This window comes from Pleurocapsa sp. PCC 7319 (assembly GCF_000332195.1).
GTDB lineage: Bacteria > Cyanobacteriota > Cyanobacteriia > Cyanobacteriales > Xenococcaceae > Waterburya.
Genome location: NZ_KB235922.1, coordinates 1,406,588 through 1,464,258, shown reverse-complemented (window position 1 = coordinate 1,464,258; position 57,671 = coordinate 1,406,588). Strand labels below are relative to the sequence as shown.

Below are 57,671 nucleotides of genomic sequence, written 5' to 3'. Positions count from 1 at the left end.
AGAAACGGAAGAAGAAGTAACACGAGAGGAAGTAACTAATACAGCCGAAGAAGAGGTAGCTGAAGAAGCAGTCGCCAAAGAAGAAACAGTAACTGAAGAAGAAACAGTAACTGAAGAAGAAACAGTAACTGAAGAAGAAACAGTAACTGAAGAAGAGGTAGTAGCTGAAGAAGAAGCAGTGACTAAAAAAGAGGCAACTGAAGAGGAGACTGCTGAAGAAGAAACTGCTGAAGAAGAAACTGCTGAAGAAGAAACTGCTGAAGAAGAAACTGCTGAAGAAAATACACAGCCAGATTTTGGACAAGTAGATCGTATTACTTATGAAACCGTATTTCAAGAATCTCCAGCTGATACGGCAATACTAATGCAAGAGGAATATCAACTAACTCAATTAATGAATTCTTCTGGACTACAATTGTATGGAGACGTGCCTTCCGTCAAAGAAATTTCTCAAAGGCTAGCTGAATTATCGGAACAAACCGGCAAAAAGCCAGCATTTATTAATATTTCTCTACAAGAGAATCAACTGGAATCATTCGTTGTTCTACCTGATGAAACTACTGCCACTGCTGAGACTCCTACCGTTGCCTCGGCCAATCTTAATGGTATAGATTCCCCTAAACCTCAGGCTCTAACACTGCGTAAAACAATCAAAGAAACATCTCGTAAAGATTTGGTTGCTACGTCAACTAAGTTTCGCCAAGAAGTGAGTAATCCGGGCAAGTTAGATCAAGCTAGCTATATGAATTCGGCTCAGGAACTTTATCAGCTATTGATCAAACCAATTGAAGCAGAATTACAAGCCCAAGATATTGATATTTTGGTTTTTTCAATGGATTCGGGATTACGTTTATTACCCGTAGCCGCACTCCACGATGGGGAACAATTCTTAATCGAGAAATATGCAGTAGCTTTAGTACCGAGTTTTGGTTTAACCGACACTCGTTATGTAAGTCTCGATCAAAGTCCTATTTTAGCCATGGGGGCTTCGGAGTTTCAAGAACAACCAGCTTTACCTGCTATGCCCGTTGAATTGGAAACAATTGTGCGTAATCCTCGTCAAGGAGAGGCATTTATTAATGAGCAGTTTACTATTTCTAACTTTATTGCACAGAATAGTCGTAGTACTCCTTTCCCAATCATCCACTTGGGTACTCATGCACAGTTTAAAGCCGGTGATTTAAGTGATTCTTATATTCAGTTTTATGATGACAAATTGAAAATACCTCAATTGCAGGAGTTATCCAGTCAGCTAGGATGGAGTAGTGATGATACTCCAGTAGAATTATTAGTATTGAGTGCTTGTGAAACTGCTCTGGGTGATGAAAAAGCAGAACTGGGTTTTGCAGGATTAGCGGTACAAGCAGGTGTAAAGTCTGCACTAGCAAGCTTGTGGTATGTTAGCGACCTAGGAACATTGGCCTTAATGGGTGAATTTTATGACCAACTGGGCAGTACTTTGGTTAAAGCTGAAGCATTACGCCAGACTCAATTAGCAATGTTGCAAGGCAACGTAAAAGTTAATGATGGTCAAGTTAATTTATCCAATGGAGAAAATTTAGCCCTGCCTGATAATTTCCCCGGCGGAACTTTGGGGCTTTCTCACCCTTACTTCTGGTCTTCATTTACTTTGATTGGTAATTGGAATTAATGTAATTAATTTAATTACACTCAACATTATTTAGTATTAGGCGATCGCAATTTTGAGATTTTCATCCTAGATAGCGATTGCTTTTTTATTGATAATAATCATAGTGTGATCGAAAAAAAACACAATAAAAATAATACAATGGCTATTATGATATTTACTCCTTAATTTGAGTATTTAAATTGCCGTTGTAAGTATATATGCCAATCAATCGTAAATTAATAATAATTTTTTAGTTATTATTATTCGATTTTTTGATGTCAGTAAAAGATTTGATTTTGGGAATAATAATGGTTAGTCTTTTCCTTCACCTTTACCGTTGATCAACTAATATTAATATGTGGAAATCATCAAATTACAAAACTTTTCTATTAATTAGTCTAGGATTAGTATCAACAGTTATTTTAGGTTCCTTATCTTTAATAATTAAACAAAAAAGAATAGCCAAAATTCAGTCTCCCCTCCCACATCAAGAACATCTTTTTTCTGCTCAGCCAGTAGTAGACCTGAATCAATCTTCAGATAGTAACCGCAATAGTTTTCTCTTGGCAGCAGATTTAATTGATCGTCAACAAGGACAAGAAGCTTTAGCTAAATTGCAAGGTTTAGAAGGAGAATATCCTTTATTAGCTGCATATGTTTTGTTAGCCAAAGGAAAAGCATATCAATTAGAACAAAATAATAGTGAGGCCGAAACAGCTTGGCAAAAAATAGTAACTCAATATTCTGATTCCCCTGCTGCTGCTGAAGCTTTATATTTATTGGGTCAATCTAATCCTGATTACTGGCAAAAAGCGATCGCTAAGTTTCCTGCTCATCCACTGACTCATCAGATAATTCGCCAGGAACTAAGTCAAAATGCCGATCAACCTCAACTGATGAAAATTTTGACCAAATACACTCCAGATGACGAAGGCGTAGCTCAGATGAGAGACCGTCTGGTTAATGAATACGCCAGCCAGTTAACTCCAGGTGATTGGGAGGCGATCGCCGATGGCTATTGGTTAAAGTGGGACTATGGCAAAGCAGGAAAAGCCTATGCCAAATCCCCTCTCACAGCTCGTAATCTCTATCGGGCTGGTCGAGGTCATCATCTTGGTAACAGCAAAACTAAAGCCAAACAATATTATCTTCAATTACTACAACAATTTCCTGATGCCGAAGACACTGGATTAGGTTTACGTCGTTTGGCATCCATAGTCAACAAAAAAGAGGGAGTGAAATATCTTGACTTAGCAATCCAAAAATTTCCTCAACAAGCACCTCAGGCTTTATTAGAAAAGGCAAAAATATTAGATGCTCTCAAAAGCCCTGTTTCGGCTACTCAAGCTCGTCAAACAGTTCTCACTAACTACAAAAATTCTGATGCTGCTGCTGAATATCGCTGGAGTGTTGCTAGTAAAAAAGCCAAATCAGGAGATCTGATTGCAGCTTGGCAATGGGCACAACCGATTGTAGTTGATAATCACGAAAGTAAAATTGCCCCAAAAGCAGGTTTTTGGATTGCTAAATGGGCAGAAAAACTAAATCGACCCGAAGATGCAAGTACTGCCTATAAGTCAGTACTGGCTCGTTTCCCTAGATCATATTATGCTTGGCGATCGGCGGTAGCTTTAGGTTGGGATGTAGGAGATTTTACTACCGTTCGTTACCAGATACCACAAGTCGTTAAAAGCACTCGAATTAATCCTCCTGGAGGTTCAGAAACGTTTCAAGAGCTTTATCAACTGGGATTCGAGCAAGAAGCCTGGGCACAATTTCAGACAGAAATAAGCGATCGCCCTCTGGGCGGTGGCAGAGCCAATCGCACTGAGTTGAGCATTGCTGACGAATTTACTTATGGTTTATTAAAGCTCTATCAAGGAAAAAATCTCCGAGGAATCAATCAAATTTGGTATCTTGAAGATCGAAATCAACCAGAGGATAAACTGCAATGGCAACAGTTAAGACAAACCCCTGAATATTGGCAAGCTCTTTATCCTTTTCCATTTGAACAAACTATTCTTAAGTGGTCTAAACAGCGTCAGCTTAACCCCTTGTTAGTTACTTCTCTGATTCGGCAAGAATCCCGTTTTGAACCAGAAATTGAATCTTCTGCGGGGGCATTAGGTTTAATGCAGGTTATTCCCCCTACGGCAAAAACCTCAGCCAAAAATATCGGTCTATCCAGCTATTCTCTGACCAATCCAGAAGATAACGTTAATATTGGCACTTATTATCTCGACTTTACCCATAAAAAATATGGCAACAACTCCATGCTGGCGGTTGCTAGTTATAATGCAGGTCCTAATGCTGTAGCCAAATGGGTATCTCGTTATGGCTTACAAGATGCTGATGAATTTGTAGAAAAAATCCCTTATCGTGAAACTAAAGGATATGTAGAATCAGTATTTGAAAATTATTGGAACTATATGCTGGTTTATAATCCAGAAGTAGGAAAATTATTTAAGCAGATGAGTACTCAGTAAACGGGTGAACGAAAAAAGGCGTGGGAATTAAACAATCTTAATCACTTTGAGTAAAGAGTAATGAGTAACGGCACAAAGCTATTCGTTACTTGTTACTTGTTACTTGTTACTTGTTACTTGTTACTTAAACAACGCGAAAATAAAGTTTTGCCACCGTAAATTTCGCTTACCCTCAGTAGACGGCAGCCAGCTTAAACCAGTAAATATCGCTGTGCCAAGAGAGCAGCAGCAACGCGATCTCGCAGTGACAATTTGCTTAAAATTTGGGTAATGTAGTTTTTAATCGTACCGATACTGAGATGCAAGGTTTGGGCGATTTCTTGATTGTTTTTTCCTTGTCCTACTAGCCTTAAGATTTCTAATTCTCGTGGACTGAGTTGGTTGAGGACATCGGTTGATTTGGGATCGGCTGGTTTAAGATTGGCAAAAATTCTAGGAGCGATCGCCGAACTCAATTGAGAATATCCTTGAGCGACAGCACGGATCGCGATCGCCATCTGTTCAGAAGACTTGCGCTTAAGAATATAGCCCATTGCTCCAGCCTGTAAAGATTGCCAGACATATTCGTCATCTTCAAAGGTAGTCAAAATGAGAATTCGCATCCATGGATAACGTTGATGAATCTCGCGAGTAGCACTTACGCCATCACAGATAGGCATACGCACATCCATTAAAATTACATCAGGCTGTAGCTGTTCGCTTAAAGCGATCGCTTCTCGACCATTCCTAGCTTGTCCCACTACTTCTAAATCCTCTTCTGTGGCTAATAAAGTAGCTAAACCCTGACGGAAAATATCTTGGTCATCTACCAGTAATAAACTAATCATCGTGGAATTATCACTAAAATTTTCGTTCCTCGATTTGGTAAGCTGCTAATGCTTAATTTGCCACCCAAACCTTGCACTCGTTCTGTCATTCCCTTTAAACCCGAACCAAAAGTAGATGCAGTCAAATCAAAACCAGTGCCATTATCTTCTAATTGTAAAATAATCTCTTTGGCGGTGAATTTGCTTTGAAAGTCAATGCAAGAAGCGCGGGCGTGTTTCTGAATGTTAATCAATCCTTCTTTAACCACGCAGTAAATTTGATGACTAATGGCAATTGGTAACTGAGGTAAGTTAATCTCCCAATGAATTTGTACAGATTGATCGCTCCTAATTTTCTCCATGAGATTCTTTAAGGCACGATCAAGATCAAAATTAGAATCTCGCATGGTTTTTACTGCATGACTGACATCCTCGATACACTGGCTAGAAAGCATTTTAGCCGTATCTATAGCTTGAAAAGCTTTTTGAAGATTGCGATCGCGTAATTTTTGAGCTACAGCTAATTGAATATCTAAATTAGTCAAAGTATGCCCTAAAGAATCATGTATATCGCGAGCAATACGAGTGCGTTCTAAATCTGCTGCCAAAGTTTCTACCTGTTCGGCTAATGCTTCTGCTCTTTTACGGCTTTTGTATTCGGCACAAACTACCGAGCTAAATGAAATTACAAAAACACTGACTGCAAGATAAATACCCAAAGAGTGTATAAAAATTGTACTTAAATTATGAGAATTAAAACCAAAAGGCGGTTGAAAATCTACAGCTTGATTTAATTCTTGTAATTCTTGAATTTCAGAGACACAATCACTAATAATCCAAACAATTCCCGCGATCGCAGTAATCAGATAAGTTCTTATTTCACCAATTAAAAAAAAGCTTTTGGCAATATAGAGATAGAGTACTAAATCTAAACTGACACCTACGAAATTAGCACAGACCATTAATAGGATTGCTGATAATACATAGATTTGCCTCACTATTAAAGGTCGATCTAGAGGCAATATCCAGCTTAAAACTAGAAAAATTCCGTAAAAAGCCAAGCATAACCCCAAATTATTCTTGCCACTACTGATTCCCATCACCATATGAACTGCAAGAAACAGCCATTCTACGTAACGTAATTTCCCGAAGATTGAGGATAGTGAATTCGCCACTGCATTAGTAAACATTGATGGGTTTGGATCATACAATCTACCAATACCTTAAGACAGATAAAGGGTTTGGAGAGCATGACTCTGGTCATGTTTTTTTGTGACTGAAGGGAATTGGAAAACAAAAATCATAAAGATACTCTCTGAGGTATAGAGATTAATCGTGTTCGAGATTATTAGCAATGAATCCCATAATCAAAAATATTTCTCAACTGACATTTGTTATAGCTGCAATTTTGATAGTCAATGAAATCCTAACTACTCAAGCTGCTACCAAAAAATCCAATTTAGATAGTCTATGTAACAAGTTTCCCCTTAATTCCCGCTGTGAAGATTACGATTATTCTCTGACCGAACTAGAACAGACAAAATTAGAAGAAGATTATGATTATTCTCTAGCCGAACCAGAACAGAAGATATTAGAAATTGAGAGAGAAAGTCTCTGTACCAAATTCCCCCAAAATTCTAACTGTTTAGAAGAGCCACTCCAGGTTCTCAAGGTTCAACTCAATCGCTCGGGTGAAAATGACGAATGGATTCGGATGGAAAAACAGGACAATACTATCAAAATTTTACATACAACACGTGTTAAAAATGATTTGACTTCAGGAATTTTGGATGGTGCTTTAGGTTTTGTTCCTGTTCCTTTACCATTTATCGAATTAAACAACTATAATTGGAAAGATCATCAAGTAACTTCAGTTACCTTCCAACCTGATGGCTGTCAATCAGATATTTGCACAGTTACAGGAATTGATACGTTAATTTTGCCAGAAGGAACAGATCTTTATGCTGGACTGTTAACAGTCAATTATCAAGAAGGAGAATTAGGACGAGCAGTTACTTTACGAGTACCTACCGATGTAGAAAAAGAAACTGTAACTACTGTTACTATTTCTACTCCCGATCCCGATGCTTGGGTGCAACAACAGAGAACAAAATCTAGTTTCAGTAATTAGCAGGGTGATTATTTTATTTTTAAATAAAACAATCACCTATTTAATTTAACTACTTCATTAACAAAGGAATAATTAATAAGGAATAATTAATTATGAAACGATGGTCGGCTAGTCTACTGCTGCTAACTATAGGAGGATATTTATGCTTTCCGCCACAAGTTCACAGTAGTATTGCCAATAGTATTATGAAAGTGCAAATTGAAGGCTTGAAAGAAACAAAAGGACAGATTTGCTTTAGCCTTTTTGCCAGTAACAAAGGATTTCCCGATAGTAGCGACAATACCTTACAAGCAAAATGTATTTCTGTTCAAGAGCGATCGCCAACATTAATAATTGAAGATTTACATCTTGGTACTTATGCCCTAGCTGTATTCCACGATCTTAATGGAGATGGCGAACTAAATCGTAATTTTTTGGGCATTCCCAAGGAAGGATTTGGTTTTTCTCAAAACCCAGAAATTAAAACAAGTTCTCCCAGTTTTGGAGATTCCGCAGTATTAGTTACGGGTGCAGAAACTAATTTACAAGTACAACTACGCTATTTCTAGGTCTACAAGTATCTTGACTTTCTAGATTATTAGCTATAGATAGTTGAAGTTTAGATTTTAGAAACATTTTCTTGTTCAAAGCTTCATAAATTCTTGTTTAAAGCTACATTACGCTCGTTATAAGTATCTATAAAATGTAATTTTAAAGTAGTTTGATTCTATATGAACTCTAATCGTCGTAAATTCCTATTTCTTTTAGGGTCTGGAAGTATCGTCGCTCTTTTCGGAAAATTCGGTGATATCGCTTTGGCAGAAGATGACCTTCAAGGTCCTTTCGAATTACCACCTTTACCTTACGATTATGATGCTCTTGAACCCTACATTGATGCTGAAACAATGAAATTTCATCATGATAAGCATCATGCCGGTTATACCAAGAATTTTAATAAAGCAGTTAGCCAATATCCAGAATTAGCCAGTAAATCTCCTGAAGATATATTACGAACAATTGAGAGTGTACCCCAAGATGTTGCCACTACGGTTCGTAATAATGGTGGTGGTTATGTCAACCATAAAATGTTCTGGGAAATTATGAGTCCTGATGGTGGTGGAGAACCTACGGGAGCGATCGCCGAAGCAATTGCAGCTTCTTTTGGTAGTTTTGCAGCATTTAAAGAACAATTCAGCGAGGCTGGTAGTAAACAGTTTGGTAGCGGTTGGGCTTGGCTGGTTTTAGATCCAGACCAGCAGCTAAAGGTAATCATGACTCCTAATCAAGACAGTCCTCTGATGGAGGGCATGTACCCTGTCATGGGACTTGATGTTTGGGAACACGCCTACTATTTGAACTATCGTAACGAACGGGGTAAATATATCGAGAATTGGTGGAATGTTGTTAACTGGGATGAGGTAAATAGACGTTATCAACAGGCGATCGCTTAGATAAGATTTCAATTAAAGAGTTTAATTAGAGAATTTTGCGTCCGACAAGAATTTCTCTAACTTCTAACATCGCCGAATAAGTAGGAATAATATGCAAAGTTTCTGTTTCTGGAGTGAATTCTAAAGCAGCATTAATCGCCTGTTGCAGATCCTCTTTAACTACCAGTTTGAAATTAGTTCTCTCAGTTGCAATTTCTTCAGAACTATAGGTTAATCGTAATGCCATATCGTAAGTGCGATCGCCACTGACAACTAAAGTTCCTCCTAGCTTAACTAATTCTTCTGTATCCACATCCCAAATCCAAGAAACATCAGTACCATCAGGAATACGATCATTTAATACTAATAGAGTTACATTTGATTTTCCTGTCTTCTTAATATTATTTACTGCTCTAATAGTTTCATTCATACCTACAGGGTTTTTGGACAATAAAATCCGCACTTGTTTATTGTCAATTTCTAATTCTTCGGCACGACCAAATGCGGCTTTAAAGTTTTTGATGGTACTAAAAATATCATTAGTTTCAATGCCAATTTCTTGAGCCAACAAGCTTGCCGATAACGTATTGTATTTGTTGTAAACACCGATGAGAATTTGAGGATATTCTTGGCTATCTAATGATGTTTTACTTTTAGTAAAACCACAGCTCGGACATTGATAATCCCCTAAATGAGATAAATAAACTCCCTGATAATCTAAAAGGTGTCCACAACGAGGACAATAAATTGAATCGACGGCATGGGGTATTTCCTCAAGATACAATTCTGGTTCATTTAGTCCAAAATAGAGAACTTTTTGAGGAAGCTGTTGTCCGAGGCTAGAAAGAGTGGGATCGTCAGCATTCAAAATAATCGTTGTGTCTTTTGGTAATGGTGCGATCGCCTTAGCCCAACGTTGAGCAATCGTATCGACTTCTCCGTATCTATCTAATTGATCGCGAAATAAATTGAGAGCTAGAATATACTTCGGCTGACAGTCTTTTAATAGCAACGGTAAGATATTCTCATCTACTTCCAGGATGGCAAAGTCGGCAGAGAGTTTACCTGTGATGTCTGTACTATTTAAGAGGGCTGTAATCAAGCCATTGATAAGATTAGCACCACTGGAGTTATGCACCACTTGAAAACCAGAATCAGCTAAAATTTGTTTTAACAACAAAGAAGTTGTGGTTTTACCATTTGTCCCCACTACCAAAATCACACCATTACTTACTTGTTCAAATAAGAGTGGTAGCAATTTAGGGTGAAGACGACGAGATATTTCTCCTGGTAATACTGAAGCTGCGCCCAAACGCAGTGACCTAACTATCCCCGTAACAGTTTTTGCCACTCCTACAGCCAAACCTAAACGAATTTTATCTAATAGTTGCATCGTATATTGTTGAGCAGAACATATAGCCGTACAAAGTTACGTTAGGACAAGTTTATTTGATTGCTCGTAAGTAATGAGTAACGAGTAACGAGTAATGAGTGTCCTAATAAAACTTCGTATTGCTATATATCTTGATAACCTATTTTGTCTGGTTTTGCAGAGTAAATTAGCTAAGCTTAAATATCTATAACACGCTTGATTTGAATTAATAATGCTTAATTCTGAACTATCTTGTTGTTAATTTATCTTTCAAAACTATATTTATCTCTGGGGGAACTTTCCCCCAGACCCCCAGTTGGGGAAGTGACGGCTTCCCCAAACCCCTTCGTAACTAAAGTTTAGTCAAAATATCTACTTTGCTAGCTAATTCGTACTTGAAATGACGAGTTTAATTCACGTAAGAGGTATAACAAGTACAGATATAAGGAGTTTAGAAATTAGTTATTGGCGTTATGTGCTGAGATTGACTTAATTCGTATTCTACACTTGGCGTAGATATAGCAATACGGACTTACATTAGGACACTCATTACTCGTTACTCGTTACTCGTTACTTGTTACTTACGAGCAATCAAATAAACTTGTCCTAATACAACTTTGTACGGCTATACTTTGCCACAGCCTTGATTAGCAGGTACGGCTTCCATCATTTTTCGGGGATAGGAGAGATCTAAGTTACTCATTAACTCAATAAAACTTTGGCGATCGCGTGCTTTAAAGCGAGGATTCAAATGTTTTTCTTCACCGATAGTAGATACAGTTCGACCATGATAATCATGAGCAGGATAGACCAGAATATGATCGGCTAAAGTAAATAATCTGTTCGTTACCGAATCATAGAGCTGACCAGCATCTCCATTTTGGAAATCGGTACGCCCACAGCCACGAATTAGAAGGGCATCACCAGTCAAGACTCTGTCTTGATTAACTAGATAAGCCATATGGCTATCCGTATGTCCTTTAGTTTCAATAGCTTGGATTTCAATATTACCCAGTTTAATTATTTCTCGATCTTGAATAAAACTATCAGCGCAGTTAACAGCAGCATTTGTAGGGACAATTCCCTCACAGCCTGTTAATTGGCGTAATTTATCCGTACCAGTAATATGATCGGCATGAATATGGGTTTCTAAACAGAATTTGAGAGTGAGATTTAGTTCTTCTAGCAACTTAAGCTCATGTTCTACTTGTTCTAAAACTGAGTCAACCAAAATAGCTGTTTTAGTGTCAGGATCGGCAATCAAATAACTATATGTACTAGATTCACGATCAAATAGCTGCCTAAATATCATATAAGCCTCAATGAATAATCATAGTTTTGTTTGAAGATATTAAATTGCCTTGTAATTAATCTATGTATTATGAACTACCATTTTCAAATAATGTATTACCAAAAAAAATCAGTAACGTCAATCAACTAGCCAAAAAAACAGTTTAGAGAGAACTACATAAACGTTTAACAATATTTGCCTTAGTGAACAGGATAAGCTTAGATAGCTTTAATTTGTTATTTGAGGCAACACATATATGCGGGCTTTATTGTTATATCCTATATTTCCCCAAAGTTTCTGGTCATTTGAGAAAACTCTAGCGTTGTTGAACTGTAAAGCTCTGATGCCACCCTTGGGTTTAATTACTGTAGCGGCCATCTTGCCTCAAGAGTGGGAATTCAGACTAGTTGATCATAATATTAGAGAAATTACTGATTCGGATTGGGATTGGGCTGAGTTAGTAATTATTTCCGGTATGATTGTCCAGAAAGATGATCTCTTAGCGCAAGTAGCAACGGCTAAACGCAAGGGGAAATTAGTAGCTGTTGGTGGTCCTTATGCCACTACTTCTCCTCAAGAGGTACAAGCAGCTAATGCTGATTTCTTAGTTTTAGACGAGGGAGAAATAACCTTACCAATGTTTGTAGCTGCTCTTGAGCGTGGCGATCGCCAAGGCCTTTTTCGAGCAACAGAAAAACCAGCCGTCACAGAAACGCCTATTCCCCGTTACGATCTTTTGGAGCTTGATGCCTATGATAATATGTCGGTGCAGTTTTCTCGTGGCTGTCCATTCCAATGTGAATTTTGTGACATCATTGTCCTTTATGGACGTAAACCTCGGACTAAAACTCCGCAACAACTATTAGCAGAATTAGACTGTATCTACGATTTAGGTTGGCGTGGTGCAGTATTTATGGTGGATGATAATTTTATTGGCAATAAGCGCAACGTTAAATTATTGCTTAAAGAATTAAAGGTTTGGATGGCAGAAAAAAAATATCCTTTTGGTATAACCACAGAAGCGTCGGTAGATTTAGCCCAAGATGATGAGTTACTTAAACTGATGGTGGAATGTAACTTCAAAAAAGTCTTTTTAGGAATCGAGACTCCAGACCAAGATAGCTTAACTCTGACTAGTAAATTCCAGAACACTCGCGATCCTCTGACTGAGTCCATTGATAAAATTACCAAGGCTGGTATGCAGGTTATGGCTGGGTTTATCATCGGCTTTGATGGAGAGAAACCCCAAGCTGGCGATCGCATAGTGCAGTTTGTGGAACAAACCGAAATTCCCCTGGCAATGTTTAGTATGCTCCAAGCATTACCCAGTACGGCTCTTTGGCATCGGTTAGAAAAAGAAGGTAGATTGCTCAACTCAGGAGCAAATATTAATCAGACGACCTTGATGAACTTTGTTCCTACCAGAGCAATTGAAGACATTGCGACTGAATATGTCAATGCCTTTTGGAAACTGTACGATCCAGCAAATTATCTAGATCGAATTTTTCGCTATTACATGAAGTTAGGTGATGCCAAGAATGCTAAATCCCTCAGACCAAGTTGGAAGACAATTAGGGCATTATGCTTAATCTTGACCAAACAAGGTATTCTTGCTGAGACTCGTGGGCTATTTTGGCGTAATCTGATTCGAGTAATACTAAAAAAACCACGTCAAATTGAAATTTATCTAACTCTTTGTGCTTATTTAGAACACTTTACTGAATATCGTCAGATCGTCAGAGAGCAAATTACTACTCAGCTTGCCAATTATATGGCTTCTCGACCTAAAGAGAAGAGTATGATCAGTTAAGGCGATCGCCTGAATCAATATCAAACCAATGAATTTTATCGGGCTTTATTGCCAAGGGAATTGTTTTATTTTCCCACTGCTTATCGCCTGGTAACAATGCTCTAATGGTTATCTCAGAGTTTTGAAGTTTAACACTGACCAAGTTGTCTTTACCCAACTGCTCAACCAAATATACTTGACCCATAATACTTGGCTCTTCTTCTGAATGAGCAAGATGGACATCTTCAGGTCGAATACCAAAGACAACCTGAGTAAGTTGTTTTCCCAAATTAGAGATATCAAGCTTATGTCTGCCTAAAATTGCCTGATTATCTTCGCATTGTAGAGTTAATAAATTCATTTGGGGGCTTCCAACAAAGCTGGCAACAAACTCATTAGCCGGATGAGAATAGATGCGGCTGGGAGGATCTAATTGCTGGATTAACCCCTGATTTAAGACCGCCACCTTGGTTGAAAGAGTCATAGCCTCAGTTTGATCGTGAGTCACATAGACTACGGGTTTATTTTGGTCTTTAAATAGCTGTTTTAACTGAGCTCTTACTTGTTCCCGCAACAGAGCATCCAAATTACTTAAGGGCTCATCTAATAAAAATACTTCTGGATCACGCACTAACGCCCTAGCCAGAGCTACTCTCTGTCTTTGCCCCCCAGACATCTGACCTGGCTTGCGATTAAGTAAACTAGTCAACTCTAGTTTGTGAGCTGCATCATTAACTCGGCGTTTAATCTCGTCCTGAGGCATTTTGCGTAGTTTAAGAGCCGTGGCAATATTTTCTCCGGCAGTCATGTGAGGATAGAGAGCATAGCTTTGAAATACCATTGCCATATTGCGATCGCCTGGAGCAGCATTATTGAGATTTTCATCACCAATAAACACCTGCCCTTTAGTAGGAGGCTCTAAACCTGCAATTAGGCGTAGTAAGGTAGATTTTCCACATCCCGAAGGACCCAATAAAGTTAGAAATTCACCATCATTAACTTCTAAAGAGATATCTTTGACAGGAATTACATCTGGACGATATTTCTTTTGCAGATTTTGTAATTTTAGTTGTGCCATGTTCTAATAGATCACTCAATAACTCTTTTTTTTAGCTTTTACAATAGGAATATAAACAATAAGAGTTTAGTTTATATTCAGCTCAGATCCTAATGGCAATCACAATACAGCAGTTAGCTCAATTTAAACAGTCAAAAAAAACTATTATTTCTCTGACTGCCTGGGATTATAGTCTGGCGCAAGTACTAGATGCAGCAGGAGTAGACATAATCTTGGTGGGAGATTCCTTAGCAATGGTAGGTTTAGGTTACTCAAGTACCTTGCCCGTTACCTTGGATGAAATGATTCATCATGCCAAAGCTGTCTGTAAGGGCGTCAAACACGCCCTAGTTGTCTGTGACTTACCCTTTATGAGCTATCAGGCTAGCGTAACTCAAGCAATGAATGCAGCGGGAAGGGTTCTCAAAGAAACCAATGCTGCTGCCGTTAAGTTAGAAGGAGGACATCCCCGTGTACTGGAAACTGTTGCCGAATTAACCGCTATTGGTATTCCAGTAATGGCTCATGTAGGTTTAACTCCTCAATCATTTCGGATTTTGGGCTACAAGCAACAGGGCAAAACTGTCAATGAAGCTAATTTAATTCTCGACCAGGCGATCGCCCTGGCTCAAGCAGGAGCATTTGCCATTGTTTTAGAACATATTCCTAGTGAGCTAGCTGCCACGATTACGACTAAAATTCCCATCCCTACCATAGGTATTGGTGCTGGAAATCAATGTGATGGTCAGGTATTGGTAACAGCAGATTTCTTGGGGTTATCTAGGAGAAAACCTCCTTTTGCTAAATCTTACGTCAACTTAAGAGAAGTTATCACTCAAGCTGTAGATGACTTTAGAGAAGAAGTACAAGAACAGAAATTTCCAGCATCTTAATGTTCTTAATTTAAGGAGCTTTGCTCCTATAGCATTACGTATTTAGGTTAGGACACTTTTTGAAACTGATACTTGCTACTTGCCCTTCGGGAGGTGCCCTAAAGGACTTCCTTCGGTCGCGCATTCCCTTGCCCAGATAACGCTCCTGGGTAAACGCCGTAGGTCGACGCGGTGAAGCAGTGCGGTCTTGGGGGTTTCCCCCATGAGCAACTGCTGAATCCTTTAGGGGGTCGCACCTCTACTTGCTACTTACAAGCCTGCAAATTTGCTTGTCCTAACATAACTTTGTACAGCTATAGCTATCAGCTATCAGCACTAAAAAATAAAAAACTTCCAGTACTGATTAGTTGACTGGAAGCTTTAGTATGTTCAGTTGTTTAAGAGAGTTTGTTTCTCTGGTCTAATTTCCTTGAGACTTATTTTCCTTTGAATGAATTGACCCAAGACCTTAACTCTTCTTTGGCAACTTCTCGACCACCTAATCCAAAAGCCAGAGCGATCGCCACGGCAATTCCACCGAGAATCAAGCCAAAAGCTAGGTTAACGATGTTCGGTGCAATACCCATACGATTAAGCGCCATCGCTCCCACTAAGGTAATAATCGCAATGCGGGCAGATTGAGCTAATAAACGGGACTGAGAGGTACCAGAAGATAAAATTAGGTTGAAAGCTAAATTTGCTAGGTATAGACCAATAGCAAACACTATGATCCCGATTAAAACTTGACCCGCGATCGCTAAGATAATTCTAAAGACATCTTCTAAGGCAGGAATACCCAAGATATCTACAGCCGTCAGAGTAGCAACTAACATAATGCCCACTAAAGCGAGCAATCCAACTAACTCCGAGGGGGTTTTAGAACCAACTGTAGGTTGAGTTTGGATCATTGTAGGCTGTTCTGTACCCATACCCAATTCAATTGGCTCACCTAAAGGTGGCGTGCTTGGAGGTGTAACTCCAGTATCAGTTGCAGTTGAGATTCCTAGCCATTGCAACAAGTTGTTAAAGCCAATATTAGTCAGAATATTAGTGATAAATTCAGATACAAATTGCCCCGCAACATAGAAGAATGCTAAAACAACCCCCGCAGCAAAAATTTTAGGCATCAAGTCTAGGACCTGATTCAGCATATCTGTCGCCGGTTCAGAAATTGCACTGATTTGCAGCTGTTCTAAAGCAGAAATTATACCTGGAATTAGAATTAGTACAAATACTACTGTGCCAATAATTGAAGATAAAGACTGTTTCCCTGCTCCACCAGAAAATCCAATTTTGCGACCAATATTGTCTACTCCAGTAGCAGCTAGTAGGTTGCTTACAATGCGTCTCACAATATTGGCAATAAACCAGAATACAGCTCCTATAATTATTGCACCTAAAATATTGGGTAACATTGCCAGAACTTCATCCAGCATATTTTGGATTGGCTGAAGAGTTCCGTTGAGTTGTAGTGCGCTGAGAACTGCTGGTAAAAATAGCAGAAAAATAAACCAATATAGCGCATTACCTAGAGTATCAGTTAAGGAAAAATCAGCAGAACTTGCGGTATCCAGACCCAAACGCTGCTCAATATTTAAAGCCCCTAAACCTCTGGTAACTATAGTCTTGACTATTGTAGCTACTACCCAAGCAATACCTAATAAAGCTGCTGCTTTAAGAATTAGTGGCAAAGACCCTGTTATCTGTGATAGTAGTGTTCTGATAGGATCTGAGACAGCATCAAGTTGAAGAGCCTCTAAAAACGCTACTACTGCAAACAAAATGATCAGCCAATAAAACAAAGTAGCAATCCAATTTTCAATTGGAATGGAGTCTCCTCCTCTTTGTCCAGAGACGGCAGCTGCTATACGGTTATCAATATCAGTACTGCTAAGTAACTTTTTAATGATTCCTTTGACTATCGATGCCACAATTACACCCAAAATCAGGATGACAATTGCCTTGAGTACACCTAATGCTGAAGAACCCAAATTACCATTAATCAGATTAGATATCTGATTACCACCTCCAGCTTGTGCTAAGAGTAAAGGATCAAGTGACGAAATATTACTAAGTATCTGTGTCATGTTCTTTAGTCTTAATTCATCTAGTTATTTCCGCCATAAATACTAGCGGCAAATCATATAGATGTCTTGTTATTTTCACAAGCAAATATATTTTTCTGCGATAATTATGCCAAATTAAATCCAGATTGCTTAAAAAGTTAATCTTCTTAGCTCTTTTTACGCCTATTTGCCTAGTTAAAACTTAACAATTTCTTGTTTGTTAAAACACAATCATTGATTACCTTCTAGAAATGGCTGAATGTTTCACTTTTAATTTAACGTTAAAAAAATATTAATTTCGTGTTGTTAGGGATTATTAACTTTGTAGTTCATTTTTTCATTTACTTTTAATTTGCGATAAATTTTATGCCATCGTCTCAAGTTTTTGAACAATCCATTAGTATCAAAGCTAGTTCTGTGATCGTCGAAGAATGTTTGACTAATTTAAAATTAATGCATCTTTGGCTAAATCCGATGTTGAAATGTGAGCCAATTGGGAAGTGGAATACCAATTTAGGAGGTCTCAGCCGTTTTACAATTAAGATTCCTGTACTGCAACCAAGTCTTAGAAGTGTTGTCGTTGAAAGAGAGCCTGGTCTTATTGTCTGGGAATTTGATGGTTTCTTCCAAGGACGCGATCGCTGGGAATGTCAACCTATGGCTGAGGGGACTTTTTTGCTCAATCGTTTTGAATTTAAGATTCCCAATCCAGTTGTGAGCTGGGGGTTCAATACTTTTGCTGCTGGTTTAACTAAAAGAGATATGCAAGCTCAATTACGACGACTAAAAAAGGTAGCAGAGCAAACTTACCGTGATACCGATCAGTAATCAGTAACCAGTAACCAGTAACGGGTGAACGAAAAAAGGTGTGAGAGTTAAATAATAGAGACGCTTTAAGTAACGAGTAAAAATTGACTCCTCACCGCCCTAAAGAGTCGGTGATTCTGGTTTTTAGTTTTTAGTTTTGTCTTACGAAGTTTGCTCAAGCGGGGGAACCCCGCCACCGCAACTTCGCGCTAGTTTTTAGTTCAAATTGACTACTAATTACTAATTACTAATTACTAAAAGAAGTCTTCCTAGAAGAAAGAGGCTTTAAACCCAGAACGATGGTAACGAGTAACGGCAATTAAAATTTTTGCTACCGTAAATTTCGCTCACCCATCAGTAACCAGTAATCAGTAATCAGTAATCAGTAATCAGTAATCAAAAGTTGTCGATTGATTGTAGATAGAGGAACCTTGTAAAAGTATTGTTGTTGAAAATGTTCTTCTTTGATTGCCAAAAGAAAATAATTAATCTGAGACTGCAAACCTACACTAATATTATTTTCTTGCCAAGAAAACTGATATAAATCATCTTGAAATTTATATTTGAATCCCGCTTTTTCCAAAGCTTGTAATCCCAGCATAAATGTATGATCGCTTAGATTTAATTTTTCTTGTATTCGTGATTTAGTAACTTTTTGTTGAGTGCGACTTAAGTATTTAGCAATACCAATTAATTGTCGCCAAATTGCTATTACTTCATCTATGAGCTCAGGGGTGTAAGCCAGAACTAGAGAGCGATCGCAGTTTGTCGCCTGAAGATATTTTTGGCGGATGTCGCCCCAATCAGCAGGGCATTGTTGCAAGATATTGACTTGTGATAAAGGAATTTCTAAATTGTCTAGGTTTTGTGGCGTAGAACGTCGATCTATTAATAAATTTGTCTGTTCTATATTGGAGTTTAACCAAGAACTTTCAGACATTAACCGTACTGCTATTAATCTCAGTTCGTACCTTTTATGAAAAGTATTAAAATCCAATTCGGCGATCGCCTCACATTTTCCGGTTATGGGAATTTCATCTTTATAGTGTCCCCACCAAAGACCAGGAAATCCTTCATTACTTGAATCATCCCAAATATTAAAAGTAGTCCTGATATATTGAACTTTTTTTCCTTGTCTATCTTGAATATTTTTGTTCCAAACGTTCTTAAACCAGCAGTTTTGAATCAGTAATTTGGGAATTGGATTGCCCATTCCATAGGGTTCAAGTAGCCTCAATTCTTCAAATAAATCATGACCCAACTCTGCTACCGTCACTACCAAATCAGCATCAATCTGGGGTACCATTTCAGCAAAAGCAACCTTTTGTCTGAGTTGCTGATTAATCCCTTCTCTAAACAAATTTAGATTAGCCAAAGGTAAACTCAGCCCCGCAGCAAAAGGATGTCCACCAAAGCGGTGAAGTAAATCTGCTTGTGACTTAACCAATCGATAGAGATCAATGCCATTAACAGATCTTGCCGATCCCCTAGCCATTACTTTTTCGGAATTATCACCCCCACCAGTACTTAATAACACCGTAGGACGACCATACTCTTGGGCAATTTGTCCCGCAGCCAAACCTAAAACACCTCCTTGCCACTGAGGATCTTCCAGGACAATAACCGAGGTAGTAGATAAATCTAGCTGCTGTAATTTTTTCTGGACTTGTTTGATGGTGTCTTTCTGTAAAGACTTACGACGGGTATTAGCTAATTCAGCCTCTTCTGCCAACTGGCTGCAATGTTGTACATCTCGACTAGTAAGTAACTCGACACAGAAACTAGCATCACCATGGATGCGGCTGACAGCATTGATTCTTGGTCCTAAACCAAAGGAAATATCAGTAGGGCGATCGCCATTGCGACGACATAAATCCAGTAATTTGGCTACTCCGGGACGGGTCATAGTAGTAGGCTTAACCTGTTTTTGCAATTGCTTAATACCAACCTGCGCCAAATAACGACAGTCGCCTTTTAATTCCACCAAATCAGCAATTAAACCGATAGCAACTAAGTCCAATAAATTCTCGATTGGCTGTTGCGGAACATCGGGTAAAGTTTCGTAAAGTGCTTCAACTAATTTATAAGCTACTGCTACCCCGGAGAGATTATAGAGAGGATGTTCTGGTTCCAAATAACGAGGATTAATAATTGCGGTTACTTCAGGACGAGATTCAGGTAGAGTGTGATGATCAGTAACAATAATATCGATACCCAACTCCTGAGCATATTTAATTTCCTCCAAGTTGGTGCTGCCCGTGTCACAAGTAACAATTAACTTAGTTCCCTTTTCAGCTAACCTAGCTATGCCAGGATTATTTAGTCCATGGGATTCCGTTAAGCGATTGGGAATATAATAATCTAGCTGTAAATGCTGCGAAAAAAACTGCCCCAATCCATCCCACAATACACTCGTAGAAGTAATCCCATCCGCATCAAAATCGCCCCAAATTGTAACTTTTTCAGTGCGATCGCGAGCCTGTTGTAAACGCGACACTGCCCATTCCATTTCCAAACCAAAGGCGATCGCACTAGCAGGCTGATATAAGTTTGGGTTTAGAAATCCTGGTAATTCTTTTAAATCTTGAATTCCCCTTTGCCAGAGTAATTGAGCGCAATATTTTGCATCGCAGCCAATAATACTGGCAACTCCTTCAATAAATTCCAAGGGTACGTCTGATGCAGATACAATTTGCCACTTAGCTTGGGGAGTATTCATTTATTGATTACCAGCCATATAATTCTTAATTGAGTAATGAGTCAGAAGTAATGAGTAATAAATAATTACCTACTAACTTAAGCTTGCCGTAAGTGAGAAATTTTTAACCGAGAAGCATTACCTAAATTCCTATTTCCCTAACTCCCCACATCTTGTCTAATCAATCAAAACTTCTCTGGTTTAATACAAGTCTTTAAACACTGCATAAACTCTAGCCTCAGACATATTTTAGTTCAGATAACTATTTATTGATGGAGTTGAGTCAATGAGCTGGTTAATTGCATTAATAGTAACTGGTATTGCCAGGTACTTGACAATCAAACTTACTGAAGAGATCGAATCTATGTCTGCAGGTTTAGTAGCTTGTCTTGGTATATTCGTAAGCGTATTTTTGGCTCCTCTGTTACTCAAGTTAGCTATACTAGCTATTTTACTTATATTTCCCAAAATAAACTTAGTTTAGCTAGTTTTTACTTTTTACTTCTTACCTAAACCCCGTCCACATTGAAAACTGGAGTTTTGCTGGTTAAATAAAGTTTGAGTTAGAAGAATCAAGAACAACTTTTTACTTGCTACTTGTTACTTGTTACTTTCTCGAACAGTTACATTAAAAACTACAGGTTTCAACAGCGTGGTTGGATATGCTGAACTAAATTCAGCATCCCCCACGCTCAAACTAGATGCGGTTTAAATACCCTTAAACCCAACTTGGTCGTCCATTTGCCCCATGCAAATCTTACTCTTATCCAGTAATTTATTTTGACGCGCTATTCCGACTTGGTTAAAAATAATCCCGATAATGATAACTGTGCCTCCGATGTAGTGTGCTACTGTAGGAACCTCTCCCAAGATAAGAAATGCAGCTATGATACCAGCAATAGGACTGATAGAATTTGCTAAAGCTACATCCGCAGCATTAGTAGTTTTTAAACCTTTCAACCAAGCTACTTGACCACCAACAACAATCACTGCTCCATAAAGTATCATCCATTGCCAGACTATAGGTGTAGTTACATCCATAAAATGTCCAATGCCATATAACTTTATTGCTAAGACAAAAAAGATTACAGTTCCGAACGCAGTACGAAAGATAGTAAATATGCCTAAGGGAATTTGATCTAATCTATTTTTACTAATAACAGTTGATATAGCCAAAGCGATCGCGCCAATGGCAGTCATTAATTCTCCTTTACCAATGCTAAAACCTCCGCCCATATTAATGGCACTGCTATCTGTTGGTTGCAGCACAATGGTTAGAATGACTCCCACAAAGGCTAAAATTGCCCCAATTACAATCCAGCTATTTACTCTCTCCCGCAAAATCAAGACTGATAGAGCTAAAGTGAGGGGAGGTTCAATCCTGCTAATCAGCACCACATTGTTTACTGCCGTCTGTTCCAAAGCGAAAAAAATAAAGGCTGGTGCTAATGCCCCCGCTAAAATAGCGACTACAATTAAACTAATCCAATCCGCAGCAGAAAGCCTATTTAAGGCTCTGGGACTCCATTCTTTGCCATAAATAGCAATTAGAGCCAATAAGGCGCAGATATTCCCAACAAACAGAACATTACAAAAGGAAATGGGATTTCTGCCATCGATTAAATTATCTGCCCCTAATTCTGTTAATCTGCGAGTTACTGAATTGGAAGCAGCAAAAATTAAAACAGCTATTAGTAAATAGCCACGTCCAGGTATCTTATTAAGTAGCATTATTATGCCTTAGTGATTTGGTTGTTAATTATCGCAGTACGTTAATTGGTTAGAGGACATCTGAAAAGTTATTTTTTTACATTTGAGTTCTTGGTTTTGCCCCCCAAACCCAATTCTGGGGGGGGAGAGCAGAATTACAAGTCCCCCAAATTTGGGGGATTTAGGGGGCTTTGATTTAACAAATGAGACTTTTCAGACAACCTCTTAGGACAAGTTTAGTTAACTGCTCGTAAGTAATGAGCAATAAGTATCCTAATACAAGTCCGTATTGCTACAAATGATAAGTTTATCGAACTTTCCCGAAATATTGACCTTCTAAAATATATATATCGCTTAAAATAACGGTATATTTTCATAAAAGCTCTAAGCTCCAAGCTCTAGGCTTTAAGCTCCTCCTCTCTGATCTTGCAGAGATAAACTTCGATCTGGTCTAATTCCAGTAAATCAAATAAAAGCTAGCCCACAAACAAAGGGAATGAAAGCCAATGAACTTTTGAAGAAATATGCAGCAGGGGAAAGGAATTTTCAGCGTCTAAATCTAAAAGGACAATCTTTTAAGAGAAAAGACCTTTCAGGAGCAGATTTTAGTGAGGCGGATCTTCGCAGTACTAACTTTACAGGTGCAAATCTCAGAGGGGCTAAATTTACTGGTGCGAAGTGTGGACTACAAAAACGTTGGGCAGCACTCTTAACTATTCTTTCCTGGCTACTAGCAGTCATATCAGGATTGTTCTCAATATTTGCTGGTGCTTTTATTTCACTAATTTTTGACTCCGACTTAACTAATCAAATTGCAGGTTGTGTTAGTTTACTAGTACTAGTTATATTTCTGATTGCAATTATACCCCAAGGAATAAGAGCAGTAGCAGTAGCAGTAGCAGTAGCAGTAGCAGTAGCAGTAGCAGGAGCATTCGCATTCGCATTCGCAGGAGCAGTAGCAGTAGCAGTAGCAGTAGCAGTAGCAGTAGCAGTAGCAGGAGCAGGAGCAGGAGCAGTAGCAGGAGCAGTAGCAGTAGCAGTAGCAGGAGCAGGAGCAGGAGCAGGAGCAGTAGCAGTAGCAGTAGCAGGAGCAGTAGCAGGAGCAGGAGCAGGAGCAGGAGCAGTAGCAGGAGCAGGAGCAGGAGCAGGAGCAGTAGCAGTAGCAGGAGCAGGAGCAGGAGCAGTAGCAGTAGCAGGAGCAGGAGTATTTATTGGTTGGCGTGCTTTGAAAGGTGATGCCAGAGATGCTTGGGTGCGTTCTTTTGCCATTGCTTTTGCTGCTACGCGGGGTACGAGTTTTCGAGGTGCCGATTTAACTGATGCTAATTTCACAGGAGCTAGATTAAAAAGCACAGATCTCAGAAAAGCTACCCTAACTCGTGTTCGTTGGTATGGGGCGAAAATGCTAGATCGGGTGCGCCCTGGAGATACTTATCTAAAAAGCACTCAAGTAAGGCAATGGCTGATTGGTAAAGGAATTGACAAGAATTTTGATGGTCAAAAGTTACAGGGTATTAATCTTCAAGGAGCAGAGCTGACAGATGCTAGCTTTATTGATGCCAATTTAAGTGAGGCTAATCTACAGGATGCAGATTTATCCAGAGCCAAACTGGTACAGACGCAGTTAGATAAAACGGACTTTACAGGAGCTACTCTCACAGGAGCTTTTATTGAAGATTGGGGCATCACCTCAAATACTGTATTGAATGGGGTGAGATGCGAATATGTCTTTATGCGTCTGCCGACTGACAAAGACCCCGATCCATATCGCAAACCTGACAATCGGTTAGAAGTGTTTGCAGACGGTGACTTTGGCGATTTTATCCAGCCTGTTTTTGATACCCTCGATCTCTATCACAATCAAGGAGTAGACCCAAGGGCGATCGCAATATCTTTTAAGGAATTGGCGGAGAACAATCCCGATGCGGAACTGGAAATAGTAGCAATGGAAAGAAAGGGTGCAGATAAATTGCTGCTTAGAGCTAAAACATCTGCAAAAGCTGATAAGTCCCAACTGAGTGCTGATTATTTTGAGACTTACAATGAACTTAAAGCTTTAGCAGCAGTAGAAGTTGCCCAACTAATGGAAGAAAAGGACGACCGTATTGCCAGTTTAGAAAATATGGTCGATACGGCACTAAAACGCCCTGGCTTCTATGCTTCAAACTATCATCAACAAGGAGATAATAATATGGCAGGCGATCGCAATATTGAAAATATTAAAGGGGATTATGTTGAAGACCAGAAAACTGACCAAAGCCGAAACCTAAATATTTCAGGTGGAACTGTTAATGCTAGTGGTGCAGGAGCATTCAGTTTAGGGGATATTAACGGTACTGTTGCTAATGCCATTAACCAGCTACCATCTTCATCTAATCCAGAGGAACCAGGTATCAAAGATTTATTGACTGAAATTCAAGCAGCAATTGACGATCCTCAATTGTCTGAAGATGATCAAAAGCAAGTTCTAGAACAGTTACAAATACTGGCGGAAGCAGGACAAAATCCGCAAGCTGAAACTATGCAGAAAAAAGCTGAACGGGCAGTAGGTTTTTTAGAAGTAATAGCCAAAGGAGTAGAACCAGCTTCAAAATTAGCTAAAGCTTGTGCCAAAGTTCTACCTAAAATTCTCGCCTTCTTTGTGTAATCCAACAATTCGCTAAAAAGCGATCGCCTGTGCTGGTACGGCGAGTGCGTGCGATCGCTGCGACCAAAAAGCAAACGAGCATCTTTGAATAATGATTATATAGCACCACGAGAAAATATTAGGACATTTTCTATTCCCTGTTCCCTTTGAACCAATATCTTCTGTCCTAAGCTTAAAGCATAATGCTATATGATGAATGTTCTACAATCCTTTTGTCAATAGGCTTTGAAATAAAAAAAATAGCCCAAGATTTTTCTTGGACTGAAATGCAGAAATTGCTCTAAATATCAAATTATAATGAGATTATTTGATTTTAATAGCTAGTTGTTAATGGCATTCATTTTTGTTTGATAATGACTGGTCCCTTTATATTCCTAGTTGCTATCTTAGGATTGCCATGATAATAAATAGCTCCCGCACCATTCATCGCTATATCGAGTTTCTCATTTGCTTGAACTTGTATCATTACAGACCCAGACAAATCAAGCTTAACTTTCTGTGATGCAAATTTCTGGGCATCAAAGTTTGCTTGACCGGATATCGTTACATTTAGTTCTCCGGTTTTTCCAAATATCTTAGAGTTAGAACTACCATTTAAATTAATATTTGTCTGCTCATTTTTGAGGTTATTTACTCGGATATTATTGGCGCCTAAAGCATAAATGTTGTTTAAGTTAATAGCTGAGATTTTAATTTTAATATCTTCATCATTAGGAATTTTACTTTTGGGAAAAATAAATAAAGTATTATCCCTTACTTCTGTTTGAACTAATGTCAAAATATCTTTAAAGCTTTGGAGTTCAATACTTGGCTCTTCTTGGCAAACAATTTCGATACTATAGTCTCCCTGAATGTTAATTGAATCAAAGTTTTCAACTTGTCTAGTCTCTTTGTTTAACATAACTTTTTGTTCCATGTTAGCTGCACTCAAATTAATAATTGGTCTACTATTTGTTAGTACAAAAAATATAACTAATGAAGCTAGAGGGAATCCTATAAGAGACAGTATGGTTTTACTTTTCATGAGACTACCTTTAAGGGGCATATCGGTTAAAACAAGTTATTTTGTTTATACTAAATAAGAAGATTGGTACAAAGACTTTTTTGTACCAATCACTCTCAAAAGCCAAATACTTGCTAGCTTTTTTACATCTTAAGGATCCAACTTGGAGCTCCGAGTTACGTAGCTAGCTTCTCGCGTTAACGAGTACTCCGAACTTATGTGATATTGATAGTCACCCTACAATCACCTACAGTATTATCGCAATTACCAATGTTAGTAACAGCGCAACCACCCATAATAGCTTGTTCATTATCATCAAGCTCAGTAATAAAGCTTTCTGAATCTTCAAACAAATCATTACCATTTAGAGCTAAGTCAGAGATGTTTTCAATATTGATATTAGCCATTGTTTTTTCTCCAATTAATTTTGAATTTGTTGATTAAGAGAAATTAGTTATTTTTAATTTCTGATCTAATAGTAAACAATTTAAGCTCAAAAAGACCACAAAATAAATAATAGTTTTGAACGCAAAATATGCAATTTTTTGTATTTATCAAAGTCGTAAATTGACCAATTAATTTTATTTTAATTGCTGCGCTTTTCACGTGATTAGATCACACTAAAAATTCAAAAAAACTGATGGCTGATGGTTAATGGGTACGCAATAATTAATTTTAGTAGGGTCTATCCCATTGAAAACGTCTATAAATAGCAATTTTAATTTTATTTAAAACGGTGTTTGTTTTAGTAATAAAAGAATATAAATAATTGAGTTGTCTTCTCGGATTTAATCCGAAATAAGTAAAAAAAACAGCTTACTAAAACCAGTAGGCTGTTTTTTATAAATTAAATTAGTAAGTAGATGGTTGTAATTAAATATAAGATGATTAAGTGAAATAATGAAGAAAAAATGCTTGCACCACTACGCATCGAACTTAATCGACAATAAGAAGAGACTCTAGCGCAATACAAGAATTACTATTATTTTTCTTGCCACCTTATTGTTCTGATATGAATGGGGCTGAAACACAATGGCATCAACTCAAAGCCCATGAAATTGCTGGGCAAATCATAGTATTACCGCATCCTTGAGTATGAACGCAATCACCAATCGGAGTAAGAACACAACCACCAATAATAGCTTGTTCATTACCATCACTTAGCTCAGTAATAAAGCTTTCTGAATCTTCAAACAAATCATTACCATTTAGGTCTAAGTCAGAGATATTGTCGATATTAATATTAGTCATTATTTTTTTCTCCAATTAATTTTGAGTTTGTTAATTAAGAGAAATTAGTTATTTTTAATTTCTGATCTAATAATAAACAACTTAGAATCAAAAAAATCACAAAATAAGCAATAGTATTGAATCTAAAATATACATTTTTTTGTATTTATTAAAGTCGTAAGTTGACCAATTTATTTTATTTTAATTACTGAGCTTTTCACGTGATATAAATTAAATTAGTAACTAATACTAATATGTCTTTGATTTAGATTATGATTAATGCTCAGTTTCTATTGCCAAATAAGCACTGAAGGTAAAGATTTAGGGCTCAACCAAACCTCTGATGCAAAAGCAATAGGAAAAAGCCAAGTTAAAAACATCGTGAGCTAAAGTTATCGAAATTTATGAAGCCATTAGATACTTATATTTATAACTATAGTGTTACCGCATTGTCCTATAGTGTTACCGCAACCACCAATTCGAGTTAAACCGCAGCCATCAGTAAACAAACAACCACCGGTAAACAGGCAACCACCAATAATAGCTTGTTCGTTATCATCACTTAGCTCAGTAATAAAGCTTTCTGAATCTTCAAATAAATCATTACCATTTAGGTCTAAGTCAGAGATATTGTCGATGTTGATATTAGGCATTGTTGTTATTTTTTTTTATTAATTTTGTGTTTATTGCTTGATAGAAATTATTTATTTTTAGTTATGGCGATCTCACTATGAGAGAAAAACCTTTAAATAGGCTGTGGTTTGCCATGGCGACGCCATAGTTAGTAAATATTTCAAAAGACATAATTTATTTGAATTTTACGCTTTTAAAACACTAGGTAAATACTTATAATTAGAAAAATCTTCTCTGATCTGTTGTTGTAGCCTTTGTGATATTTCAGAGTCTATGTTGTTGCAGATTTTTAGTAGGTCTAAAACTGTAGCATGCCATAAATGCTTAGCATAACCTCTTCCCTCTTCTAAAAACTTACTAGATTTTTCAAGAAATTCAACAGTTTTACCTTTTTGTAAAGTTTGTTTATTCTTAAACCAAGTATATTCTCGATCAAATTGTTTATTTGATGATGGGCTACATTCTCCAATAAGATCAGTAGCTAAATCAACTAATTTATTTGATTTATTATCATCGCAACTAGCAAGTAGTTTGGCAATTTCTTCAAAAACTTGAGTAAATAAGAAGCTTTCAAAGCGTTCATCTTTTAATAATAAATGTTGAACAGGTTCAAGTAAATTGATATCTCTATCAAGTGAGCTATTATAGTTACCTTTCATATTATTGATTAGGTAGCAAGCAATTTTGATCGCTTTTTCATAATTCCCAGAGCAGGCTTCAACTTTGACTAAGTTATTAGCGAGATGAATTGGTCTTCCTCGTAAGAAATCATAACCATATTGGTTGACTAAAGCCATACATGCTTCTAGAGCTATATGTAAATTTACTCTAGCATTTTCATAGTTCCCTTGACGATAATCAAAATAACCTTGAGAAGCATTAAAAAGGTCTTTGACAACTAGAAAACTTTCATCGTTAAATTGACTAGATTTGATTATTTTATTTGCGGCTGTATATGCTTGTTGTGCATCAATTAGTTTACCTTTAAATAATGCTGCTAATCCAGCTTGACTAGCATTACTAATCTTCTTGATACAGATAAGATCTTCCAAGGGCAAATGAGCCATCAGAGTCACTTCTTTTCGCTTATTCAAGGCAATATCAATATTTTCGCTTTTAGGTAATGGTTTGAAACGTCCAAGTAAATAGCTTTGAAATATATTGTTTATTTGCTTATACATTTTTATAATCATAATAATTGGTTTTGAGTAAAACTAAAGGATCACAAAATTATTTTATTTATATTAAATAAAGAGATTGGTACAAAAAAATCTTTGTACCAATTACTCTCAAAAGCCAAATACTTGCTAGCTTTTTTACATCTCTAGGAGCCACTCAGAGCTCCGAGTTGGCATCGTTCTGGGTTTACAGCCTCTTCCTTCTAGGAATACTTCTTTTAGTAATTAGTAGTCAATTTGAACTAAAAACTAAAAACTAAAAACTTAAGACCAGAATCACCGACTCTTTAGGACAGTGAGAAGTCAACTAGCTAACTTCTCACAGTAAAGAGTACTCCGACCTTATGTGATATTGATAGTCACTCTACAATCACCTACAGTATTACCGCAATCACCAATGTTAGTAACAGCGCAACCACCCATGATAGCTTGTTCATTATCATCAAGCTCAGTAATAAAGCTTTCTGAATCTTCAAACAAATCATTACCATTTAAAGCCAAGTCAGAGATGTTTTCGATATTGATATTAGCCATTGTTTTTTTCTCCAATTAATTTTGAGTTTGTTGATTAAGAGAAATTAGTTATTTTTAATTTCTGATCTAATAATAAACAACTTAAAGCCAAAAAGACCACAAAATAAATAACAGTTTTGAATCCAAAATATGCAATTTTTTTATTCATTAAAATTATAATTTTACCCATTAACTCGGTTTGAATTAAATAGTGATTTAATTTTGTTTAAAATGGTGCTTATTTTAGTGATTAAAGAATATAAATAATTGAGTTGTCTTCTCATGTTTAATCCAAAACAAGTAAAAAAAACAGCCTGCTAGTTTTAGTAAGCTGTTTTTTTTAAATTAAATTAGTAACTAATACTAATATGTCTTTGATTCAGATTATGATTAATGCTCTGTTTTTATTCCCAAATAAGTACTGAAGGTAAGGACTTTGGATTTGCTAGACGTAAAAACTGATAGCCTAATCCTGCACTTCCTTTAAAAAAACTAGGACTTAAAACAGAATCAGCTAAATGAGGTAAAAGACCATAGTTTTTATTTTTTGTGGCTCTGGCAACTACGAATGCTGCATTTTTTCGGGCGAATGTCAGCCAATCTTGGTTATTAAGTCTTTGAGCTGCCAAAACAAATAATTCGGTTCTTCCCAAACTTCCACAGCATAAATAATCTATACTACTAGTGCCATTAAATAGTTCATATTTCTGAGTCATGTCTAGAGCTATCTCTATATCGGCATAGGTTTCTTTCGTTTTGATAATCGGGAGACTACCTAAGCGAGCTAATCCAATACCAGGACTTCCATTACACCAAGCATACATAATATCAAGTTGATTTGCTTGTGCTGATAAACGGAAATCGGGCCATCTTTTTAATGACTTATTGAAGACATTACGTTCATATTCAACCCCTTCCTTAGCGGCTTCTAAGTAAGTTGAATTTGATGTGGCAGCATATAGGCGTAGTAATGATAAAGCAATACCCGATGCACCATGAGATAAACCAGTCATCGGTTTACTTCCTGCTTTTTCTGAAGTTTTCCAAGCTCTGGGAAAAGTACCGGTTTGCTTAGATAATAAATGATTTCCGCATAAAATAGCTCTATCTAAAACAGTTCTATCTTCAGTCTCTTGATATAGAGATAATAAACCTGGGATTGCTCCTGTTATGCCAAATACAAGATCTAGCTTTTGATCTGTGGCAATAACTTCTGGGGTGATCGACTTAACTAATTCTTGAGCATTCCTGAGAAGTTCTGGTTCTGCCAGAAAATGGCTAATTTTAACTAAGCTATAAATAATACCGCCTATGCCGATAATGCCTAATCCTGGCTCAACAAATCTTTTCTGAGCTTCTACTTTTGTAATAGAGCGCAGTAAAGGAGATAAAGCTGCCAAGGCGACATCTTTATATTCGCTTTGACCTGTTACTTTTGCTAAAGCTGCCAAGAACAAGCAAACTCCAATACGCCCAGTAAATAAAGAATTATCTAGAGTCTGAAGTTGATACCGGTTTGCCTTAAACATATATTCTAAGGAAAGCCAGTTACAATCATCGTCATGACGAATAACACTATTCACCAGACTATCGCCTATTTTTAGAGCCTCTTGGATTAATTGTTCTGAGCTCAGTGGGGCATATTGGGTATAGTCATCTTGTTGGGTAGCGGTAGTATTTGTTTTGTTTCGATGCGCCATCTTGGCATAAAGACTCAACCGAATCATTTTTAGTTGCAAGGCTAAGTCTTGGCGATCAAGATTCTTTAACCGAGAAATTAACTGTTGATAGCTAGATATTTTGAAAAACTGCTGGATAAGTTTATTTGGTTCAACTTCTAGAGCATTGCTGTCACAAGCTACTGAAAAATAAGGTATATCTCGCCGTTGTAAAGATTTTGCTTCCGCAGTTAAAATTTCCTTAGTATCTGACTTGTTTTTTGTAGTTGAATAATTGAAGTTAAGGATATCAATCAGCAAGCTATAGTCAAAGCCATTATTTAAATATTGAGGACTAATGCTTTTCTTAGCAGTGATGGCGTAAGTTAATGTTGGACGGACAATAAATCGAGATTTAGAAAACTTAAATTTTGCTAGAGGCGTTTCTGTTTCTATCAGAGTGTCTTTGTGTTCGATTAACAGCCTGTATATCTCCTCAAAACCAGTAACAATATCTTCTTGATAGTCATAAGGAGCAATAGTTTTACTATCTAGAATTACTACATTAGTTCCAGCAGGAATAATTTTACTCTTTGGAGCTAAGTGCATTTTATCTGTGTTAATAAATTTCCACTCTCTCGAAGAATTTACTTGATGAGGATGTATATTGCCTAAAACACTGGAGTCTTGAGAACTTTTTATATCAATATCACCATCCCAAGCCGGCAAAAATCCAATCCCAACAACTGAATCTCTAAACCATTCACCTGGTTTATCGCTGTTTTTAGTGGAAGGTTGCATTAGAATATCAGCGTCAATAAGAACAGGATATTGTCCATTAGCGATAACATTTTCTGCATGACAGTTTTTTGCTCCTAATACATAGAGCAGTGATAACAACATTCCTGCTCTTTTATAAAAGTTGTTGACTTCTACTTGTGCCAAACAAGGCTCTTGAAAAATATATTCAACCCAACCATATCCTTGACACTCTAAAATCTTAGTTAATTTGAAAGGTAAAGATATTTTTTGATGATTGCACCAATCGAATAATTGATTGAAGGCAACAGATAAACTTAAATCTTTAGGCTTGTAGACAACTTTTACCCCAGAAGAAAAAGTCAGAGCTAAAACGAACCGTTTACCATGATGAGGATTAGATAGAGAAGTATCAATGAATTCAACTTTTCCTAAACTTTTGTTATCAGAAAAAGTATTTTTAATTGCCAATAAATCATTTTGCAGTCTTTGAATGAATTCTGCGGTAGATTCTACCCAGAAATCAATAGTTGTAGTTATTAAACGAGCTAAGACAGGATAATTATCAAAAAATTTTACTCCTCCATCTTGTTGAATATTTTGAATAAAAGAAGTATAACAAGCTCGACTTTCATCTGTCTGAAGATTTTCTTGCTCTTGAGAGTAATATGTTTCCTTTACTTTGTTAAATTCTAATAGCAAAGTTTCTGTGCCTAAATCAACTAATTGTTTCAATAAGCTTCTTTCCAATGCTTGATAAGCTTTGTGACTAAATACTTGTAAGATGTAATTTGAGGCTAATTGAGTATTTAGCTTGTTTCTAGCAACTAGAATGAATGGGAAATAAAAATCCTCAAAAGGGAAAGGATGTTCCGAATCAATTGGTAAATCTTTTTTTTCTAGTAGCTCTATTGATAGATTTTTACTACTTTGAACTAATGCTTGAAAAGTTTTGATCCAAGATGGCAAGGAAGATTTTGTTAAATAAGATGTTTTTAGGAGAGGACAAACAGAATCTAAATCTAATCCATACCAATACAGGGACTTTTCTAGTTTTTCTTTTCCACCAACTAATTTACACCAGTTGATAATTTGTTGTTCTACTAAATATTGATCGGACTTGGTAAGGATATTATTTTGAGAACTAAGATTGTTATTAATGCGCTCTGATAAAGATGAGGCATTATTCGCTAATTGTACCAAGGGATCTGTCGCTAATTTCATCATAATAGAAAGTATTATTTAAGAACGTGAATTACTTTTATTTTGACAATTGATATTTTTCAATCTATCAAAAACAACTAAGACAATTTATGTAATTAAACTATTAATATTGTTTGGCGATCTATCAATAATAAATATCAGCATTTGATTGATAAAAATGCTGATATTCTTTTAAAGATTTTGTTATTATTAAAAGATTTGATAAATATCCTTTCCGTTGGCATTAATGTAAGTATGGTTTAAGTCAATACCTAAAATTGAAAATTGCTCAAAGATGTATTGCATTTTATCGTTTACTAAGTTTTTATCTTGATACCAAGCCTCTAGTAAACCATTAGCTATAATTTGACAGCGATTCATGCCAAAACTTTCTTTTTGGGCAAACTTTTGATCTGGTTCTTCTGCTAATGCTAACCCCGGTGCTAGCTGCAAAGTAAATAAAGGAACTTCAGCTTTAAACTGAGACTTATTCTCTTGATATACCTTCTGTAATATCTGATGAACTAGCTCATAATTACTCTTATTAAAATATAAAACTCCTGAGTCATGGCGTCGATAATCTTGGGGATTGTATAAAACCTTAAAATCAAAAGGGATATTTTGTTCATTTAGTTGGTGGGTAAGACCATGCATTACTCCTACTGCACCTTCAGGGGTCAAGTTAAAGTAAATCCGTACTAAAACATCCTCATTAGCATCTTGATGCAGATTTGCTCTAGCATTGCCAACAGAAATATAATAGCCATTCTGCACACAATTTTTGGGCATCTTGATCGCTACCGAATCACCAGTTACAGCATTTTGTGCGGTAGGTTGTAGATGTTTATCACGCTCTATATGTAGTTTTAAACCGCCCTTTTTTACTACTAAGCTACCATCTTCCTCTTCCTTAAGAATCGACCAACCGGGAGCGAAATAACCTTGACCATTATTACTTTGATGTATGCGATTATAAAATTCTAAATCTACTCCCAAGAGAGTATTATTTTCTAAATCTAAAGGTAAATTATTCTCTTCTGTGTCTAACGCTAAGGCTTCTCGCATCCAGCCACTATAGTAGATACCATAAAGGAAACTCCTCAGTTGCAGACTAAGATATTTTTGCTGCATCTGTTCTGGCATTTTCTGAAACCGCGTTACAGCTTCTTCAGGTAGTTCTAGGGGTTTGTAGTCGGGATGTCGAACTGAAAAATCCTCTCTAATTTCAACCTGGTTGACAATATCTTCCAGAACAGTTTGTAGTCGATTAGAGCAATTGTCGATCTGAGATGGAGGAGAATCGAGTAATCGTGTCATAATTTTGTTTTTAAATTAATTTCTTAAGTAGCAGTGCAAATTTGTACTATTTCGACAATATCCTTGCCAAATACTGTGGGCATCGATCGCTCTGGACGACATAATAAAGCTTTAGCTACCTGAAGCATGGCTATTCCTGTATTATCAAAGGATTTTTGATATTGAATCATCGCTTGAATCCTTTGAATCAAAGCAAAACCAGCAAATTGCACTACTCTTATTAAGAAGTCGGGTCGATGTTCTAGGATTTCTGGAAAAGTCTCTAGATAGGCTTTAGTCAAAGCAGCAATCGAAGGCTGAAGCTTTTCTATCGGAGTTACTGCTAAACTCAGAGATTCTTCAATACTCAAAGACTTACTGATAATTAAACTAACCAGCCAAATTTGGATATAGCTACCAACCAGAGTTCCCAAATCAAAAGCAGGATCTCCCCAACTGTTACGTTCCCAATCAATCAGTCTGATAATACTGTCGTTAGTTTGCAGCCAATCTGTATGCAAGAGAATATTATTAAGCTTCAAGTCATTGTGAGTCAGACAAGAAGGAGTAAAAGATTTTCCTAATTCGGCGATCGCCTGACCCAAACTATCGTATTTTTGATAGAGAGCAAAGAATTTTAAACCATCTGCGGGAACAGAACCAAATATTTCTGGGGTAATTCGTTTTAAACCTCGAATTAATTTAGGTACTTGATCTGCAACCTGAGTATGTTCTTGTATTTCAAAAAACTGTCGATGCTTTTCTTGTTCGTAGGTATCGCCATGAATAGTTGCTAAGAGAGTGCCGATGGCACGGGAAATTTTATTGGGAAAGCTATTCTCTTTGGTGTAGAAATCCATTAAATCGCGATAATTATCCAAGTAGCGGAAAATAATAATCGAATTTTCAGCATCAAAGTGGATTAATTCTGGTAAAAAAGGACTGAGACTTTGTTGTTCAGGAAACTGTCGTAACCACTTTTGAATTCGATATTCGCTCTTAAATTCACCAGCTGCTTTACCTTCAAGATTATGTCTTTCTTGTTTAACTAACAGTTTACAGTTATCAGGAAAAGTTACTAATAAATTAAAGTTTTTAGCAGCAAGAGGTTCGACTTTACTGTGATTTTTATCTAAAGAATTACAAAAATTGAGATTAGCTTTGCTGTCTTGATCTGCAAGATTGCTTAAATAATCGAAAACGTTATGGGAATTCAATAACATAAGATATAATTCAACCGGTATTCATAACAAAGATTCTGAAATCTAGAAAAAGATTGACTCAGGTACACAAGGGTTTTTGCCAAGTAGCTACATTAACAATACTGAGCAATTCCAAGAGAATTCACCTAATCTCCATTAGCACTTGATTAGGTTTTTGATTAGGTTTCTTGTCAATTGATGGCAACTACATCAAACACAAAGCAATCCTAAGGAGCTGCGTTAGTGCAATCACTTTAAAAGCTGTCACAGGATCTACGAAAAGTCTAAAATACAACTTATAAGTATAAAAAAACTAAAAGTAATTACAAATAAACCAGTTTATCTACTCCTTCATAGTTATTTGCTACTTAATTAAGCTAACCTTCAGTCAATACTTTTTAGATTAAAGTATTGACTGATAATTAAATATAAACAGATGGATTTACACATTACAGAGGCTTCTTCTCTGGCAATTATTGATCGTCAGCTCGAAGATAGTAACCGAAAAGTCTCTCCAGCCCAATACGAAATAATTCGCCGAGTTATCTATCAAACCGCAGACTTTGAATACGGTTCTCTTCTCAGATTTTCTGAAGATGCTCTAATTAAGGGGGCAGCAGCATTATCAGCTCGGACATCTATTGTGGTTGACGTTTCCGCTATTCAAGTAAGTATAGTTCCACGTTTACAACAAACTTTTTTAAATCCTGTTTATTGCTGTACCACAATTAGAGGTCAATCAGACAAAACCAAAACTATTGCAGCTAGTGGGCTAGAGACTCTTGGTCATAATTATCCAGATAGTATTTTTATTATTGGTCAGGATCAAACTGCTTTAGCAACTTTCATAGAATTGAATGAGAGTAGCATGATTAAACCCAGTTTAATAATTGCAACTTCCCCTCTGTTTGGTGAGCAAAGTGCCAAACTTGATTTGAGACATTCTTCTATTCCCAGTATTTATATCGATAGCTCCAAAGGTAACTCAACGGTAGCCACAGCCATTATGAACAGTTTGATTAATCTCGCTTGGATAGCTTATAATATCAAGTCCGGTTGAATACTTAAATTAAGAATGAGTCAAGTAATAAGTAATAAGCTCCTGAAGGACGCTTTGCGCCCCAAAATAAAGATGAGAAACCAAATTGGTAGACCAAGTATCATGATACGTGGAAATGTTTTCATCACAAAAAAGCCGAAGTTACAATGGTGCAACGAACGCCCGAGAATAAGCTTGGTTAGAGGAAAGTGGACAAATAAATTGGTGAAAGGAGAAAAAACCTTATCCCGTTGGAGAGAATGACAAGAGAAAACCATTCCTCATCGAAAACATTTCCCTATCAAGAGTGAGGGCAAAAAATGAAGCCAATTGGTCGAAGCCAAAAATCCCAGAAAAAAAGTAGCAAAAGACAGGAGCCAGAAATAAAAGTCATCAATCCGCACTCGGCGGGAATTGATATTGGCTCAAGAGAGCATTGGGTTTGTGTACCTATAGCAGCAACAGAATCTAATGTTCGTTGTTTTGGGTGTAGTACACCAGATTTACTAGCTCTGGCAAATTGGTTAAGTGAATGCGGTGTGACGAGTATTGCCCTCGAATCGACGGGAGTAGAATGGATACCTTTATTTAACATCTTAAGTCAGCATAACTTCCAAGTCTGTTTAGTCAATGCTCACAATGTAAAAACAGTACCAGGAAGAAAAAGCGATGTCCAAGATTGTCAATGGTTACAACAACTGCATAGTTATGGCTTACTTGCACCTTCCTTTATCCCCGAAGGAGAAATAACTGTACTGAGAAGCTATTTAAGACAACGAGAAAATTTGATTCAAGCTAGTTCGACTCATGTGCAAAGAATGCAAAAAGCTTTAACACAGATGAATTTGCAGTTGCATAAAGTCATTAGCGATCTTACAGGGGTGACAGGATTAAATATTCTGAGGGCCATTATTGCTGGGGAAAGAAATCCACAAACCTTAGCCAAATTAGCACACCGAAGAATTAAAAGTAGTCCACAACAAATTAGAGATGCCCTAACGGGTAATTATCGTCCAGAAATGGTTTTTATTTTGCATCAAGAATTATCTTGTTATCAATTTTATCAACAACAAATCGGATTATTAGAGGAACAAATCGAACAATGTCTCAGTAAATTGCCCTCCCAAACAAAAGAGACTCCGCCCCTAAATAGCCAGAAAAAGTGTCGTCGCTCAATCAAATCAGGGTTCGACTTACATTCTCATCTCTATCGTATTGCGGGAGTAGATTTTACCAGCATTGATGGTTTAAGTGTAGTCACAGTGCAAACCATCCTCAGTGAAGTAGGATTAGACCCGACTAAATTTAAGAGTGCTAAACATTTCAGCTCTTGGCTCGGATTATGTCCTGGTTGTCGGATTACAGGGGGCAAAGTTAAAAGTTCTCAGACTCGTCGAGTTAACAATCGAGCTGCAACAGCTTTTCGATTGGCAGCTCAAGCTGTTAGTCGTTCTCATTCAGCTTTGGGCGCATTTTATCGACGCATTCGCTCCCGTGCTGGCGCACCCAAGGCCATTACTGCTACAGCACACAAAATTGCTCGTCTATTCTATACTCTCTGGACAAAAAAAGAATCTTATCTCGATCGTGGAGCTGATTACTATGAACAAAAATATCAAGAAAGACTCATCAAAAATCTCAAGCAAAGAGCAAAATCCCTTGGTTTAGAAGTAGTTGAGGCATCTTCTACTTGATTTTAGTTTCTGGAGAGTAACAAGTAATAAGTTTTTTAGGTCTGCAATAAGCCTGTTTATTTCAATTAATTATCCGTACTTGTTATAGGTTATAGGTTATAGGTTATGGGTTATGGGTTATAGGTTAATTCAGAGTCAGAAGATTTACCTCTCACTTTAAACTTGTTAGATCAGTAGTGCGGGCTTGAAGATTTCCTTTTTTCTCGTAGTTACATAGAGAAGCGATCGCCTATCTTTCAAAAAGCGATCGCCACACTTTAATCTCTTTGTACACAATCTCAGTTTTAGAAAATGCACTAGTCAATAATATCAGGCTCATTAGCTAATCAAGGTAGTCTAGAATACTTACGTCTTCTATAATATTGTGGAATACTTCTTGTTCAACAAAAAGCGATCGCCTGTTGTTCCGCGATCGCTTGCCCACCAATAAAAAGATATATTCGAGATACAAATAAAATATCAATCCAAACGGTACAATCTCGATACAAACTTGCTACCAGAAATTTAATTATTTCCTATTCTTGATCGGACAAGCTGCTTGTATCAGAAATTTTTCGCTCGTTATTCTCTCTTTTCAAGATTCCAGATGGAACAGGATTTAGTATTGATCGCGACGCTTAATCCTTCTGTTGCGGGTTGTCCTACGGACCCTGGAAGGGGACACACCACCTAATTGGCGACTAACTTCTGTAAATACATCCCTCTGGAGATAAGGATATAGTCCTACCCAAAGATTTTGTTTAGGTATATAGGCATCAGAGATTTTGTTGATTCTACCCAAATCAGATTGATTAGATAGAACTAGTAACTCAGCAGTTTGTCCAGGTACAATTCCCTTATAAATTCGCTGTAGAGGAGCTTGCACTTCCACCTCAAAACCAGACTCATCCCCTAATAATAAATTAATCCAACGCTCGCGATTTTCAATAATGACTAATTCTCCGCGCTGATTAACGGTTTCCTCTTCGCCGATTAATTCTTCCGTCAGAAATACATCTAAAACTTTGCCCCGCCAAAAACCTGCATATTTAAAACGACGAATAGCAGCATTGCGCAAACTTGCCTGATATACAGGACACCATAACCAGTAAAGAGAAGCGATCGCCCCTAAGATTAAAATTAAAGCATCACCCTGATCGCCAAACAATAAACTCAGAATTAACACCACCACAACTCCTACTACTGAGATCAGCAATCGATTTAATAAATCTGACCATTTACCCCAGTAATAGGCATATTGTTGTCCTGTAGCAATTAGAGGAATTAATTGCTCCAATTTTTCTCTGGTTATCGGTTTGAGCATGAGAAATTTTTAACTAGACTTAAATCAAAACTACAATATTTTTTCCAAACCGTATATCAAAGAAGTTAGTTCTGTCACCTTGCGTATTGAGAGTAACACTCCCGGCATATAGCAAGAGCGATCGCTAGTATCATGACGTAGGGTGTAAAGTTGACCAGGGGCACCAAATAACACCTCCTGGTGAGCAATTAAGCCAGGTAGTCGAACGCTATGAATCGGAATATTGCTTTCTGCTGTACCTCCTCTTGCTCCAGCCATAGTTTCTTTCGATTTTACTTTAGGAGGATTAAAAGATTTACCCATTTCTGCGAGCATCTGCGCTGTTTTAATTGCAGTACCGCTGGGAGCATCTGCCTTGCGATCGTGATGTAGCTCGATAATCTCTACATGGTCAAAATATTTGGAGGCATTGATCGCTGCTTGTTGAAGTAACACCATCCCAATCGAAAAATTAGGAATAACTAACGCTCCTGTACTAGCCTTATCAGCAAACTCACTTAAGTCTTTGAGCTGTTCATTGGTTAGACCGGTAGTGCCAATGACTGGACGAACTCCATAGGCGATCGCGCTACGAGTATTTTCATACACGCTATCAGGATGGGTAAAATCGACCATTACCCCTTGAACTTTTTCTTGAGTAGCTAAAACCAAGACACTCTGTAAATCGTTTAATACAGGAACTTCTAATGCACCCACACCGATAATTTCGCCGATATCTTGACCCAAATATTCAGGGTTCTTATCCACTGCGCCGATCAACAGCATATCTTCTGCTTGAGATACTGCTTTAATCACCTCCCTGCCCATTTGACCCAAAGCACCATTAACTACTACTGGAATCGGTGATTTATCCGTCATTTTATTAATATCTACTATTTATAAAAGTTTTCAGCGCAACTATTTTATCGTGAGTTCGGAATTCGGAGTTCGGAGTTCGGAATTCGGAATTCGGAGTTCGGAGTTCGGAATTCGGAGTTCGGAGTTCGGAATTCGGAGTTCGGAGTTCGGAGTTCGGAGTTATAGGTTATAGGTTATAGGTTAGTTCGGAGTTATGGAAAATTGCTAGGTTGAACTCCCAAGTATCTAAGTCCGGCACCAACTATATTTATTTTTTCATTGATTGGGTAAGAGTTATTTTTTGATTCCTTTGAGATTCTAAAAAGTCTAATAACCAATCCTTTAAGCAGCGGGTTGCTCGGCAGTCATCTTCGTTATAACTTAAAATCAGCTCTAACAAAGCTCGATCTTGAGTTTGTAACCATTGGTCATACCAACACACCGACTGATCACCACTTCCTTTAGTTTCACGCCAATAAAAGCCAATCCAGTTAGCCAAAGCTTTTAAAGAATAACTCTCTACAGGAAAAACTACTGATTTTGTTACCCATCGATGAAGATCGACAAAACGAGAAAGTAAGTCTTTAGTAGTAGATTTAGGGGTATCGTAAAGTCGTGCTAGGCGTTTAATCGTATCTACTTCGTATTCAGAATAATGAAAAATGGGGGCATCGGGATAAAGGGCAGTAAAATCCAGGAACTGTTGCCAAATTTTGCCTTCATCTTCCGGTTTTTCCGCTAAAAAAGCCGAAAACTTTTCTGTATTTTCTGCTCGATCGACTACTAAAACTCCTAGTAAATAGTCAGTTTGGCGTTCTGGTTCCGCTTCTATATCAAAATATAGCTCGATCGCCCCGGTGGGAATCGGCTGAGTATTAATCAGATCAAAACTAGATTTAACTAAAGCGCGATCGCTTTGTATAGCAGCAATCTGTTGTTTTAACTGGCGAGCCACATCATAGCCAACCATTTCACCGAGTCGAGTTTCCTCGACCTCAATCAAAGATTCAACACTATTAATTCCCATCTGTTGTAAATCTTCATAGCGTCTAGGAGTCACTCCAGGCACTAAGGATAAATGCTGCTCTGATTGTGCTATTTTATAACAGTGACCATGCCAATTACACAGACTACATCTTTGGCGAGAAATAAACACCTCTGGTTCTAATTTGTCTACCAACATCACAAAACAGTCGGCGACGATATACTGCATTTTGATTAACCAGTGGTCTAAATTGATGAAGTAGTCATTGTGTTCTCTTAAAATCAACTGCGATCGCTCGGGAATTGTCCCCTGAATAATGCCAAGCATTTGGCTATGAAATGCCGCAATTAACTTATATTCCGGTTTTGCCCGACGACCCAACTTGATATTAATCGGAACATATTCCCAGTTACCAAATCTAGATTTTCCCGATTGTTTGATCAGTAAACTTGGTGCAGCTATAAAAGTAACTGTCGATAATATTTGTGATGATATTTCTTGCTGATTATCTTTGAGCTTGGCTAGAAAAATTTGCTCTCCCAAAACTGCCTTCCATTCAGCAAAAGTAAGACTCAACATCCCTCGATAAATGCAGTCTACTCCTTGCCGCATCAATTCAATAGTTTGTTGGGTATTAAGTTGCCAATGGTGTCGGGATACTTCAGGCTGATGATAATCAAAAGATCTTGCTTGAATAACATTCCGAATATGAGATTGATTTTCTCGTTTTAGTTTCAGCAGAAAGTCTTTCTCTGGGTCTTTTTGTTGTGGGTTGCCATATATTTCCAGAAAGGTGCGACGGTTACAGCGTTTGTAGTTTAGTAGAAGATGATCGGTGATTAACATTTTTTAGGAAGAAAGCATGAGCAATCAGGAATTAGGAGAAAGAATAAATTCCTGCTTTTTTGCCGTAAAACAGCTTTACTTCCCCAAAGATTATGTCGCTGAATATTAATTGATAAATGTCGATATACTAACAATGGTTCGCCACAGTGCAGGATATTATTTATGATTAATAGTCTATCTAAAACCGACCTCAAAGAACATCGTCAACAATTTCCTGGATTACTTAACAAGACTTATTTTAATTTTGGTGGTCAGGGGACAATGCCCCAAGCTGCTTTTGAAGCGATCATTGATACTCATAAATATATTCAACAAGTAGGTCCCTTTTCTGGCAAAATCAATACTTGGTTAAATAAGAAAGTCAGTTTACTACGAGAAGCGATCGCCTCAGAATTGGGCACAACCGGGGAAACAATTACCCTCACAGAAAATGTCACGGCAGGGTGCAATATTGCCTTGTGGGGTAGAGATTGGCAAGCAGGCGATCGCATCTTGATGACAGACTGCGAACATCCCGGAATTATTGCCTCCGTCAAGGAAATTGCTCGCCGTTTTCAGGTTGAAATTGATATTTGTCCGATTATGGATACTCTGAATCATGGCGATCCAGTTGAGGTGATTGAGAGTAACTTAACCGAAAATACCCGATTAGTGGTTTTGAGCCATCTACTTTGGAATACAGGACAAGTATTGCCCCTCAAAGAAATTAACCAGGTTTGTCATAATTATCCTACTAAATATCAACCAGTGAGAGTTTTAGTAGATGCTGCTCAATCTGTAGGTTCATTAGCGTTAGATTTACCCGAGTTAGAAGTCGATTACTATGCTTTTACCGGACATAAATGGCTCTGTGGTCCGGCGGGAGTTGGTGGTTTGTATATCAGCAAAGAGGCTTTTAAAGAATTAGAACCGACCTTTATTGGTTGGCGAGGAGTAGATCTAGATATTCAGGGAAAACCAATCGCCTGGAAACAAGACGGCAGAAAATATGAGATAGCAACCTCAGCCTATCCAGAATATGAAGGCTTAAGAAGTGCGATCGCCACTCATCAAGAATGGGGAACTCCCAAAGACCGTTATCAAAGGATAATCTCATTGGGCAAACATCTCTGGGAGCAATTACAGCAAATAGAACGGGTGAGTTGTCTCAAACATACACCGCCCGAGGCTGGATTGGTATCCTTCCAAGTACAGGGAATTAAGCACAAGCAACTAGTAGATAATTTAGAGCGACAAGGGTTTTTACTCAGAACTATTGCCGATCCGGACTGCGTCCGCGCCTGTATTCATTATTTAACGTTGCCTGAAGAAATAGATAGTTTAATCTTGACTATTAAAAATGAGTTGGGAGGATAGAAACTGTAAGATCCAATAACTTCTTGTTCAAAAATTAGTTAAAAGTACAATTTGTACTGTTATATTCGACTTTTTTGAATGACTTTTGGGATTAATGCCTCGATACCTAGAGAAGGATTACAAATTAATAATAAAACTATCTCGTTGATGAAAATCTGCTACAGAAGTTGTATGAGTTAATGCCCAATAACTAAGCTGCTGTTGCTGGTTTTCAATGACGGCAGTAATACCAACTTCCAGATTTTGCTCGGGGTCAATAATTTGGTTGAGATCGACTTCCAAATTTAGTTGGCAAGAATTAGTCTGCTGCAAAATGGCAAAAAATAATGAATTAAAAGCCAGCTCTTCGGCAATATTTTGGCGATAATTGGCAAAACGAAAGACATTCCAATCTCCTGATGGTGAGAGATTAAATTCCCAATATTTTGGGGAGTCTTTAAGTCCTAAGAAAAATTCTAAACAAGTATGTTCCCAAAGATCGCGTTGCCGAGTGGGTGTTTTATTCAATGGAGGAATCACAATTGAGGCTAAATTTCCTGCTAGTAGATATTTAATCTGGAGTTGATTAAGTTTACGGAAGATACTTCCAGTAATTTCTAATTCAGGAGTAGTATTGACGGCAAATGGCTTCAAGCAAAAGTCAGACTGTTTCATCGCAAATCATGGATTATTTTACGGATTACTGCTTCTTGCGCTTCGATGCTTTCGGTTAGTTTGAATTGTACCAAGGCTCGGGCTAAATTATGTTGAGCATGGTTAACATTAAAGTACACATTGCCTTCTAGGTAATCTGTAAAAAATCTGAGTCCTAATTCAAAAACTAGCAGACGAATTGAATCGTAAATATAGTCGTAATCGTTTTCAGTGAGAAAAGCTTGAGCAATCTGAAGGTAGCCTTGTAAAATAGCTTGGGCAAGTTCTGGTTCAAAGGTTACTTCTTCCCATAAATCAGTTTCTTCCCCCAATCGATTACATCCTGAGCGTAAGCAATCACCGATATCATAGTGAATTAATCCAGGTTTGACCGTATCAAGATCGATCATCGCTACCGCCTGATTGGTAGAACAGTCAATCATAAAGTTGTTGATTTTAGGATCGCCGTGAATTGTTCTCAGCTTTAGCTTTCCCGATGCTTTGGCATTTTCTAAGATGTAGGGCAAATCTGGGCGATCGCCAATAAATTTAAGGCAGTAGTTAATTTCCGGGGACTTCTTGATTTTAGTTTCAGCAATTACAGCTTTATAATGCTCTAGATAGCCAGGAGTAATATGAAAGCCTTCTAGAGTATCAGCTAATTGTTCTATCGGTAAATCATTAATTAACTCATGAAACATACCCAAACCATAGCCAATTTCTTGTCCGTGGTGAATGTCTTGGATAGTGTCAAATGATTGGGAGTTATCAATAAAGCTCATGGCACGCCAAAAAGAACCATCTTGAGCTATTAAATGGTGTTGCTTATTAGGAGTCGATAATACTAGAGGAAATATCCAGCGACGATTTGCAGGAAATGTGAAATTTTCTAATCTTGGACGAACAAAATTAGATAAAGTACATATATTGTCCATCACCAATCGTGGCTGACGAAAAACTTGTGTATTAAGGCGTTGGAGAATAAATAGCTGCTGATTATTCAGAGTTACGAGATAAGTGCAATTGATATTGCCACTACCATATTGCTGAACATTAGTGACTTGACCTTCTGGTTTAAATTGCTCGGCAATTGTAACAAGATGATGAAGGGGTTGATTGTTTGCCGTGAAATTATCTGTCATATCCTCCCTTGTCTTAATATACAATTTTGCTAAGAGATGCTTTTCATAATTAGAACATTTTTGGGTCTTAAATGAACTTAAAACAATTTAACTAGCTATTGGCTATTGATTATTGGCTTTAAAGTTGATTAGCTACTAGTAAATACCTATATAGCTAATCGTGATGTGATTTTAAGATATTAGAAGTCACTCTCAGAGTGGATGAGAAAATTTACTTTTTTTTTAAGATCCAAAACTATTACTATTATTAATAAGTATTTCTAATTAAAACTAATCTAAAAACTAACTAGATAAGACCTAATATAAATAAAAATAAATTTAATTATAAATTCTGTATGTATCAAACGTTTGACAAGTATTTCGTAGGAGTTGTGTTTCATGGTTGCATTTACCAGGGTTAAAGGAATACTCAATCCTGGTGCTTGTCTGTCTGATGGCGAGTATCAAATTTCTGAGCCTCTTGGTCAGGGAGGATTTGGCATTACCTACCAGGGTATAGACACCAAGCTAAATCGCGCTGTCGCGGTTAAGGAATTTTTCCCTGAAGGATGTTGGAGAGAGGGGTCGACAGTAGTTTCTGCAGGAAAGTGGAATTCTGACACCTATAGTAATGCTAAACAAAAATTTCTCTTAGAGGGACAAACCCTCGGACAATTTAATCATCCTGGTATTGTGCAGGTTTTTTATTATTTTGAGGAAAATAATACTGCCTACATGGTGATGGAATATCTAGAGGGTAAAACTTTGGCAGAACTACTCAAAAAAAGAAAGGGAAAATTAACTGAAGCTGAAGCTCTCGGATATATGGCTAAGGTCGGGGAAGCCCTAGAAATTCTTCATCAAGCCCAATTTCTGCATCGTGATATTAAACCTGATAATATTATGCTGGCAGATGATGGACGAGTCGTATTGATCGACTTCGGTGCAGCAAGAGATTTTACCTCAAAAAATACCGCTAGATACACCACTTTGTTAACTCCAGGTTATGCTCCCCTAGAGCAGTATGGACGTGCCTTGAAGTATGGAGCATTTACTGATATTTATGCTTTGGGTTCAACCTTATATCACCTATTAACTGGTAAAGCTCCTATATCTGCCATCGAGAGGGCAGCAGGAGTTGAGTTGAAAACGGTCAGAGAACTCGAACCACAGATAAGCCCTCATGTCAGCCAAGCGATCGCCAAAGCGATGCTCATGGATGTTACTGAACGAACCCAATCTGTTAGAGAATTTCTCGATCTACTTCATTTAGACCCCACGAAACTAAATGTTAAAGTTGAACCAACTAATTTTTATCATTCAGTGGAAGATCCTTGGAATATCTTTAGTCAAACGAAGACTAGTTCTCCTCCCCAATCTCGCACCAATATAACTAAGTGGTTTTAATAGATGAAACTTGAAGATATCAAAATTACGATGTTAGGCACTACTGGTGCAGGGAAAACCAGTTACCTACTAGGTATGTATGCAGTGATGCAAACAGGAATACAAGGATTTACCATTGCTACTAATGATATGGATTTGGACTTGGAATTAACTGAGAGATGGGAAAAATTGATTTCGGAAACAGGAGCAGATCGCTGGCCCACTCCTAATGCTGCGACCATGGAATATTATGGTTTTGGTTTTAGTTATGGTTTTCGCCCTTTAATGGGGTTTCAATGGTTAGATTATCGCGGTTTGGCCTTAAGCGATCGCTCTACAGAACAGGATGTCGCCGAACTAGTTCAGTACTTGATGGAATCTAAGTGCTTATTTCTTTGTATTTCCGGAGAGCATTTAGTTGATAAAATTACTCCCAGAACTGTGCGAGAACTCAAAAGCGATCGCATGAATCAGTTTATTCAGCAATACATTAGTGCTACCAAAAATCCGACACCTCATAATCCTTTCCCGATAGCTATTGTCATTACTAAATACGATTTGTGTCATCATCGGGATAAAGAAGAGATTATTGCTGATGTGCAAAAATTATTTCAGGCCTTGTTTACTCCCAATTCAGGATGGTTGGTCATGATTTGTCCTGTTAGCTTAGGCAAGGATTTATGCGATGATCTTGATAATGCCAAAATCGTCCCCGTTAATGTTCATCTCCCCGTAGTTTTTGCCGCATATGCTCAGTTAAGAGCCTACGGAATCAAGCTTAAAGCCGATCGCGATCATCAACTTCTAGCTATTGATGCCATTAAACAAGCTAATCCACTAATACAACTATTAAAAAACTCAGAATTAGACGAGCAGACTATAGAGCTGCAAAACTGTGAAACAAAAATAACCACAGTAGAAGAGAATATGAAGTTGCTTTCTCAAGAATTACAACAGGTTTCCTTATATTTCAGCGGTAGCGAGGTGACAGCGGATGTCTAAACAACAATGGGCACCGATTGTTTATGGCCGCAGTTATCATCTCGATTTCCGTTTTATTACTATCCCTGATGACTTCACCAATCATGAAGTTAATTGGGCTGCTCAACATATTTTAGCCACCACTCATCAAGCCAGAAGGTTGCCTTCTAACCCTCGTTGGTCACTATTTAAAAATCATTCCCATTGCATTATTGGTGTCACTTGCATGGTCAGAGATTTAGTTAATCAAGTAAGTACAGAGCTGGTTGAAGCCATGACTAAAGATGATCGTGGTAGACCACTATATGTCTTTGTTGGTTATGTCACTCAATTAAACCAAAGAAAAGACCTGTTAGATCTCCCTGCTTACAGTGGAACATACCTAGAAAGCTTTCAAATTCTTTATCGAGAGGTTGAAAAGGTCTGGCTGGTGAAAGACTATGACCAAGATAGTAAAAAACCCTTTTTAAGTTCTTATCAGTCCCACAATTTTGCTAACGAAAAATCAATAGAACATTCTACAATTGACCTATTTCCCCAATTAAACGACCAAACAAAATATCCCCACAAAGTATTTTTATGGGAAAGTTGTACAGAACAAAATAGTCAGCTATGGAAAGCAGCAGCCAAATGTTTGGTAGATACTTCAGTTTGCTTGAATACTAATGGAAAGCTTTACTCTTATAGCCCTTTTCTCAATCAAACTGTAGGTCAATTAGACAATTTTACGGTTCAAGATCGAATTACGGAAACCAAGCAATCCCCTAAAAACGAAAACTTCCACAAATCTCCCTCTTTTTCTGAGATAATTTCTCATCGAGCTAAAGAAGACTTAGACCTTACTCTTCAACATGCTGCCAAAGTAGCAACAGCCAGCCAAGAATTAATTAATCATTTTAATGATTGGTCTAGTTCCAATAAAAGTTCTATTGGGTCAGCAAATTCTCAATCAAAGGATACGGAAAACTTTGGTTTTAAAACCAAGAAAGAACCACCCCCTGAAAGAGATCGAGATTGGTTTTAAACTTTGTCCGATCTTGAATTTTTTCTGCCTATATAACTAGTCGAATTAACTTAGAAAAATATCATTACTAGCTGCTATTAAATCTTCGGCATTAACTCCACTGAGAATTGCCAAAGTTTCATTATTGAAACTGAGTGAGGTATTATTGTCAATCTGGTTAATTGATATATTGTCCTGAGCAATACCACCATAGAGCACTATAGTATCAAACTCAATTTCCAAGTCAGTAATGATGTCTGTGCCTTCACCAGGAGTTAAAACAAAAGTATCTGCTCCTTCATTTCCTGTCAATATGTCGTAACCTATGCCACCCCGCAGCAGATCATCACCTTCTCCTCCTTCAATCTGATCGTTTTCTGTACCGCCAAATAATCTGTCATTGCCAACATGACCAGAAATCTGGTCGTTACCTGGTCCTCCATAGACCATATCATCTCCACCTTCTAAGGAATTATCATAGTCACCTCTCAGCCAATCATTGCCATGACTACCCCAGATTAAATCATCACCTAGTCCTCCAGCAATCCAATCATCACCGCCAAAGCCATTGATGCGATCGTCTTCATCAGTACCTAGTAATCCTTCACCTTCATCAGTTCCCGCAATCAGAGGGGTACTATCACCTTGATGGTGTCCCCCATGTGCCCCAAGTTCTTGAGGGGCATAAGGAGCAACCTCGGGATTGGTAATCGCAAAAGTTCCATTCGGGTTAAATGAATGAAACCAACCGTGTAACATCCATACCTTCGGACTGTAAAATATATCTGATTCAGGATAGAACATGGATTCTGCCTGTTCTATTCGAGATGCGATCATATTGACAGGTACATCTTCTTCAAAGAAGACATACTCAGAATTATCTAAGTTACCTGTATTAGTAATCCAAAAGCTTTCGTGTGCGTGCCAATCTTCTGCTGATAAAGTATCAAAAGAAGAAGATGGTGGAAAGTCGTCAGTGGAATCAACTAAAAACTGTGCTAGAGGATTTTCTGGTGTTGCCTCTTGTGTCAAAGGTTCACGCAGATAAAAGACGGCGATCAGATTACCTTCTGCATCATAGTTCAATCCTACTGGACGAGTAATATCAATTTGATCTGAGTTTTTCGTTTCGAGAAATATACTCAAGTTGGAATAATGAGTGCCATGTCCTATAGCCTCTTGTGTAGTCGGAATATAACCATCGGCGATCGCTTGTTCCAGTCCTCCAGAGCCATAATATTTCATTGTGGCTTGAGTCGCTTGAGCAATTTGTTGATCTAGAAGAGGTACGTCCTCACCATAAGTATTGAGTGCCCGAATTATGTCATGAACATTGATTTGACCATCAGTATTCAAATCATAGAGAGGATGATAAAGATCGTCTCCATCAACAGAATTATAACGAGAGAAAATATCTTGGATATCAGTAAAGTCAACCTGACCATCACCATTAAAGTCGGCAACACTCAATATTGGTGTTTTAACATCTAGTGTATCGTCGTGATCAAAGTTATTAGAATGAGATTGATTTTCTGTATGCGATGAATTACTCATGACCAATCCTCCTTTTGTAAAGTACTAGAGGTTGTCTGAAAGTAAATTTTGTTACGCAAAAGTTAGATTCAATATTTACACAGACCAGTTGCAACCATCGTGATTTGATTGAAAATTAATGATACTACCCTAACCCAAACGTAGACATTGTTAATTTTCAGATATCCTCTTAATCAGAACAGAAAGTAATAATATGCAATCTGTCACACCTACAATTTTAAACAGCAGCACATTAAAATATGTTAAATTGATTGACAAAGTTTACATTTATAGCAATACGAACTTTTATTAATTTGTAACTATTACTACTGTTGCTATTTTAAATAGCATCTGAGTCTTGTTCTCCAGTGCGGATACGAACCACCTGCGCTACTGGAGAGATAAACATTTTACCGTCTCCAATTTCTCCCGTACGAGCAGCAGCCATGATTTGTTCGACTACCATATTTGCTTGCTCATCTTCGACTACAACTATAATTTTGACTTTTCCCAAAAAATCAACGGTATATTCTGAGCCAAGATAACGCTCTGTTTGTCCTTTTTGACGACCAAAACCCCGCACCTCAGAAATCGTTACTCCGATTATTCCGGCATTTAAGAGGGCAGTTTTTACTTCTTCTAATTTAAAGGGTCTGATAATAGCTTGAATTCTTTTCAATTCTCAATCTCCTCTCCTGATAACAAGAGCTTACGGTAATTGGAGACAGGGGAAAGTTACAGAAATAACAAATTTTTAATAAACAATTCGTCTTCAGGATTTTGATAGGGATTTCCCACCCGATGTCCCCAAATAGAAGGAATGGGTAATGTTACCCCACATTGCAAGGATAGATTGGCGATCGCGAAATGGTTCATATTCTGATTCATATTGCTTTGAGGTGATGGATAATTTTCAAGTTAAAGCGGTACAATAACCAGTACAGCAAGTATAAATTAATTATGGATATTCATAGTGCGAGTCACGCTAGAGCAAACTTGTTTAAGTTATTAGAACAAGTTAATCGAGAAAGTGAACCTTGTATTATCACTTCTCGTAAAGGAGATGGGGTATTAATCTCTAAAGATGATTGGGAAAGTATACAAGAAACATTATATTTGCAGTCTATACCAGGATTTGTTGAGTCTATAAAGCAAGCTGAAGCAGATGATGAATGGGTATCAGAAGCAGAATTTATGGATGAATTAAATGGCTTGGACGATTAAGTTTTCCCGTAAGGCTTTAAAAGATGCCAAAAAACTACGATCTGCCAATTTAGCTGCCAACGTTAATCAATTAATAGAAATTCTTGAGCAAAATCCATATCAACCTCCATGTAAAAAACTTGCTGGTGATCTACAAGGCTATTATTCTCGACGTATTAACATTCAGCATCGTTTGGTTTATTCAATAGATGAAAAAAACAAGATTGTAAAAGTGGTTTCTGTTTGGTCGCATTATGGGGAATAAAATAATATGCGATCGCGCTAAACAAATCTGACAACAATGCTTAGAATCTCCCCGACAAATTTAACTGGTGAGCTATGAAACAACCTCCAAAAATGACAGAGGATAGCTCATATTGGCAGCGAAACCGAGAATATTACGATCGCGATGTTCGTATAGTAATTCCCCGTCAGCACTAAATAAAAAAGTCCCACCACGTTGAGTTAAATAAGTTGCATCAGGAACATAGGTATTCCAGTTGCTTAATACTTCAGTCATATTTCTCAGTCTGAGGGTGGCTAATTCAAAAGGACGCTGAAAACCTTCTCCTCCTGCCAATTTAAACAGTGAACCTTTAATTGATGGCAAAGGGGTATCTTCGATCACTTCATCGTTAGAGATTAACTGAGGAGCTTGGCGATCGCCTTTATAACCTCGAAATACTTCTGGCAAAGTTCCTGGACTACCGATTCCCGCACACATCAACATTAAATTGATAAAAGCACTATATTTTGCAGGTAATAAGGGAAACTTGACCGATAATCCCTGATAAAGATCTAATTGACGATGAATCTTGGCAGTGGGGTCAACAAATAAACTATCTTGGGGAAAATCTGTATACTCACAAAACTTTAAACCTGAATTGCGATCGCCAATACCAATAGCTTTAACTGTAATTTCCTGGGCTTGAAGTTGCTTATTTTCTTTTTTTAGCCACCAAGCATACTCTAAATTATCAAAATCTCCTAACTGCGACCAAAGCAAAACTAAAGTTTTCCCAGAACTATTGTCTAAGAGCGGCTTGATTTTTCCATCACTGACACACTGACATTGAATTTGACTAAGAAGAGAATAAACGTTGTTCATCGATGATTTATCTTAAGCAGGATTTGATTGAAATTAAGCCACAAAACAATTAATCTGCAATTTCACTAAAACTAAAACTAAACTAAATATATACCTTAATCAAGCTTATTGGTTATTATGCCACCAAGGAAGGAAGAATCGCTGTAAATCTAATATTTAGCAAGCCAGATAAAAATTTAAAATATTTCAAATTTCTTTCAATATGACTCAAAAATCAAATCCTCCCATAGCAACCAAACACCCTCACGAATTGGTAACTCATGGGGATAAGAGAATTGATAACTACTATTGGTTGCGCCAACAAGATAATCCTGAAGTTATTGATTATTTGAAAGTCGAAAATGACTATACAGAAGAGAGAATGCAGCATACTGAAGAGTTGCAAAAATCTCTGTACGATGAAATCCTCTCTAGGATTAAAGAAACCGATCTTTCTGTTCCCTACCGTCTCAAAGATTACTATTACTACTTTCGTACCGAAGAAGGTCAAGCATATTCTATTTTCTGCCGTAAATATCAGAGTTTGGATGCAGAGGAAGAGATCTTATTAGATCAAAATGAATTGGCAGAAGGAAAAGAATTTTTTAGTTTGGGAGTGGCATCAGTTAGTCCGAATCAGCAAATTTTAGCTTATTCTACAGATACAACAGGTGCAGAGCAGTATACTCTGGTTTTCCTCGATTTATCTACACGAGCGCTTTACTCGGAGACGATTCCTAATACCTATTATTCTTTTGCTTGGGGTAATGATAACCTGACTGTTTTTTATACCAAGGTAGATGATGCTAATCGTCCTTATCAACTGTGGCGACATATTTTAGGTAGCGATCCTAGTAAAGATGTGTTGGTATACCAAGAAGATGACGAGGCTTATTACTTGGGTGTAGGGAAAACTCGTTCTCGGGCATATATTTTGCTCGAATTGGGCAGTAAAATCACTTCAGAATGTCATTATCTGGATGCCAATAATCCTAGGGGAGAGTTTAAACTATTCCAACCTCGTCAAACAGGAGTGGAATATTCTATCGAACATCACAGTGACCGCTTTTATATCGTGACTAACGAAGAGGCGGTTAATTTTCGATTAAGGTCAACACCAGTTGATTCGACCGATAAAACTAACTGGAAAACTGTTATTCCCCATCGAGAAAACGTGATGTTAGAGGGAATTGATGCGTTTGCCGATTATTTAGTGATTTATGAACGTAAAGGAGGATTACCCACAGCCAGAATCCAAACCTTAGCGACAGGAGAAATAACAGAACTAACTTTTCCCGAACCAACTTTTTCTTTTTCTGGGGGAAATAATCCCGAATTTGATACTACTAAGTTTCGGTTTGGTTATAGTTCTATGATTACTCCTTCTTCTGTCTTCGATTACGATTTGGAAACAGGGGAAAGAGAACTAAAAAAAGAAACCGAAGTATTAGGGGGATACGATCGCAGTTTATACGCCAGCGAAAGATTAATTGCCACTGCCTCAGATGGTACAGAAGTTCCTATTTCCTTAGTTTATAAAAAAGGCATAAACCAAGATAGTTCTAATCCTCTGTGGTTAACTGGTTATGGTTCTTACGGCTATCCTTATCCTGCTACCTTCTCTTCTGTGCGTCTTTCTCTGTTAGACCGAGGATTTATTTTTGCGATCGCTCATATTCGTGGTGGACAAGAAATGGGACGTAAGTGGTACGAGGAGGGCAAGTTTTTACATAAAAAAAATACCTTTACTGATTTTATTGCCTGTGCTGAACATTTAATTGCTGAAAAATGGACAAATAGCGATCGCCTGGTAATCTCTGGCGGTAGCGCAGGAGGTTTACTAATGGGCGCGGTAATTAATTTACGTCCAGACTTATTTAAAGCCGTTATCGCCGATGTTCCCTTTGTCGATGTATTAACCAGTATTTTGGACACATCTCTACCTTTAACAGTCTTGGAATGGGAAGAATGGGGTAATCCGAATCAACCAGAATATTATGATTACATCAAATCCTATTCTCCCTACGATAACGTTACCGCTAAAGACTATCCGGCACTATTAATTACCGCAGGTTTAAATGATTCACGGGTTAAATATTGGGAACCTGCTAAATGGACGGCTAAATTGAGAGAAATGAAAACCGATGATCATTTATTGTTACTTAAAACCAATATGAGCGCAGGACATGGCGGTGCATCGGGAAGGTACGAACATCTCCAAGAAATTGCTTTTGAATATGCTTTTGTTTTGGATCAATTAAATCTTAAATAGGAGAATTTCATGACTAGCAGTTATATTTTACCGAGGCTAAAATCGGGGTGAACCTAAATCGGTAGCATATAAACAATATGCGTAATTCTATGGAAGAAATACAAAGTGGCAAGATTGAATTACTAGATATTTTAGTAGATATTAGACTAACCAACGTAACCGAAATCAAGATTGTTCAAGAAGTAGTTGGCTTTATCAATGCCAAGTATCAAGAGCATCAAACAATTCTTCAACCTGCTACCGTGGCAGCTTGGATTTTAAATCGTCAAGAGATACCAAACCTTTATGCTACTTCTTCTAGAGGTTATAACAAGCAAAGACTTAAATTCCAGAATCAATATAGTGTCTTAGTTCGAGAAGAATTACTACCTCGGGCTGTAGACGAAATTTTGATGGAAAAATTGCCCCAAAATTTACATCAGGATTTGACCATGGCAATCAATTCCTCCACCAGCCAAGAACAATCAGATGGAGTAGATATTTTTGAGATTTTAGCTAATATTAATCTTGCTAATGTTACCGAGTTTCAAGTAATAGAAGAGGCTTTTAATTATATTTATATTAACTATCCAGGGGCAACTGGACGAATTAACTTATCTGATGTCTGTGCCTTAATTCTCAATCACAAATCTGTATCTTCTTTGTATGCGACCTCTGCCGAAGAATACAAACAACTTAAACAAACCTATGTATCCAAATATCAGCCAGAAGTTAAACAAATTATTCACCAGATGGTAGCCAAAGTACATTCAGAAGGCTCTGAGCATTCTCTTAGTCAAGATTCTCTAATCTCAGTTAACCATCATCGACGCAAAAAACTCACTAAATCTTGGAATACTTAAACCGCATTTAGTTTGAAACCTATAGTTTTTAATGTAACTGTTCGAGAAAGTAACAAGTAGCAGGTAGCAAGTAAAAAGTTGTTCTTAATCCTTCTAACTCAAACTTTATTTAACCAGCAAAACTCCAGTTTTCAATGTGGACGGGGTTTAACTCGATCTAGATTGCAGCGCTGAACCAATTAAACCTTAACTAATTATATCAAGTGTGCTGATTTATTCCTTGAAAGCTTGCACCTTTCCATCAGGACTTAATAACAAGCGAACTTGATATTTCTGTGACACGGAAGCAGGAGAGATAAATGGTTCTCCCTGCACAGGTATATTAGTTTTACTTAGATATAATTTGGCAGCTTGACCAAGAGGAACTACGCGATTAATTGAACCATCAGGATTTAACAATAGACGATACTCTAGACTTTGTTTAAGTTCTGCTGGCGGTTGCCATTTCTCCTCAAAATAAGTTTTAATTTCTTGTAATTGATTGGGTTGGGAGCGAGAATTACCCAAAGCAAGATCTGAAGTTTGTTGAGATAAGGCGGACTCTTCAGTTGTTATTACTGTCGAATTACTAGGCTGAGGTAATTCCTGAGCTAGATTAGGGTTGATTTCGGTTTTTAATTGTGGTGTGGTGTCAGCTCCATCTCGCTCTGCTATTCTGCTTGGAGAAAACTCTTTTTCAATCACTGTATCTTGGGAAATTTCTTTTTGGTCCGGCTTGGTTTCAGCAGGAACCTTAATTACTGACTCTATTTGTTGATTAGCAGGGTTTTTCTTCTCAGCTGGATTATTTAATCCCGACTGGCGGGCTATTTCAGATAAAGAATAGTCAGCTGGATCGGGTATATCCGGTTTCGGTTTGGGCGTATCTACTGCCGGTGGTGGTGGTAGTCTAGTAGTAGATGACAAGGATTCATTCAATTTGGGTTGAGGAACTGGTTTTCTCGCTGTTTTGGGTAATTGAGGCGGAACAACATCATTTAACTGAGGAGTATCTTCTGGGGGTTCAGGTTTTGATGATGAGGCTACATTCTCCGGCGACGGGGATCTGAGTACAACAGTAGTAATACCTACAGCTGCAATCGTCACAGCTGCAACACTACTCCAAAGAGGAATTACTTTTTTGGCTCGAGCCGGTTTTAATTCTGGTAAAGCAGCAATCTGAGTTTTGTATGCTTCTAAAGCAGTGACTAAATCAAATAATTGGACTGTACTGAGTTGAATTTTATTAGCATTACTATCATGGGTTAATTTCCCCAAGAATAGTTCATGCTTACTTAATCCGTGGGATTGTAAATAAGGCTGATTTTTAGGAAATTTATTGTTAGCTGTAGAATCTATAATTAATTCTGTTTCTAATTTAAAAGAAGAATGTAAAAAGTTTTGGATATAAAAATCAACTGCCGTTTGAAGTTGTTCTATATCTTGGCGATCGCCTTTAATAGTTACCTGATTAGAAGTTGGTACCCTCGGATCGTCAAACTTTAGTTGAAAGCGAAAGTTTTTCAGTAAATCTTGATTTGTCCAATGGGAGAGAGGTGATTTTTTTCCTTGAATTTCTAAAGTACAGGTAGGTGGAGTAAAACGATGAATTGTACTGACCATTGATAATGAAATTTATCTTGAATTTACAGTTAGTGATTAAATAATTTTTAGGGAGATATTTGAGCCGCATCAAAGATAGCAATCCAAAGTAGACGATGACCATTTTGACCGCTATAAAAGAGTAGATCAATTAATAGTTTCCAGGCTAGTTGAGATATCAAAGTAGAAGAAAAATCTGGAGAATTGGTAATTCTTTCTTGATAGTAATTAATAAATTGATCGAGATAGTTACCTAATAAAGCAGTTTGATGGGGTGGTTTATTTTGTTCTGTTGCTTGTTCTAGTAAACTAACAGCACGACGGAGTAATTCTTGATGTTGATTGGCTAAAAAACAAATAATTAATACTAGCGATCGCGCCTCTTCCACATCCAGTTTTTTTCTACCACCCGAACTTTTACGTTGGGGGTTAGAAGCTCTTAACCGCCATAGGGTTATGCGATCTCCTACTACCGATTCTAAATTTAAATCTTTGGCAGCCTGCAAAATAGCTTCCGAACTGA

The 57,671-nt window shown here is 37.5% G+C and carries 47 protein-coding genes (2 of these 47 running past the window's edge); 19 read left to right on the top strand and 28 right to left on the bottom strand.

Annotation, left to right across the window (positions count from 1 at the left end; translation table 11 throughout):
- Together PLEUR7319_RS39995 and PLEUR7319_RS0110545 are read left to right on the top strand one after the other, a co-directional pair.
- Positions 1-1,651, top strand: partial view of a CHAT domain-containing protein gene (locus PLEUR7319_RS39995; RefSeq protein ID WP_019505193.1) — the end only. Its footprint begins 2,246 nt before the window's first position; 1,651 of the gene's 3,897 nt are visible here — the last part of the coding sequence; its start codon lies beyond the left edge, outside the window; the stop codon is at positions 1,649-1,651.
- 335 nt (positions 1,652-1,986) lie between these two features.
- Positions 1,987-4,116 (top strand): transglycosylase SLT domain-containing protein, encoded by a 2,130-nt coding sequence (locus PLEUR7319_RS0110545; protein WP_019505192.1) that lies wholly within the window; start codon positions 1,987-1,989, stop codon positions 4,114-4,116.
- Positions 4,117-4,307: 191 nt separating this feature from the next.
- Here the strand turns inward: PLEUR7319_RS0110545 and PLEUR7319_RS0110540 are convergent, their stop codons facing one another.
- Both PLEUR7319_RS0110540 and PLEUR7319_RS0110535 read right to left on the bottom strand, forming a co-directional pair.
- Positions 4,308-4,943, bottom strand: coding sequence for a response regulator transcription factor (locus PLEUR7319_RS0110540; protein ID WP_019505191.1), 636 nt, complete (start codon positions 4,941-4,943; stop codon positions 4,308-4,310).
- Positions 4,940-6,112, bottom strand: coding sequence for a sensor histidine kinase (locus tag PLEUR7319_RS0110535; RefSeq protein WP_019505190.1), 1,173 nt, complete (start codon positions 6,110-6,112; stop codon positions 4,940-4,942). The genes PLEUR7319_RS0110540 and PLEUR7319_RS0110535 overlap by 4 nt, the downstream gene beginning before the upstream one ends.
- Before the next feature lie 164 nt (positions 6,113-6,276).
- On the opposite strand from PLEUR7319_RS0110535, the gene PLEUR7319_RS0110530 reads away from it, so the two are divergent.
- From PLEUR7319_RS0110530 to PLEUR7319_RS0110520, 3 genes are all read left to right on the top strand, one after another.
- Entirely contained in the window at positions 6,277-7,053 is a 777-nt protein-coding gene (locus tag PLEUR7319_RS0110530) for a hypothetical protein (protein ID WP_019505189.1), read from the top strand.
- Between the two features lie 92 nt (positions 7,054-7,145).
- Positions 7,146-7,601, top strand: coding sequence for a DUF2141 domain-containing protein (locus PLEUR7319_RS0110525; RefSeq protein ID WP_019505188.1), 456 nt, complete (start codon positions 7,146-7,148; stop codon positions 7,599-7,601).
- A gap of 162 nt (positions 7,602-7,763) precedes the next feature.
- Positions 7,764-8,483: a superoxide dismutase gene (locus PLEUR7319_RS0110520; protein WP_019505187.1), complete on the top strand. Its 720-nt coding sequence runs from the start codon at positions 7,764-7,766 to the stop codon at positions 8,481-8,483.
- A 25-nt stretch (positions 8,484-8,508) separates the two neighbouring features.
- Here PLEUR7319_RS0110520 and PLEUR7319_RS0110515 read toward each other — a convergent pair whose 3' ends face one another.
- Together PLEUR7319_RS0110515 and PLEUR7319_RS0110510 are read right to left on the bottom strand one after the other, a co-directional pair.
- On the bottom strand, positions 8,509-9,855 hold the full coding sequence (locus tag PLEUR7319_RS0110515; protein ID WP_019505186.1) for a Mur ligase family protein: 1,347 nt from the start codon (positions 9,853-9,855) through the stop codon (positions 8,509-8,511).
- Between the two features lie 604 nt (positions 9,856-10,459).
- Positions 10,460-11,146, bottom strand: coding sequence for an MBL fold metallo-hydrolase (locus PLEUR7319_RS0110510; RefSeq protein WP_019505185.1), 687 nt, complete (start codon positions 11,144-11,146; stop codon positions 10,460-10,462).
- 235 nt (positions 11,147-11,381) lie between these two features.
- On the opposite strand from PLEUR7319_RS0110510, the gene PLEUR7319_RS0110505 reads away from it, so the two are divergent.
- Entirely contained in the window at positions 11,382-12,935 is a 1,554-nt protein-coding gene (locus tag PLEUR7319_RS0110505) for a B12-binding domain-containing radical SAM protein (RefSeq protein ID WP_019505184.1), read from the top strand.
- Here PLEUR7319_RS0110505 and PLEUR7319_RS0110500 read toward each other — a convergent pair.
- Positions 12,928-13,992, bottom strand: a complete 1,065-nt coding sequence (locus PLEUR7319_RS0110500; RefSeq protein ID WP_019505183.1) for an ABC transporter ATP-binding protein — start codon at positions 13,990-13,992, stop codon at positions 12,928-12,930. The genes PLEUR7319_RS0110505 and PLEUR7319_RS0110500 overlap by 8 nt on opposite strands.
- Positions 13,993-14,084: 92 nt before the next feature.
- On the opposite strand from PLEUR7319_RS0110500, the gene panB reads away from it, so the two are divergent.
- The gene (gene panB, locus PLEUR7319_RS0110495) at positions 14,085-14,864 is read left to right on the top strand and encodes a 3-methyl-2-oxobutanoate hydroxymethyltransferase (RefSeq protein WP_019505182.1); all 780 of its coding nucleotides are present in this window, start codon (positions 14,085-14,087) and stop codon (positions 14,862-14,864) included.
- Between the two features lie 416 nt (positions 14,865-15,280).
- On the opposite strand, the gene PLEUR7319_RS0110490 is transcribed toward panB, so the two are convergent.
- Positions 15,281-16,930, bottom strand: coding sequence for a mechanosensitive ion channel (locus PLEUR7319_RS0110490; protein WP_019505181.1), 1,650 nt, complete (start codon positions 16,928-16,930; stop codon positions 15,281-15,283).
- 345 nt (positions 16,931-17,275) lie between these two features.
- Here PLEUR7319_RS0110490 and PLEUR7319_RS0110485 point away from each other — a divergent pair, with 345 nt between their 5' ends.
- Positions 17,276-17,737, top strand: coding sequence for an SRPBCC family protein (locus PLEUR7319_RS0110485; RefSeq protein WP_019505180.1), 462 nt, complete (start codon positions 17,276-17,278; stop codon positions 17,735-17,737).
- Positions 17,738-18,098: 361 nt separating this feature from the next.
- On the opposite strand, the gene recJ is transcribed toward PLEUR7319_RS0110485, so the two are convergent.
- Both recJ and PLEUR7319_RS0110470 read right to left on the bottom strand, forming a co-directional pair.
- Positions 18,099-20,435 (bottom strand): single-stranded-DNA-specific exonuclease RecJ, encoded by a 2,337-nt coding sequence (gene recJ / locus PLEUR7319_RS0110480; RefSeq protein ID WP_019505179.1) that lies wholly within the window; start codon positions 20,433-20,435, stop codon positions 18,099-18,101.
- A gap of 687 nt (positions 20,436-21,122) precedes the next feature.
- Positions 21,123-22,145 carry a DMT family transporter gene (locus PLEUR7319_RS0110470; RefSeq protein ID WP_019505177.1) on the bottom strand — a complete coding sequence of 341 codons (1,023 nt, stop codon included), beginning with the start codon at positions 22,143-22,145 and terminating at the stop codon, positions 21,123-21,125.
- Between the two features lie 475 nt (positions 22,146-22,620).
- Here PLEUR7319_RS0110470 and PLEUR7319_RS0110465 point away from each other — a divergent pair, with 475 nt between their 5' ends.
- Complete coding sequence (locus PLEUR7319_RS0110465; protein ID WP_019505176.1) at positions 22,621-24,771, top strand: pentapeptide repeat-containing protein; 2,151 nt, start codon at positions 22,621-22,623, stop codon at positions 24,769-24,771.
- A gap of 337 nt (positions 24,772-25,108) precedes the next feature.
- On the opposite strand, the gene PLEUR7319_RS0110460 is transcribed toward PLEUR7319_RS0110465, so the two are convergent.
- From PLEUR7319_RS0110460 to PLEUR7319_RS0110415, 9 genes are all read right to left on the bottom strand, one after another.
- Positions 25,109-25,795 (bottom strand): GIN domain-containing protein, encoded by a 687-nt coding sequence (locus PLEUR7319_RS0110460; protein WP_158441825.1) that lies wholly within the window; start codon positions 25,793-25,795, stop codon positions 25,109-25,111.
- A gap of 194 nt (positions 25,796-25,989) precedes the next feature.
- Positions 25,990-26,181 carry a hypothetical protein gene (locus tag PLEUR7319_RS34850; RefSeq protein WP_019505174.1) on the bottom strand — a complete coding sequence of 64 codons (192 nt, stop codon included), beginning with the start codon at positions 26,179-26,181 and terminating at the stop codon, positions 25,990-25,992.
- A gap of 631 nt (positions 26,182-26,812) precedes the next feature.
- Positions 26,813-27,025: a hypothetical protein gene (locus PLEUR7319_RS34845; protein WP_019505173.1), complete on the bottom strand. Its 213-nt coding sequence runs from the start codon at positions 27,023-27,025 to the stop codon at positions 26,813-26,815.
- Positions 27,026-27,417: 392 nt separating this feature from the next.
- Positions 27,418-27,657 carry a hypothetical protein gene (locus PLEUR7319_RS34840; RefSeq protein WP_019505172.1) on the bottom strand — a complete coding sequence of 80 codons (240 nt, stop codon included), beginning with the start codon at positions 27,655-27,657 and terminating at the stop codon, positions 27,418-27,420.
- A 165-nt stretch (positions 27,658-27,822) separates the two neighbouring features.
- Complete coding sequence (locus PLEUR7319_RS0110440; protein WP_019505171.1) at positions 27,823-28,818, bottom strand: hypothetical protein; 996 nt, start codon at positions 28,816-28,818, stop codon at positions 27,823-27,825.
- 339 nt (positions 28,819-29,157) lie between these two features.
- Positions 29,158-29,349, bottom strand: a complete 192-nt coding sequence (locus PLEUR7319_RS34835; RefSeq protein WP_019505170.1) for a hypothetical protein — start codon at positions 29,347-29,349, stop codon at positions 29,158-29,160.
- 383 nt (positions 29,350-29,732) lie between these two features.
- A complete protein-coding gene (locus PLEUR7319_RS0110425; protein WP_144054283.1) occupies positions 29,733-32,972 on the bottom strand; it encodes a type 2 lanthipeptide synthetase LanM family protein in 3,240 nt (1,079 codons plus the stop codon).
- 186 nt (positions 32,973-33,158) lie between these two features.
- Complete coding sequence (locus PLEUR7319_RS0110420) at positions 33,159-34,265, bottom strand: T3SS effector HopA1 family protein (protein ID WP_019505167.1); 1,107 nt, start codon at positions 34,263-34,265, stop codon at positions 33,159-33,161.
- 23 nt (positions 34,266-34,288) lie between these two features.
- A complete protein-coding gene (locus tag PLEUR7319_RS0110415; RefSeq protein WP_019505166.1) occupies positions 34,289-35,467 on the bottom strand; it encodes a phosphotransferase family protein in 1,179 nt (392 codons plus the stop codon).
- Between the two features lie 415 nt (positions 35,468-35,882).
- On the opposite strand from PLEUR7319_RS0110415, the gene PLEUR7319_RS0110410 reads away from it, so the two are divergent.
- Positions 35,883-36,506 carry a precorrin-8X methylmutase gene (locus tag PLEUR7319_RS0110410; protein WP_019505165.1) on the top strand — a complete coding sequence of 208 codons (624 nt, stop codon included), beginning with the start codon at positions 35,883-35,885 and terminating at the stop codon, positions 36,504-36,506.
- Positions 36,507-36,805: 299 nt separating this feature from the next.
- Positions 36,806-38,179, top strand: coding sequence for an IS110 family transposase (locus tag PLEUR7319_RS0110400; RefSeq protein WP_019503253.1), 1,374 nt, complete (start codon positions 36,806-36,808; stop codon positions 38,177-38,179).
- Positions 38,180-38,777: 598 nt separating this feature from the next.
- Here PLEUR7319_RS0110400 and PLEUR7319_RS0110395 read toward each other — a convergent pair.
- From PLEUR7319_RS0110395 to PLEUR7319_RS0110385, 3 genes are all read right to left on the bottom strand, one after another.
- Entirely contained in the window at positions 38,778-39,482 is a 705-nt protein-coding gene (locus PLEUR7319_RS0110395) for a hypothetical protein (RefSeq protein WP_019505163.1), read from the bottom strand.
- 30 nt (positions 39,483-39,512) lie between these two features.
- The gene (gene dapB, locus PLEUR7319_RS0110390) at positions 39,513-40,340 is read right to left on the bottom strand and encodes a 4-hydroxy-tetrahydrodipicolinate reductase (protein WP_019505162.1); all 828 of its coding nucleotides are present in this window, start codon (positions 40,338-40,340) and stop codon (positions 39,513-39,515) included.
- A 247-nt stretch (positions 40,341-40,587) separates the two neighbouring features.
- On the bottom strand, positions 40,588-42,150 hold the full coding sequence (locus PLEUR7319_RS0110385; protein WP_019505161.1) for a TM0106 family RecB-like putative nuclease: 1,563 nt from the start codon (positions 42,148-42,150) through the stop codon (positions 40,588-40,590).
- Between the two features lie 162 nt (positions 42,151-42,312).
- Here PLEUR7319_RS0110385 and PLEUR7319_RS0110380 point away from each other — a divergent pair, with 162 nt between their 5' ends.
- Positions 42,313-43,506, top strand: coding sequence for an aminotransferase class V-fold PLP-dependent enzyme (locus PLEUR7319_RS0110380; protein WP_019505160.1), 1,194 nt, complete (start codon positions 42,313-42,315; stop codon positions 43,504-43,506).
- 117 nt (positions 43,507-43,623) lie between these two features.
- Here the strand turns inward: PLEUR7319_RS0110380 and PLEUR7319_RS0110375 are convergent, their stop codons facing one another.
- Together PLEUR7319_RS0110375 and PLEUR7319_RS0110370 are read right to left on the bottom strand one after the other, a co-directional pair.
- Positions 43,624-44,160 (bottom strand): DOMON-like domain-containing protein, encoded by a 537-nt coding sequence (locus PLEUR7319_RS0110375; RefSeq protein WP_019505159.1) that lies wholly within the window; start codon positions 44,158-44,160, stop codon positions 43,624-43,626.
- Positions 44,157-45,281, bottom strand: a complete 1,125-nt coding sequence (locus PLEUR7319_RS0110370; RefSeq protein WP_019505158.1) for a phosphotransferase enzyme family protein — start codon at positions 45,279-45,281, stop codon at positions 44,157-44,159. The genes PLEUR7319_RS0110375 and PLEUR7319_RS0110370 overlap by 4 nt, the downstream gene beginning before the upstream one ends.
- A gap of 378 nt (positions 45,282-45,659) precedes the next feature.
- Here PLEUR7319_RS0110370 and PLEUR7319_RS0110365 point away from each other — a divergent pair, with 378 nt between their 5' ends.
- The 3 genes from PLEUR7319_RS0110365 to PLEUR7319_RS0110355 are packed head-to-tail and all read left to right on the top strand — an operon-like array spanning position 45,660 to position 48,651.
- Positions 45,660-46,667, top strand: coding sequence for a serine/threonine-protein kinase (locus PLEUR7319_RS0110365; RefSeq protein WP_019505157.1), 1,008 nt, complete (start codon positions 45,660-45,662; stop codon positions 46,665-46,667).
- Positions 46,668-46,670: 3 nt separating this feature from the next.
- Positions 46,671-47,648: a hypothetical protein gene (locus PLEUR7319_RS0110360; protein WP_019505156.1), complete on the top strand. Its 978-nt coding sequence runs from the start codon at positions 46,671-46,673 to the stop codon at positions 47,646-47,648.
- Positions 47,641-48,651 (top strand): hypothetical protein, encoded by a 1,011-nt coding sequence (locus PLEUR7319_RS0110355; RefSeq protein ID WP_019505155.1) that lies wholly within the window; start codon positions 47,641-47,643, stop codon positions 48,649-48,651. Before PLEUR7319_RS0110360 ends, PLEUR7319_RS0110355 begins: the two co-directional genes overlap by 8 nt.
- A gap of 45 nt (positions 48,652-48,696) precedes the next feature.
- Here PLEUR7319_RS0110355 and PLEUR7319_RS37980 read toward each other — a convergent pair whose 3' ends face one another.
- From PLEUR7319_RS37980 to PLEUR7319_RS41230, 3 genes are all read right to left on the bottom strand, one after another.
- Positions 48,697-50,184, bottom strand: a complete 1,488-nt coding sequence (locus tag PLEUR7319_RS37980; RefSeq protein WP_019505154.1) for a hypothetical protein — start codon at positions 50,182-50,184, stop codon at positions 48,697-48,699.
- 319 nt (positions 50,185-50,503) lie between these two features.
- Positions 50,504-50,842 (bottom strand): P-II family nitrogen regulator, encoded by a 339-nt coding sequence (locus tag PLEUR7319_RS0110345; RefSeq protein ID WP_019505153.1) that lies wholly within the window; start codon positions 50,840-50,842, stop codon positions 50,504-50,506.
- Between the two features lie 56 nt (positions 50,843-50,898).
- Entirely contained in the window at positions 50,899-51,051 is a 153-nt protein-coding gene (locus tag PLEUR7319_RS41230) for a hypothetical protein (protein WP_158441824.1), read from the bottom strand.
- A 72-nt stretch (positions 51,052-51,123) separates the two neighbouring features.
- Here PLEUR7319_RS41230 and PLEUR7319_RS0110335 point away from each other — a divergent pair, with 72 nt between their 5' ends.
- Together PLEUR7319_RS0110335 and PLEUR7319_RS0110330 are read left to right on the top strand one after the other, a co-directional pair.
- Positions 51,124-51,387 carry a type II toxin-antitoxin system Phd/YefM family antitoxin gene (locus tag PLEUR7319_RS0110335; protein ID WP_019505151.1) on the top strand — a complete coding sequence of 88 codons (264 nt, stop codon included), beginning with the start codon at positions 51,124-51,126 and terminating at the stop codon, positions 51,385-51,387.
- Positions 51,371-51,631, top strand: coding sequence for a Txe/YoeB family addiction module toxin (locus tag PLEUR7319_RS0110330; RefSeq protein ID WP_019505150.1), 261 nt, complete (start codon positions 51,371-51,373; stop codon positions 51,629-51,631). Before PLEUR7319_RS0110335 ends, PLEUR7319_RS0110330 begins: the two co-directional genes overlap by 17 nt.
- A 72-nt stretch (positions 51,632-51,703) precedes the next feature.
- On the opposite strand, the gene PLEUR7319_RS0110325 is transcribed toward PLEUR7319_RS0110330, so the two are convergent.
- On the bottom strand, positions 51,704-52,474 hold the full coding sequence (locus PLEUR7319_RS0110325; protein ID WP_019505149.1) for a peroxiredoxin-like family protein: 771 nt from the start codon (positions 52,472-52,474) through the stop codon (positions 51,704-51,706).
- A gap of 202 nt (positions 52,475-52,676) precedes the next feature.
- Here PLEUR7319_RS0110325 and PLEUR7319_RS0110320 point away from each other — a divergent pair, with 202 nt between their 5' ends.
- Together PLEUR7319_RS0110320 and PLEUR7319_RS0110315 are read left to right on the top strand one after the other, a co-directional pair.
- Positions 52,677-54,725, top strand: a complete 2,049-nt coding sequence (locus PLEUR7319_RS0110320) for a S9 family peptidase (protein WP_019505148.1) — start codon at positions 52,677-52,679, stop codon at positions 54,723-54,725.
- A 77-nt stretch (positions 54,726-54,802) separates the two neighbouring features.
- Entirely contained in the window at positions 54,803-55,567 is a 765-nt protein-coding gene (locus tag PLEUR7319_RS0110315) for a hypothetical protein (protein WP_036798831.1), read from the top strand.
- 213 nt (positions 55,568-55,780) lie between these two features.
- Here the strand turns inward: PLEUR7319_RS0110315 and PLEUR7319_RS0110310 are convergent, their stop codons facing one another.
- Positions 55,781-57,169, bottom strand: a complete 1,389-nt coding sequence (locus PLEUR7319_RS0110310) for a DUF4335 domain-containing protein (RefSeq protein WP_019505146.1) — start codon at positions 57,167-57,169, stop codon at positions 55,781-55,783.
- Between the two features lie 47 nt (positions 57,170-57,216).
- On the bottom strand, positions 57,217-57,671 hold the 3' portion of the coding sequence (locus PLEUR7319_RS0110305) for a DUF3038 domain-containing protein (protein WP_019505145.1). The gene runs 142 nt beyond the window's last position; only the last 455 of its 597 coding nucleotides appear in the window; its start codon lies off the right edge, out of view; its stop codon occupies positions 57,217-57,219.

Bases quoted from the DNA above. Each gene is read 5' to 3' on its own strand.
- PLEUR7319_RS0110545 (WP_019505192.1), top strand. From the start codon at position 1,987: ATGTGGAAATCATCAAATTACAAAACTTTTCTATTAATTAGTCTAGGA.
- PLEUR7319_RS0110540 (WP_019505191.1), bottom strand. From the start codon at position 4,943: ATGATTAGTTTATTACTGGTAGATGACCAAGATATTTTCCGTCAGGGT.
- PLEUR7319_RS0110535 (WP_019505190.1), bottom strand. From the start codon at position 6,112: ATGTTTACTAATGCAGTGGCGAATTCACTATCCTCAATCTTCGGGAAA.
- PLEUR7319_RS0110530 (WP_019505189.1), top strand. From the start codon at position 6,277: ATGAATCCCATAATCAAAAATATTTCTCAACTGACATTTGTTATAGCT.
- PLEUR7319_RS0110525 (WP_019505188.1), top strand. From the start codon at position 7,146: ATGAAACGATGGTCGGCTAGTCTACTGCTGCTAACTATAGGAGGATAT.
- PLEUR7319_RS0110520 (WP_019505187.1), top strand. From the start codon at position 7,764: ATGAACTCTAATCGTCGTAAATTCCTATTTCTTTTAGGGTCTGGAAGT.
- PLEUR7319_RS0110515 (WP_019505186.1), bottom strand. From the start codon at position 9,855: ATGCAACTATTAGATAAAATTCGTTTAGGTTTGGCTGTAGGAGTGGCA.
- PLEUR7319_RS0110510 (WP_019505185.1), bottom strand. From the start codon at position 11,146: ATGATATTTAGGCAGCTATTTGATCGTGAATCTAGTACATATAGTTAT.
- PLEUR7319_RS0110505 (WP_019505184.1), top strand. From the start codon at position 11,382: ATGCGGGCTTTATTGTTATATCCTATATTTCCCCAAAGTTTCTGGTCA.
- PLEUR7319_RS0110500 (WP_019505183.1), bottom strand. From the start codon at position 13,992: ATGGCACAACTAAAATTACAAAATCTGCAAAAGAAATATCGTCCAGAT.
- panB (WP_019505182.1), top strand. From the start codon at position 14,085: ATGGCAATCACAATACAGCAGTTAGCTCAATTTAAACAGTCAAAAAAA.
- PLEUR7319_RS0110490 (WP_019505181.1), bottom strand. From the start codon at position 16,930: ATGACACAGATACTTAGTAATATTTCGTCACTTGATCCTTTACTCTTA.
- PLEUR7319_RS0110485 (WP_019505180.1), top strand. From the start codon at position 17,276: ATGCCATCGTCTCAAGTTTTTGAACAATCCATTAGTATCAAAGCTAGT.
- recJ (WP_019505179.1), bottom strand. From the start codon at position 20,435: ATGAATACTCCCCAAGCTAAGTGGCAAATTGTATCTGCATCAGACGTA.
- PLEUR7319_RS0110470 (WP_019505177.1), bottom strand. From the start codon at position 22,145: ATGCTACTTAATAAGATACCTGGACGTGGCTATTTACTAATAGCTGTT.
- PLEUR7319_RS0110465 (WP_019505176.1), top strand. From the start codon at position 22,621: ATGAAAGCCAATGAACTTTTGAAGAAATATGCAGCAGGGGAAAGGAAT.
- PLEUR7319_RS0110460 (WP_158441825.1), bottom strand. From the start codon at position 25,795: ATGAAAAGTAAAACCATACTGTCTCTTATAGGATTCCCTCTAGCTTCA.
- PLEUR7319_RS34850 (WP_019505174.1), bottom strand. From the start codon at position 26,181: ATGGCTAATATCAATATTGAAAACATCTCTGACTTAGCTCTAAATGGT.
- PLEUR7319_RS34845 (WP_019505173.1), bottom strand. From the start codon at position 27,025: ATGACTAATATTAATATCGACAATATCTCTGACTTAGACCTAAATGGT.
- PLEUR7319_RS34840 (WP_019505172.1), bottom strand. From the start codon at position 27,657: ATGCCTAATATCAACATCGACAATATCTCTGACTTAGACCTAAATGGT.
- PLEUR7319_RS0110440 (WP_019505171.1), bottom strand. From the start codon at position 28,818: ATGTATAAGCAAATAAACAATATATTTCAAAGCTATTTACTTGGACGT.
- PLEUR7319_RS34835 (WP_019505170.1), bottom strand. From the start codon at position 29,349: ATGGCTAATATCAATATCGAAAACATCTCTGACTTGGCTTTAAATGGT.
- PLEUR7319_RS0110425 (WP_144054283.1), bottom strand. From the start codon at position 32,972: ATGATGAAATTAGCGACAGATCCCTTGGTACAATTAGCGAATAATGCC.
- PLEUR7319_RS0110420 (WP_019505167.1), bottom strand. From the start codon at position 34,265: ATGACACGATTACTCGATTCTCCTCCATCTCAGATCGACAATTGCTCT.
- PLEUR7319_RS0110415 (WP_019505166.1), bottom strand. From the start codon at position 35,467: ATGTTATTGAATTCCCATAACGTTTTCGATTATTTAAGCAATCTTGCA.
- PLEUR7319_RS0110410 (WP_019505165.1), top strand. From the start codon at position 35,883: ATGGATTTACACATTACAGAGGCTTCTTCTCTGGCAATTATTGATCGT.
- PLEUR7319_RS0110400 (WP_019503253.1), top strand. From the start codon at position 36,806: ATGAAGCCAATTGGTCGAAGCCAAAAATCCCAGAAAAAAAGTAGCAAA.
- PLEUR7319_RS0110395 (WP_019505163.1), bottom strand. From the start codon at position 39,482: ATGCTCAAACCGATAACCAGAGAAAAATTGGAGCAATTAATTCCTCTA.
- dapB (WP_019505162.1), bottom strand. From the start codon at position 40,340: ATGACGGATAAATCACCGATTCCAGTAGTAGTTAATGGTGCTTTGGGT.
- PLEUR7319_RS0110385 (WP_019505161.1), bottom strand. From the start codon at position 42,150: ATGTTAATCACCGATCATCTTCTACTAAACTACAAACGCTGTAACCGT.
- PLEUR7319_RS0110380 (WP_019505160.1), top strand. From the start codon at position 42,313: ATGATTAATAGTCTATCTAAAACCGACCTCAAAGAACATCGTCAACAA.
- PLEUR7319_RS0110375 (WP_019505159.1), bottom strand. From the start codon at position 44,160: ATGAAACAGTCTGACTTTTGCTTGAAGCCATTTGCCGTCAATACTACT.
- PLEUR7319_RS0110370 (WP_019505158.1), bottom strand. From the start codon at position 45,281: ATGACAGATAATTTCACGGCAAACAATCAACCCCTTCATCATCTTGTT.
- PLEUR7319_RS0110365 (WP_019505157.1), top strand. From the start codon at position 45,660: ATGGTTGCATTTACCAGGGTTAAAGGAATACTCAATCCTGGTGCTTGT.
- PLEUR7319_RS0110360 (WP_019505156.1), top strand. From the start codon at position 46,671: ATGAAACTTGAAGATATCAAAATTACGATGTTAGGCACTACTGGTGCA.
- PLEUR7319_RS0110355 (WP_019505155.1), top strand. From the start codon at position 47,641: ATGTCTAAACAACAATGGGCACCGATTGTTTATGGCCGCAGTTATCAT.
- PLEUR7319_RS37980 (WP_019505154.1), bottom strand. From the start codon at position 50,184: ATGAGTAATTCATCGCATACAGAAAATCAATCTCATTCTAATAACTTT.
- PLEUR7319_RS41230 (WP_158441824.1), bottom strand. From the start codon at position 51,051: ATGAATCAGAATATGAACCATTTCGCGATCGCCAATCTATCCTTGCAA.
- PLEUR7319_RS0110335 (WP_019505151.1), top strand. From the start codon at position 51,124: ATGGATATTCATAGTGCGAGTCACGCTAGAGCAAACTTGTTTAAGTTA.
- PLEUR7319_RS0110330 (WP_019505150.1), top strand. From the start codon at position 51,371: ATGGCTTGGACGATTAAGTTTTCCCGTAAGGCTTTAAAAGATGCCAAA.
- PLEUR7319_RS0110325 (WP_019505149.1), bottom strand. From the start codon at position 52,474: ATGAACAACGTTTATTCTCTTCTTAGTCAAATTCAATGTCAGTGTGTC.
- PLEUR7319_RS0110320 (WP_019505148.1), top strand. From the start codon at position 52,677: ATGACTCAAAAATCAAATCCTCCCATAGCAACCAAACACCCTCACGAA.
- PLEUR7319_RS0110315 (WP_036798831.1), top strand. From the start codon at position 54,803: ATGCGTAATTCTATGGAAGAAATACAAAGTGGCAAGATTGAATTACTA.
- PLEUR7319_RS0110310 (WP_019505146.1), bottom strand. From the start codon at position 57,169: ATGGTCAGTACAATTCATCGTTTTACTCCACCTACCTGTACTTTAGAA.